The sequence below is a fragment of the Methanobacterium sp. genome, from assembly GCA_016222945.1.
Lineage (GTDB): Archaea > Methanobacteriota > Methanobacteria > Methanobacteriales > Methanobacteriaceae > Methanobacterium_D.
The window spans coordinates 115,343-173,013 of the sequence record JACRPY010000002.1; the positions used below are offsets into that span (position 1 = coordinate 115,343).

At 33.6% G+C, this 57,671-nt stretch carries 45 protein-coding genes, 1 tRNA gene and 1 pseudogene (2 of these 47 running past the window's edge); 25 read left to right on the forward strand and 22 right to left on the reverse strand.

The window, feature by feature from the left end; all coding sequences use genetic code 11:
- Both HZC47_00595 and HZC47_00600 read right to left on the reverse strand, forming a co-directional pair.
- A protein-coding gene (locus HZC47_00595; protein ID MBI5679387.1) for a PAS domain S-box protein crosses the window boundary here: on the reverse strand, positions 1-1,273 show its 5' portion. The gene continues 749 nt to the left of window position 1, outside the view; only the first 1,273 of its 2,022 coding nucleotides appear in the window; the start codon lies at positions 1,271-1,273; the stop codon falls past the left edge of the window.
- A gap of 4 nt (positions 1,274-1,277) precedes the next feature.
- The gene (locus tag HZC47_00600; GenBank protein MBI5679388.1) at positions 1,278-1,454 is read right to left on the reverse strand and encodes a hypothetical protein; all 177 of its coding nucleotides are present in this window, start codon (positions 1,452-1,454) and stop codon (positions 1,278-1,280) included.
- Positions 1,455-1,586: 132 nt separating this feature from the next.
- Here HZC47_00600 and HZC47_00605 point away from each other — a divergent pair, with 132 nt between their 5' ends.
- Both HZC47_00605 and HZC47_00610 read left to right on the forward strand, forming a co-directional pair.
- Entirely contained in the window at positions 1,587-5,012 is a 3,426-nt protein-coding gene (locus tag HZC47_00605) for a PAS domain S-box protein (protein MBI5679389.1), read from the forward strand.
- An 889-nt stretch (positions 5,013-5,901) separates the two neighbouring features.
- Positions 5,902-7,050, forward strand: a complete 1,149-nt coding sequence (locus HZC47_00610) for an orc1/cdc6 family replication initiation protein (protein MBI5679390.1) — start codon at positions 5,902-5,904, stop codon at positions 7,048-7,050.
- Between the two features lie 225 nt (positions 7,051-7,275).
- Here the strand turns inward: HZC47_00610 and pyrB are convergent, their stop codons facing one another.
- Entirely contained in the window at positions 7,276-8,190 is a 915-nt protein-coding gene (gene pyrB / locus HZC47_00615) for an aspartate carbamoyltransferase (GenBank protein ID MBI5679391.1), read from the reverse strand.
- A 635-nt stretch (positions 8,191-8,825) separates the two neighbouring features.
- On the opposite strand from pyrB, the gene HZC47_00620 reads away from it, so the two are divergent.
- The 5 genes from HZC47_00620 (at position 8,826) to HZC47_00640 (ending at position 14,082) form a co-directional block, all read left to right on the forward strand.
- Positions 8,826-10,424: an ABC transporter substrate-binding protein gene (locus tag HZC47_00620; GenBank protein ID MBI5679392.1), complete on the forward strand. Its 1,599-nt coding sequence runs from the start codon at positions 8,826-8,828 to the stop codon at positions 10,422-10,424.
- A 120-nt stretch (positions 10,425-10,544) separates the two neighbouring features.
- On the forward strand, positions 10,545-11,534 hold the full coding sequence (locus HZC47_00625) for an ABC transporter permease (GenBank protein ID MBI5679393.1): 990 nt from the start codon (positions 10,545-10,547) through the stop codon (positions 11,532-11,534).
- Positions 11,531-12,385: an ABC transporter permease gene (locus HZC47_00630; protein ID MBI5679394.1), complete on the forward strand. Its 855-nt coding sequence runs from the start codon at positions 11,531-11,533 to the stop codon at positions 12,383-12,385. The genes HZC47_00625 and HZC47_00630 overlap by 4 nt, the downstream gene beginning before the upstream one ends.
- 49 nt (positions 12,386-12,434) lie before the next feature.
- Positions 12,435-13,481, forward strand: a complete 1,047-nt coding sequence (locus tag HZC47_00635) for an ABC transporter ATP-binding protein (GenBank protein ID MBI5679395.1) — start codon at positions 12,435-12,437, stop codon at positions 13,479-13,481.
- Complete coding sequence (locus HZC47_00640; GenBank protein MBI5679396.1) at positions 13,471-14,082, forward strand: ATP-binding cassette domain-containing protein; 612 nt, start codon at positions 13,471-13,473, stop codon at positions 14,080-14,082. The genes HZC47_00635 and HZC47_00640 overlap by 11 nt, the downstream gene beginning before the upstream one ends.
- Before the next feature lie 141 nt (positions 14,083-14,223).
- Here HZC47_00640 and HZC47_00645 read toward each other — a convergent pair whose 3' ends face one another.
- Both HZC47_00645 and HZC47_00650 read right to left on the reverse strand, forming a co-directional pair.
- The gene (locus HZC47_00645; GenBank protein ID MBI5679397.1) at positions 14,224-14,952 is read right to left on the reverse strand and encodes a tRNA (adenine-N1)-methyltransferase; all 729 of its coding nucleotides are present in this window, start codon (positions 14,950-14,952) and stop codon (positions 14,224-14,226) included.
- A 164-nt stretch (positions 14,953-15,116) separates the two neighbouring features.
- Positions 15,117-17,384 (reverse strand): DEAD/DEAH box helicase, encoded by a 2,268-nt coding sequence (locus HZC47_00650; protein ID MBI5679398.1) that lies wholly within the window; start codon positions 17,382-17,384, stop codon positions 15,117-15,119.
- Positions 17,385-17,607: 223 nt separating this feature from the next.
- Here HZC47_00650 and HZC47_00655 point away from each other — a divergent pair, with 223 nt between their 5' ends.
- From HZC47_00655 to HZC47_00675, 5 genes are read left to right on the forward strand one after another with little or no spacing between them, the layout of a single operon-like run.
- A complete protein-coding gene (locus HZC47_00655) occupies positions 17,608-22,509 on the forward strand; it encodes a DUF11 domain-containing protein (GenBank protein ID MBI5679399.1) in 4,902 nt (1,633 codons plus the stop codon).
- A gap of 27 nt (positions 22,510-22,536) precedes the next feature.
- Positions 22,537-23,145, forward strand: coding sequence for a hypothetical protein (locus tag HZC47_00660; GenBank protein ID MBI5679400.1), 609 nt, complete (start codon positions 22,537-22,539; stop codon positions 23,143-23,145).
- Positions 23,142-23,522: a hypothetical protein gene (locus HZC47_00665; GenBank protein MBI5679401.1), complete on the forward strand. Its 381-nt coding sequence runs from the start codon at positions 23,142-23,144 to the stop codon at positions 23,520-23,522. The genes HZC47_00660 and HZC47_00665 overlap by 4 nt, the downstream gene beginning before the upstream one ends.
- Before the next feature lie 33 nt (positions 23,523-23,555).
- Complete coding sequence (locus HZC47_00670) at positions 23,556-23,933, forward strand: hypothetical protein (protein MBI5679402.1); 378 nt, start codon at positions 23,556-23,558, stop codon at positions 23,931-23,933.
- A complete protein-coding gene (locus HZC47_00675; GenBank protein ID MBI5679403.1) occupies positions 23,924-24,523 on the forward strand; it encodes a hypothetical protein in 600 nt (199 codons plus the stop codon). The genes HZC47_00670 and HZC47_00675 overlap by 10 nt, the downstream gene beginning before the upstream one ends.
- A gap of 16 nt (positions 24,524-24,539) precedes the next feature.
- On the opposite strand, the gene HZC47_00680 is transcribed toward HZC47_00675, so the two are convergent.
- The 4 genes from HZC47_00680 to HZC47_00695 all read right to left on the reverse strand — a co-directional run bounded on the left by HZC47_00680 (position 24,540) and on the right by HZC47_00695 (position 28,402).
- Positions 24,540-25,736, reverse strand: coding sequence for an aconitase X catalytic domain-containing protein (locus HZC47_00680; protein MBI5679404.1), 1,197 nt, complete (start codon positions 25,734-25,736; stop codon positions 24,540-24,542).
- 100 nt (positions 25,737-25,836) lie between these two features.
- On the reverse strand, positions 25,837-27,174 hold the full coding sequence (locus HZC47_00685; protein MBI5679405.1) for a DHH family phosphoesterase: 1,338 nt from the start codon (positions 27,172-27,174) through the stop codon (positions 25,837-25,839).
- Complete coding sequence (locus tag HZC47_00690; protein MBI5679406.1) at positions 27,164-27,565, reverse strand: 30S ribosomal protein S15; 402 nt, start codon at positions 27,563-27,565, stop codon at positions 27,164-27,166. Before HZC47_00690 ends, HZC47_00685 begins: the two co-directional genes overlap by 11 nt.
- A gap of 252 nt (positions 27,566-27,817) precedes the next feature.
- Positions 27,818-28,402: an XTP/dITP diphosphatase gene (locus tag HZC47_00695; protein MBI5679407.1), complete on the reverse strand. Its 585-nt coding sequence runs from the start codon at positions 28,400-28,402 to the stop codon at positions 27,818-27,820.
- Positions 28,403-28,511: 109 nt separating this feature from the next.
- Between HZC47_00695 and HZC47_00700 the strand changes: the two genes are divergently transcribed.
- Entirely contained in the window at positions 28,512-29,267 is a 756-nt protein-coding gene (locus HZC47_00700; GenBank protein MBI5679408.1) for a hypothetical protein, read from the forward strand.
- A 45-nt stretch (positions 29,268-29,312) separates the two neighbouring features.
- Here the strand turns inward: HZC47_00700 and HZC47_00705 are convergent, their stop codons facing one another.
- Complete coding sequence (locus HZC47_00705; GenBank protein MBI5679409.1) at positions 29,313-30,944, reverse strand: bifunctional N(6)-L-threonylcarbamoyladenine synthase/serine/threonine protein kinase; 1,632 nt, start codon at positions 30,942-30,944, stop codon at positions 29,313-29,315.
- A 497-nt stretch (positions 30,945-31,441) separates the two neighbouring features.
- Here HZC47_00705 and HZC47_00710 point away from each other — a divergent pair, with 497 nt between their 5' ends.
- From HZC47_00710 to HZC47_00730, 5 genes are all read left to right on the forward strand, one after another.
- Positions 31,442-34,720 (forward strand): Ig-like domain repeat protein, encoded by a 3,279-nt coding sequence (locus tag HZC47_00710; GenBank protein MBI5679410.1) that lies wholly within the window; start codon positions 31,442-31,444, stop codon positions 34,718-34,720.
- A 154-nt stretch (positions 34,721-34,874) separates the two neighbouring features.
- A complete protein-coding gene (locus tag HZC47_00715) occupies positions 34,875-35,945 on the forward strand; it encodes a TIGR00303 family protein (protein ID MBI5679411.1) in 1,071 nt (356 codons plus the stop codon).
- A 33-nt stretch (positions 35,946-35,978) separates the two neighbouring features.
- Positions 35,979-36,668: a hypothetical protein gene (locus tag HZC47_00720; protein ID MBI5679412.1), complete on the forward strand. Its 690-nt coding sequence runs from the start codon at positions 35,979-35,981 to the stop codon at positions 36,666-36,668.
- A 128-nt stretch (positions 36,669-36,796) separates the two neighbouring features.
- Positions 36,797-37,354 carry a hypothetical protein gene (locus HZC47_00725; GenBank protein MBI5679413.1) on the forward strand — a complete coding sequence of 186 codons (558 nt, stop codon included), beginning with the start codon at positions 36,797-36,799 and terminating at the stop codon, positions 37,352-37,354.
- Between the two features lie 14 nt (positions 37,355-37,368).
- Positions 37,369-37,578, forward strand: coding sequence for a helix-turn-helix transcriptional regulator (locus tag HZC47_00730; protein ID MBI5679414.1), 210 nt, complete (start codon positions 37,369-37,371; stop codon positions 37,576-37,578).
- Positions 37,579-37,601: 23 nt separating this feature from the next.
- On the opposite strand, the gene uppP is transcribed toward HZC47_00730, so the two are convergent.
- Entirely contained in the window at positions 37,602-38,438 is an 837-nt protein-coding gene (uppP, locus tag HZC47_00735) for an undecaprenyl-diphosphatase UppP (GenBank protein ID MBI5679415.1), read from the reverse strand.
- A 44-nt stretch (positions 38,439-38,482) separates the two neighbouring features.
- Positions 38,483-39,406: a branched-chain-amino-acid transaminase gene (gene ilvE, locus HZC47_00740; GenBank protein ID MBI5679416.1), complete on the reverse strand. Its 924-nt coding sequence runs from the start codon at positions 39,404-39,406 to the stop codon at positions 38,483-38,485.
- A 200-nt stretch (positions 39,407-39,606) separates the two neighbouring features.
- Here ilvE and HZC47_00745 point away from each other — a divergent pair.
- Positions 39,607-39,678, forward strand: a tRNA-Val gene (locus HZC47_00745).
- Positions 39,679-39,867: 189 nt separating this feature from the next.
- On the opposite strand, the gene HZC47_00750 is transcribed toward HZC47_00745, so the two are convergent.
- Positions 39,868-40,647, reverse strand: a complete 780-nt coding sequence (locus HZC47_00750) for a restriction endonuclease (protein ID MBI5679417.1) — start codon at positions 40,645-40,647, stop codon at positions 39,868-39,870.
- Positions 40,648-40,828: 181 nt separating this feature from the next.
- Here HZC47_00750 and surE point away from each other — a divergent pair, with 181 nt between their 5' ends.
- Entirely contained in the window at positions 40,829-41,605 is a 777-nt protein-coding gene (gene surE, locus HZC47_00755; protein ID MBI5679418.1) for a 5'/3'-nucleotidase SurE, read from the forward strand.
- A 32-nt stretch (positions 41,606-41,637) separates the two neighbouring features.
- On the opposite strand, the gene HZC47_00760 is transcribed toward surE, so the two are convergent.
- The 4 genes from HZC47_00760 to HZC47_00775 all read right to left on the reverse strand — a co-directional run bounded on the left by HZC47_00760 (position 41,638) and on the right by HZC47_00775 (position 46,168).
- Positions 41,638-42,633, reverse strand: coding sequence for a methanogenesis marker 12 protein (locus tag HZC47_00760; GenBank protein MBI5679419.1), 996 nt, complete (start codon positions 42,631-42,633; stop codon positions 41,638-41,640).
- An 88-nt stretch (positions 42,634-42,721) separates the two neighbouring features.
- A complete protein-coding gene (gene ilvC, locus HZC47_00765) occupies positions 42,722-43,708 on the reverse strand; it encodes a ketol-acid reductoisomerase (GenBank protein MBI5679420.1) in 987 nt (328 codons plus the stop codon).
- Between the two features lie 218 nt (positions 43,709-43,926).
- Entirely contained in the window at positions 43,927-44,427 is a 501-nt protein-coding gene (gene ilvN / locus HZC47_00770; protein ID MBI5679421.1) for an acetolactate synthase small subunit, read from the reverse strand.
- 1 nt (position 44,428) lies between these two features.
- Complete coding sequence (locus HZC47_00775; protein MBI5679422.1) at positions 44,429-46,168, reverse strand: acetolactate synthase large subunit; 1,740 nt, start codon at positions 46,166-46,168, stop codon at positions 44,429-44,431.
- Between the two features lie 204 nt (positions 46,169-46,372).
- On the opposite strand from HZC47_00775, the gene purD reads away from it, so the two are divergent.
- The 3 genes from purD (at position 46,373) to argF (ending at position 49,277) form a co-directional block, all read left to right on the forward strand.
- Positions 46,373-47,683: a phosphoribosylamine--glycine ligase gene (gene purD / locus HZC47_00780; protein MBI5679423.1), complete on the forward strand. Its 1,311-nt coding sequence runs from the start codon at positions 46,373-46,375 to the stop codon at positions 47,681-47,683.
- 81 nt (positions 47,684-47,764) lie between these two features.
- Positions 47,765-48,268 carry a hypothetical protein gene (locus tag HZC47_00785; GenBank protein ID MBI5679424.1) on the forward strand — a complete coding sequence of 168 codons (504 nt, stop codon included), beginning with the start codon at positions 47,765-47,767 and terminating at the stop codon, positions 48,266-48,268.
- A gap of 106 nt (positions 48,269-48,374) precedes the next feature.
- Positions 48,375-49,277 (forward strand): ornithine carbamoyltransferase, encoded by a 903-nt coding sequence (argF, locus tag HZC47_00790; protein MBI5679425.1) that lies wholly within the window; start codon positions 48,375-48,377, stop codon positions 49,275-49,277.
- 46 nt (positions 49,278-49,323) lie between these two features.
- Here the strand turns inward: argF and HZC47_00795 are convergent, their stop codons facing one another.
- Positions 49,324-50,748, reverse strand: a complete 1,425-nt coding sequence (locus HZC47_00795; protein ID MBI5679426.1) for a M48 family metalloprotease — start codon at positions 50,746-50,748, stop codon at positions 49,324-49,326.
- Between the two features lie 9 nt (positions 50,749-50,757).
- A pseudogene (locus HZC47_00800) lies at positions 50,758-51,831 on the reverse strand (hypothetical protein).
- 131 nt (positions 51,832-51,962) lie between these two features.
- Between HZC47_00800 and HZC47_00805 the strand changes: the two are divergent.
- On the forward strand, positions 51,963-52,511 hold the full coding sequence (locus tag HZC47_00805) for a TetR/AcrR family transcriptional regulator (GenBank protein MBI5679427.1): 549 nt from the start codon (positions 51,963-51,965) through the stop codon (positions 52,509-52,511).
- Positions 52,512-52,589: 78 nt separating this feature from the next.
- Here HZC47_00805 and HZC47_00810 read toward each other — a convergent pair whose 3' ends face one another.
- From HZC47_00810 to ilvD, 3 genes are all read right to left on the reverse strand, one after another.
- On the reverse strand, positions 52,590-54,275 hold the full coding sequence (locus HZC47_00810) for an arginine--tRNA ligase (protein ID MBI5679428.1): 1,686 nt from the start codon (positions 54,273-54,275) through the stop codon (positions 52,590-52,592).
- Between the two features lie 177 nt (positions 54,276-54,452).
- Positions 54,453-54,779 carry a signal peptidase I gene (locus HZC47_00815; protein ID MBI5679429.1) on the reverse strand — a complete coding sequence of 109 codons (327 nt, stop codon included), beginning with the start codon at positions 54,777-54,779 and terminating at the stop codon, positions 54,453-54,455.
- A 117-nt stretch (positions 54,780-54,896) separates the two neighbouring features.
- A complete protein-coding gene (gene ilvD, locus HZC47_00820; protein MBI5679430.1) occupies positions 54,897-56,552 on the reverse strand; it encodes a dihydroxy-acid dehydratase in 1,656 nt (551 codons plus the stop codon).
- 417 nt (positions 56,553-56,969) lie between these two features.
- Here ilvD and HZC47_00825 point away from each other — a divergent pair, with 417 nt between their 5' ends.
- On the forward strand, positions 56,970-57,671 hold the 5' portion of the coding sequence (locus tag HZC47_00825) for a DUF4010 domain-containing protein (protein MBI5679431.1). The gene runs 540 nt beyond the window's last position; 702 of the gene's 1,242 nt are visible here — the first part of the coding sequence; it begins with the start codon at positions 56,970-56,972; its stop codon lies off the right edge, out of view.

A 57,671-nucleotide genomic window follows, 5' to 3' on the forward strand; every position in this document is an offset into this window, starting at 1 on the left:
CTTCACTGTTTTTAGAGCGATATTGTAATCTTACACCCAGATGAGATTCAACCGATTTTTTAAGACTATTAGTTACTTCTTCTAAATCATCAGGATGAATAAATTCATATAATGATTTTCCCAATAAATTTTCAGGCGACTGACCTATAAGTTGAAGGGAAGAAGGACTCACATATTTGTAAATGCCATCTTCATCCGATTCTGTGATTAGGTCCATCATATTAGATGTAATAAATGTTAGTTGCTCCTCTCTTTTAGAAATTAGTTCTTTATTCCTTTTTAGAGTTTTTTGAGCCTTTTTTATCTCATTTAAGGAGATAATCTGCCTGATAATTACTAATACCACTACAATTCCCACCCCCCAGATTAAGGCCTTATCAGGAATGGTGATAATTAAAAGACCATATGTAAAAATAACAAGTATCAAAGGTAAATATGAAATCAAATCATTTTGGGCACGTGATTCTCGGTAAGAATCTATTAAATATCTTAAATCTACATTGATATCTTTTAAAAAACATATGACTGCTATTATGATAAATATTGAGTTGGAAGCATAAAGGACTGTGAATAACCACTTATAGATTAAAATCGGATTTATCGCATGATAAGCATATATCATATCCCCTAATATCTGAAGAAACATTCCTAAGGTAAATAAAATTAGAGGTAGTTCAGAAATCTTCCGGTTTTCATTAAATAATAGTGTTAGTACTGCAAATAGTACTATAAGATCTAAAAATAGATAAAATATGGCAATTATATCAGATAGAGTATCTGGCTGGCTGGGTCCCACAGTAGGCCAAACAAATAAAAACCACACTATAAAGAATGCAGATATCATGATAATAACTGCATCTAATAAAGATTTGTATTTGATTTTAAATGGTTTTTTCATGAATAAAAGTATTCCCAGTACTAATAAAGGATAGGCCCCTATATAAAAGATATCTGCAATGGAAAGTGGAGAAATAATCCTCGAATAATCCTCGAAAACGAAATAAAAAAAGCTAGCAATAGAATAAAACACCATAGCCATGGAAAGTATTAACCATGGCTTAAAAGTATCTTCACGTGTTTTATAAGACCACCACGCAGTGTAAATTAGAAACCATGACGCAAAAAGACCAACTAATGGTGCTAAAATATCCATATAGAATAAAAATAAGTTAGTATTCCATAAAGAAATAGGAATGATAATTAAAAGAATTAAAGCCACTATAACTATTAGTATTAAAGATTTAAATCTATTTAAAGATGTTGATGCATACATTTTCTTACCCTAAACCAGTGTACACACATAATTTTTGTTCTTCTTCATTTATCAAATTTGTTGAAATATTGGTTAATAAAGTAGAAGTTCTAACTTGTTCAACCTGTAATCGAGGTATTAGAATGATATGTTTAAGCTGTAAAAAAGGTAAATGTTCTAACTTGTTCAACCCATCAAACATATTTCGAACTAAAAAAGTTTTCCTTAGGACTTATAATCTTATAAAGAACAATAATAATATACTAATCTGTAACATGAATTTAATTTTATAAAACAAAGGTAAAAGACATTTAAGGTTGGGAGATGTTATTATTTGGAAGTAAGTAATATAAATTGGGAAGATTTTTTCCAGGCAATTAATCACCCTGCACTTATTTTAGATTCATCACATTTTATTCTAGCTGCTAATAAATCGTTTCATAAATATATAGGGCTTTCTGAGGATGAAATAATAGGGAGACAATGTTTTAAACTTATTCATAGTTCTGATTCTAAAGAAGCTCCTTTTTGCTGTCCTCTGGACAATCTTACTAAAAAAGGCATGACTGAATCAGTTGAAATGGAAATGGAAGCATTTGGAGGTCATGCTCTGGTTTCATGCACCCCTATTTTTGATGAAAATGGTGATTTGGATAAAATTATCCACATAGCCACTGATATCACTCAACGAAAAAAGTCAGAAGAGTCACTTAAGGAAAGTGAAGAGAAATATAGGGCAATGATGGATTTTTCTAGTGATGCAGTTATGTTGGCAGATCTAGAAGGTAATTTGATTGAATGTAATAAAAAATCTGAGGAATTAATTGGTTATTCTAAAAATGAAATTCTTAAATTAAACATTAATGATATACATCCCCTCGAAGAACTTGAAAAAATCCAAAAAGCCTTTAAAAACATTTCAAAAAGAAATGTAGCTGTTTTTGATACTTTAGTTTTAACTAAAGATAATAAGAAAGTTCCAGTGGATATAACAGCAAGTCTTGTTGAATATGGAGATAAACAAATCATACAAGGGATTTTTAGGGACATCACTGAACACAAAATTGCTGAGGATTTACTTAAAAAGGTCATGGATGTGGCCCCTTATGGAGCACATCACTATGTTCTTAATAGTGATGGCCAGTTAATTTTCACTGGTGCTAATAAATCGGCTGATCTAATTTTAAAGGTAGACAACAGCCAATTTATAGGAAAAACAATTGAAGAAGCTTTTCCAAACTTAAAAGGAACAGATATACTTGAGGCATATAAAAAAGTTGCATCAATAGGAGAAACTTATGAAACCAATCAAGTAGAGTATGATGGGGAGAAAATCGTGGGGATATTTGAAGTCCATGCAATAAACACTGGAGAAGATAAAATGACTGTTTTCTTCAGAGATGTGACTGAAACTAAAAAAGCAGAAAACAAGCTTAAATCCTCCTTAAAAGAGAAACAAAAACTTCTTCAGCAGCATGAAAAATCTGAAAGTAGATATAGAGCCATATTTGAGAATAGTGGAACTGCAATTTTGAATTTTAAAGATGATGGCACTATCATCATGGTTAACTCTGAATGGGAGAGTCTCAGTGGTTATTCCCGTGAAGAGGTTGAGGGTAAGATGAAGTGGATGGAACTTGTCCATCCTGATTATATAGAAAAAATGATGGAATATCACCAAAAGAGGATGATAGACCAAAAGTCAGCACCACATGGATATGAAACAGTATTCATCAAAAAAAGTGGAGATCTGCTGGTAATGTATGTTACTGTGACAGCCATTCCCGGAACTGATAAATGGTTAGCATCAGCCATAGATATCACAGATCTTAAAAAAACACAAAAAGCATTGGAAAAAAATGTTTTACGTTTCCGTGCTTTGGCTGAATATGCTGTTGATGGAATAATAACCACTGACTCCCAAGGTAAAATTTTGTATTTCAACGATAGTTTGCTGAATATGTTTGGCTACACTCAGGATGAATTACAAAATTCTAAACTCACTAAATTAATGCCTGAAAGGTTCAGGAAAAATTTCATGAAAACTCTTAAAAAATTCAGGTTTACTGGCGAGCACAGTTTAGTAGGACGGACTATTGAAACTACAGGGCTTAAAAATAATGGTAATGAGTTTCCCTTTGAAATGTCACTGACTAAATGGGAAACAAATGAAAAGATTTACTTTACATCTATCATAAGAGATATAACTGAACGTAAAAAGTCAGAAAAAGCTCTTAAGGAATCTGAAGCGTATTACAGAACTATTTTTGATTATAGTGGGGCAGCAACTGTAATTATTGAAGATGATACCACTATTTCTCTAGCTAATCCTGAATTTGAAAAACTTTCAGGTTATAGTGTGGATGAGATAGAAGGTAAAATAAAGTGGACCAAATTTATTTTTGAAGATGATTTGGAGAAAATGGAAAATTATCACCGTCAAAGGAGGATTAACCCAGAAGTAGTTCCCGAAAACTATGAGTTTCGCTTTTTTAATCGTTATGGGGAATTAAAAGATATAATGTTATTTGTTGCTTTAATTCCTGGAACTAAAAAGAGTGTAGCCAGTCTTTTAGACACAACCAAACAAAAAAAAGCTAATGATTATCTTAAATGGGAGTTAAAGGTAAATGAGGCTCTAAATAAAATTTATCCACAATTAGTTTCCTCAAAAAGTACCATTGATGAAATTGCTAATTTAATTCTCAATCAATCATTAAAACTAACTGATAGTAAATCTGGACTTATAGGAGAGATCAAACCCATTAGTAAAGAAATAATTATTCTATCAGTAATACCTTCTATGCCTCTTAAAGGACCTCAAAAACCTATATTAAAACTTGATAAAGATAATATATATGGTGGTTTGATGGGTCATAGTTTAAATATTAAAAGGGGCTTTTTTACCAATGATGCTGTTTCTTACCCATCATATAGTAAAGTTGATGGGCATTTTAAAATTGAGAAATTCCTTTCGGTTCCAGTTATGTTGAAAAATGAGATTATGGGTCAGATTTCTATTGCTAATAGTAGCCGAGATTACACTGAACATGATCTAGATGCTATTAAAAGATTATCTAACTTCTATTCTTTAGCTTTACAGAAAATAAGAGATAGAGAAGAAATTAAAAGTTCTTTAAAAGAGAAGGAGATACTTTTAAAGGAGGTACATCATAGGGTCAAAAACAACATGCAAATCATTAGTAGTCTTTTGAACCTGCAAATACAGTTTGAAGATATTGATGAGACGGTAGATGTTTTAAAGGAAAGCCAGGGTCGTGTGAAGAGTATGGCTTTGGTTCATGAGAAGCTCTATCAGTCAGATAGTTTCTCTAAAATTAATTTTAAGGAGTATATCAAAAATTTGGTGTCAGATATCTTCAATTCTTATGGTATTAAAGGGAAGATTGGATTGGAGCTAGATATTGATGATCTTAACATTGGTATTGACACTGCAGTACCATTAGGCTTAATAATCAATGAATTAGTTACTAATAGTGCTAAATATGCATTTCCACAAGGTAAAAAAGGAATAATTAAAATTTTATTTAAATTAGTGGACGATAAATATTTTTTAACTATTTCTGATGATGGTGTTGGAATACCTCATGATATTGAACTTGGAAAAACAAAAACTCTGGGATTACAGTTAGTAATTAATTTAATCAACCAAATAGATGGTAATATTGAGATTGGCAGAAACCATGGAACTGAATTTAAAATAATATTCAGTGAGTTAGAATATAAAGATAGAATTTAAACTATATTTATTTGTATTATGTAATTATAGTCAAATTAAACGCCCTTACCTGTGATATTTAATTTTTAAGGTATTTCATGTATTATGTATCTATTGGTTAAATTTGAACTTTAGAGGAACTATTCCTATAGAAAAATCTTCTGGCGTATCATGTATCTATAGTTAAATTTGAACGTGATACTATAATATATTAAAACAAGTTTTGGGTTTGTTCATGTTTTATTTAAATTATATGATCAATTTACACTTGAAACCAATGTCTAAATTTGTACATAATTCCATATAGAGTTAGTGTTAACTAAAAAATAATTCCTCAAAATCAATGTTTACAGTTGAAATACACGTCTTTCTCAAAAAAAGCCACTTAAAATTTTTACAGTTGAAATTTATCTTCCACCCACAAAAAGATATTATATCAAAAACGATTTATTGAACTGTTCTAAAATTTTTATCAGTTTATATGTGTTTGTTTTATAAAATAAATGTTTAAATGTATTATTTCAGGTTTAAACGTGATAATTATCTTATTTAACCAATTATATAACATTATTAGAAAATATAGTATTATAAATATTCAAATTTTCCTTTCAATCTCATCTTACACTGGAAATGAATGACTCTATCCTCAAAATAAAATTTTTATACTTCTCAAGTTACACTGGAAATTACTGTCTTACTCAATCTAATGAATAATAAAAAATATTAAATAAATAATATTATACACTTGAAATGCACCTCTCTCTTTGAACATTTATATGCTTGAGTGACAATTTAATAGATGGGAGCATGGTTGCAAGTGTTTCAAGTGTATTGATGTATTCCCTTAATAACTTTGAAGCCTAAATGATTATTTTTAGAAGCTTCTTTTAATTATAAATGAGTGGTTCGTATGAATATTTTTGAAGAGCTTGGTGAAAAGAATACAGTTTTTAAATGCAAGAAATATTTGGATCATAGATTCTTGCCTGATAACTTACCTCACAGGAAAGAACAAATAAGATCCGTTGCGAAATACTGGATTGAAGCCTTAAATAATGTTACTCCTCCAGACGTGACTATTTATGGTAAAACAGGGACTGGAAAGACAGCAGTTGCAAAATTTGCAAAAAAACAGTTATTACAAGTTGCAAAAGATAAAAACATGAATGTAAGGGTTGAATATATTAGATGCACAGATTATACAACTGAATATCAAGTTATAGCTCGTTTATGCCAGCAATTAGGTCAAAATGTTCCATACAGGGGTTGGACAAAAGCAGAAGTGATCCAGTCATTTAGAAACTTGTTTAAAAAAAATGTATTTGGAAAGGACCTTATTTTAATTATTCTTCTTGATGAAATTGATATATTACTTAAAAATGATGGCGATGGTATTCTTTACACCCTTACAAGAACAGATAATGTTGCAATAGCATCAATAAGTAACTATGTTGAATTTAAAAAATTCATAAAACCAAGGGTAAAAAGTAGTTTACGTGACCGTGAAATTGTTTTTCCACCATACAATGCCCAACAGCTTGTTGATATCTTGAATGAAAGGTCAGAATTATCTTTCAGGGAAAATGTTTTGAATGATGATGTAATTCCACTTTGTGCTGCTCTTGCTGCAAAAGAAGAAGGCGATGCACGATATGCTCTTGATCTTTTAAGAACTTCAGGAGAGCTTGCAGATGAAAAAAGTTCTGAAGTGGTATTTGAAGATTATGTAAGGGAAGCTAAGGACTATATTGAGCATAATAAAGTCACAGACATTATAATGACGTTACCAAGCCAGCAGCAGAAAGTTTTAGAGTCATTACTCTATCTTACAAAGCGAAAGGAAGAAATAACATCAGGCAGGCTTTATGAAGTTTATAAAGAATTTTCCAAGGGAGATTCTGTTTCCTACAGAAGAATATTTGATTTTATAAATGAACTGGAAATGTTAGGGCTTATTTCAACAAAAACTATTTCAAGAGGCCGTGGAAAAGGAAGAACAAACATAATTGATTTACAATGTGAAATTGGCCTTCTTGAAGATGCTATGTGGAATGCTTAAATTTTACACTTGAAATACACCTTATTTTTTGGTCACATATTTCAACAAAATTATATATTTTTTATATCTAAAATAAAATTTTTTCAATTTTTTCACTTGAAAACATACTCTTTTTATTTTAATTTTTTAATAATTAAAAAAAATAGTCTATAAAAGTTCAATTCCACCAATGAAAAATACAAAAAATACAAATTTAGCTCTAAATGAATAAAAAAAAGTAAAAATTCATTTTATTATTGATTTTAAAAGAGCCATTCTTACAGGTACACCATAAAAGGCCTGTTGGAAATATTTTCCATATTTGGTGTTATCCACATCATGTGATATTTCATCCACACGTGGCAATGGATGCATAACAATTGCATCACTACCCTCTAAGAGTTTAGAATCAATAGTGTATGCTCCTTTAATCCTTGAATATTCTGTTGGGTCGGGAAATCTTTCTTTTTGAATTCTTGTAACGTATAGAACATCAGTTTTATCTAAAACATCGTGAATGTTTCCTGTTTCATATACTTCAACTCCACTTTTATTAAGGTCGTGGAGTATTTCTCGCGGCATTTTAAGCTCATTTGGAGATACAAAACTCATATCAACATTGAACATGGCTAGTGCATAGGCCAGTGAATGTACAGTCCTTCCATATTTTAAATCACCTACAAGGGCAATGTGTAATTTATCAATCTTTCCTAGAATACGTTTCATTGTGTAAAGATCAAGTAAAGTCTGGGTTGGGTGTTGACCAGCACCATCACCAGCGTTTATTACAGGAACATCAACTATATTGGCTACAAATCTTGCTGTTCCCTCCATATTATGCCTTATAACTACTGCATCAGAATATTCTCCTATGATTCGAACGGTGTCGGTTAGATTTTCTCCTTTGGTTGCTGAACTTGTTCCTGCTTCAGCAAAACCAATGGTACTGCCACCAAGTCGTTTCATCGCTGCTTCAAAGGAAAGACGAGTTCGTGTAGATGGCTCATAGAAAAGCATTCCTAATAATTTTCCAGATAGTATGTCAGATGTTTCCTTTGATCTGGCGATAGGTTCCATCTCTTCAGCAATTTTTAAGATGTATTCAATGTCTTTTTTGTCAAAATCCCTTATTGAAATAATATTTTTTTGATTGAAGTCCATAAATCCACCTTTAATAGAGTAATTTAACTTGAATTAATATAAATCTAATATAAATATAATTATGAATCCATAGTTCATTTATATTTGTTGGCATTTTTACTTTTAAATTCAATATGGAGTTTAACTAGAGTTTTCACAACTTAAATTAAGAATAATTAATATTTATTTTAAAAGAACCTGTTTTTAGGCTATCATTGTACATTCAATTGTTTAAATATTTCTATTAAGAAATTAACTCTTGATATCTGAATGATTATTATTCACTTGTATATATTTTTTAAACTTATTTTATGGATATATATGTTTATTTTCCTGATAGTATCCTATTTTATCTTTATTTTAGTAATAGGAGATTGTATGGTTATTTGTAGTAATACTCACTTTATATGAGGCGTTTAGTTTTGTAATATTATTTTACAGAAAAGTATTTATAATAAAATAGTTTAATTCAAAGTATCGTAAGTTTACTTTAAAAAGTATTACTCAATAATGGTATTTTTAAAAAAAGTAATATTAGAAAAGGAACGTTTGGACATTAAAAATGCCATTAGAAAACAATACCGCTTAAAGTTAACTTACATCTGTCTTAAAAAGTATCAGGAGGCATTTAAATTAAGAATCAAAAATATTTAATTATGGGAGTAGTAGCTGTAATTTTAGGGATTTTTATTATTGCTATGTCTTTTAGTTCAACTTCTAGAGCTGCAGATGAATTAGTAGCTGCAGTGGGAGTACATGGTGGAGAACCAGAAGCTGGTTTTGATCCTATTAATAAATGGGCGAATGGAAAAGAGCCACTAGTTCAAAGTACTCTTTTTAAAAGAAATAATAACGTTTCGCTAGTTAATGATTTGGCTACAAATTATTCTGTTAGTGATAATGGATTGAAATGGACAGTTAAAATAAGAAACGATGTTAAATTCCATGATGGAGTACCTTTAACTTCAAAAGATGTGGCATTTACATTTAATACTGCAGCTAACAGCAGCGGAGGATTAGATTTATCCATGCTTGAGCGTGCGGAAGTCGTGGATAATACTACAGTTGAATTTAAATTAAAGGATCCTCAAGCAACATTTATCAATAAACTTGTATCATTAGGTATTGTTCCTGAACATGCTTATAATAACGCAACTTATGGGCAAAAACCAATAGGTTCTGGTCCATACAAATTTGTACAGTGGAATAAAGGTCAGCAAGCAATATTCGAAATTAATCCAGATTATTATGGTCAAAAACCATATTTTAAAAAGATAACTATCTTGTTCATGTCTTCAGACACAGCCTTTGCTGCAGCTAAGGCTGGAAAAGTGGATATAGCTGAAATACCTGTTTCTTTTGCTAATCAGACAGTGGATGGTATGAAGATAGTATCTCTTGATTCTGTTGACGCAAGGGGAATTAATTTTCCAATGCAGCCAGATACAGGTAAAAAAACTGAAAATAACTATACAATTGGAAATAATGTGACTTCAGATGCTGCAATTAGGAAAGCTCTAAATATTGGGATTGATAGGCAAGTATTAATCAATGGAGCATTAAATGGACAGGGAAATGAAGAATTTACTGGTGTAGATAAACTTCCTTTTGGAAATAAGGAAGCTGTCTTTGAAGATGGAAAGATGGAAGAAGCCAAGAAAATTTTAACTGGTGGTGGCTGGAAAGACACTGATGGCGATGGTATAGTAGAGAAAAATGGAATAAAAGCAGAATTTACTATTTTATATCCGTCTGATAGGCAGGAAAGGCAAGCATTAGCTGTTTCGCTTAGTGAAGAGGCAAAAAAGCTGGGTATAAAAATAAATGTTGAAGGTAAAAGCTGGAATCAAATTGATTCATTGGTGTATTCCAATCCGGTGGTTTTTGGTTATGGATCATTGGACCCTACTGATGTATATTTAAGATACTACGGTATTCGTTCAGGTAAAGGCAAGTTTAGCAAATATGATAATGCAATATTTTACAACAATTCTATAGTAAATACCCATTTAAGAAATGCTATGACTAATTTTAACCAAAATACTGCTAATAAAGATTGGAAATTAGCTGCATGGGATGGAACCACAGGCTATTCTCAAAAAGGAGATGCTACATGGTTATGGATTGCCACTCTTAAGTATCTATACATCATGGATGAAGATTTAGATATTGGAACTCCTAAAATCCAGCCTCATGGCGCTGATATTTTTGGTAATATATATGAATGGAAGCGTAAAGGAAATGAAACGATATAAATAGAAATTAAATTTGTTTATAGACACAAAAACAAATTTTATGAGTAAAACACTGAAGTTAAAGCTCTTTGGTGTATACTCCATTTATTTTAAATAAAATTGCTAGATGGAGGAAATAATGTGGAAAATAAAAAATTATGGGTTTTTGCAGGAAAAAAGACCTTTAAATTAATAACTCTCTTAATCGTAGTTTGTCTTGCTAGTTTTTGGCTTATAGAACAGTCTCCAATTGATCCAGTCAGGGCATATGTTGGAGAAATGTCTATAACTCCCGAGAAGAAAGCTCAGCTTGAAGAATATTGGGGAGTAAATACGCCCCCACAAGATAAATTCGTGAAATGGGCTGGAAATATTGTTAAAGGAAATTTTGGAATGTCTTTAATTTATAGAACCCCAGTTAGTGACGTAATTAAAGAAAGATTCACTGCATCCTTAATTCTCATGATGGCATCCTGGCTAATTTCAGGTATATTAGGCTTTATTTTAGGAATAATAGCTGGAATGAAAAGAGGAACATGGATAGATAGAGTAATAAAAACTTACTGTTACACTTTAGCTGCGACACCCACATTTTGGCTGGCTTTAATTCTACTAATGGTGTTTTCAGTGTATTTAGGATGGTTTCCTATTGGATTAAGTGTACCAATAGGAGTCACAGCAGGTAATGTAACCTTTTTTGATTGGTTACAGCATTTAATCCTTCCTGCCATAGCTTTAAGTTTGTTAGGTGTTGCACAAATTGCAATGTTTACCCGTGAAAAACTAACAGAAGTTTTGTCCAGTGATTATGTATTATTTGCTAAGGCAAGAGGTGAAAAAGGACTAAATTTAGTATTAAGACATGGAATTAGGAATGTAGCTCTTCCAGCCATTACATTGCAGTTTTTAGGATTCAGTGAATTGTTTGGTGGGGCAGTCCTTGTTGAACAGGTGTTTTCATATCCTGGAATTGGACAAGCTGCAGTAGCAGCAGGACTTAGATCAGATGTACCTCTACTTTTAGGAATTGTTATTGTTAGTACATTATTTGTCTTCTTTGGAAACTCAATTGCTGATATTATATATGAATTTGTTGATCCAAGGATTAGACAGCAGGAGGCAGCTTCATGAATACTAATGTAGCGTTAAAGAAGGGATTATTTAGAGGACTGAATTTAAGACAGAAAACCATTTTAATAATAGGCCTCACCTCCTTTTTGTTAGTTACAATTGTAATTTCAAGCTTATTTTTAGGTGGTGAATCATTACCTACCAATTTTGCCTATAAAAACCTTCCTCCTTCCCTGGAACATCCATTTGGAACAGATTGGATGGGCAGGGACATGTTTATAAGAACCTTGGAGGGTTTAGGTTTAAGTATAATGATTGGAGCTATTGCCTCTACATTTAGCACTATACTAGCTATAATTCTAGGATTAGTTTCAAGTGTTGGAGAGAAAACTGACTCCTTTATATCCTGGCTAGTTGATCTGTTTCTTTCAATTCCCCATCTTCTTTTAATAATCCTTATTTCAATTGGATTAGGAGGGGGAGCAATGGGTGTTATTTTTGGTGTTGCGTTAACTCATTGGACAAGCTTGACGAGGGTTATAAGAGCGGAAATTAAGCAAATCAAAACTCAGGATTATATTCATGTCTCTGGAAATCTTGGAAGGTCCAAATGGTGGATAGCTACAAAACACATATTTCCACATTTAATTCCTCAAATACTGTTGGGAACTATTTTAATGTTTCCACATGCGATTTTACATGAGGCTTCAGTTACATTCCTCGGTTTTGGGCTTTCACCACACGAGCCAGCAATTGGTATAATATTATCAGAGTCTATGAGATATTTATCTGCAGGATACTGGTGGCTTGCATTTTTCCCCGGATTAGCACTCTTAATTGTGGTTCTTGTGTTTGATTTGATTGGAGATAATTTAGGAAAGTTAATAGATCCAAAGAGTGCTCATGAATGAGCTGATTAATTCGGTAAATTTCATTAAAATGTTAAAAGTGGTGTAAAACATGGAAAATAAAGTTGAAATAAGTGATGAAAAGTTTAGCAACGAATTTAGTGTAATTGTTGAAGAAGAGTTAGGCAATGAAGTTAAGGTAATTCCTGAAGAAAGAGAAAAGAGTGAAGCCCTATTGAAGGTGCAGGATGTTTCACTTTCTTTTATTCAATATGTTTCAGGGCTTAGACAAACAGAATTAAATGTGATTTCTAATTTGAGTATAGAAGCATACAATGGTGAGGTTTTAGCTATTGTTGGTTCAAGTGGGTCTGGTAAAAGCCTTCTGGCCCATGCTATTTTAGGAATTTTACCTTCAAATGCAAATCTTAGTGGTAAAATAGAATATAATGGCTTAGAACTTACTCAAAATAGAAAGGAAGAGCTTAGAGGTAAAGAAATAGCGTTGGTTCCCCAGTCTATAAACTATTTAGATCCTTTAATGAGAGTTTCTAATCAAGTAATGGGGGCTGTTGATGAAGAAAATGAGAAATTAATGAAAAATCTTCAAAGAAAAATTTTCCAAAGATATGATTTAAAACCAGAAGTTGATAGAATGTTTCCACATGAATTATCTGGAGGCATGGCTAGAAGAGTTTTAGTCTCTACTGCTATAATAAGCTCTGCAAAGCTCATAATTGCAGATGAACCAACCCCTGGACTGGATGAAAAAACCTTAAATGAAACATTAAACTATTTTAAGGACATGGCTAATAATGGCTGCGCTGTTATCATTATAACTCATGATATAGAAGCTGCACTAAAAATATCTGATAAAATTGCAGTATTTTATGCAGGCACAGTTTTAGAAGTAGCTAATGTTGAAGATTTTAAAAATAATGGTGAAAATTTAAGACATCCCTATACTAAGGCCCTCTGGAATGCACTTCCTCAAAACAAATTTCAAGCAGTTGATGGTCACCAACCAATGCAGAATGAAGTTGTTGATGGTTGTGTTTTCTATGAAAGATGCTCTAAAAAGGACGATATTTGTTCTAAAAATATTCCTCCACTAAAAAAGATTATTGGAGGCGTTGTGAGGTGTAATAATGTGTCTTAAAGGTGAAAATATAAATTTTGGCTATAAAAAAGATAATTACATCTTGAAGGATGTGAATATATCTTTAGACAGAGGTGAGATAATAGGATTGATTGGGGATAGTGGGAGTGGAAAATCAACACTGTGTAAGATATTATCTGGATATGAAAATAACTATCAAGGGAATATAAGCATTGATAACAGTGAAATTGCAGTAAAAGGATATAATTCGGTGCAACTTGTATTTCAACATCCAGAAAAAGCGGTGAATCCCAAATGGAAAATGAAAGACATTTTAAATGAAGGATATAACGTTCCGCAGGATATTTTAGATTCATTTGGAATAAAAAAGAACTGGCTCAATCGGTGGCCCAATGAACTTTCTGGAGGAGAACTTCAAAGATTTGCCCTGGCAAGGGCTTTAAGCCCTAAAACTAAGTTTTTAATAGCTGATGAAATAACTACAATGGTGGATGCTATTACTCAAGCCCAAATATGGAACACGATTTTGGACATAGCTGAAGAGCAAAATATTGGGGTATTGGTTGTAAGCCATGAAAAAAAGCTAATCAAGCAGTTATGCCATGATACTATATATTTAGATGATATAAACAATGTTTGATTGTAAAATAGTTTAATATTTAATTATTTTTTCTATTTAGGATAAATATGAGGGTTTATGGAAATAAAAGATAAACCAGCATAAATATCAAACAGAAATAAACTAAATAAAAACAAGATTTAATTGGATAAATAAATATAATTAAAGATTCCTTGCAAATGTTAAATATCCAGTATGACCCACAGCTCTTGTTTTAGGTCTTGTACCTTTCGCTTTTACTTCAATTTCACGTAAAATACATTCAATAGTATTTAAATTAGAAAATTCAAATTTTTTAAGCACTTTATGCAGTATTTGAACCTGTTCAATGTAAGGAGTGTAAGCTGCAATGTATCCACCAGTTTTAAGAGATTCTTTTGCATATTCTACAACATCCCATGGTTTAGGAAGGTCTAAGAATATTACATCGACGTTATCCTCATTAATTCCTTCAGTTATATCTTTACAGTTTATATAAACGTTTTCAAGGCCAAAATTTGTCACATTACGCTTTGCAATCTCTGTAAAATCTTCTCTTATTTCATAGGAGTAAACAGAACCTTTTTCACCTACAATGTTTCCAAAATGGAGTGCAGTTGCTCCTGCCCCTGTTCCAGCATCAATAACCCGATCACCTGATCCCATGCCAGTATAGGCTGTTATAATCCCAATATCCTTTGGAAGTATGATTGAACATTTTCTCTCCATTAAATCAATATAATCATTAATATTAGCCTTTAAAACTTTAAATTCATGTCCTAAATGAGTTTTTAATACATCTCCAGGTTTGCCCTGTTCCATATCTTCTTTTTTTATAAAACCAAAATTAGTGTGAAATTCTTCATCACGGGCTATATATTTTTTACCTCTTTCATCCATTAAAATACGCAATTTTTCCACTCCTCATCTATAATATCTTCATTTAATTTATAATTTAGTTTAAACCTGTTATTTACCATATAATATCTATATTTTATTTATATTTATTCTATAATTTATTCAAATGTTTTATTTCCAATATAATTTCTTTATTTATTCTATAATTTTATTTGAACCTATTGTTCATCATTTTTATTCATTTCTGTGAGCTTTATGCTTTCTTTATTTCCAATTTTTATAAAACCAGAGCTTAAAACTTCTCTTATTTTTAAAGCTATCTTATCACCAATTCCATCTACACTTTTTAGTTCGGATTTGGAGGCATTTATAACATTCTCTACAGTTCCAAATTCTTCAAGTAGCTTTCTTGCTGTAACTGGGCCGATATTAGGCAATGATTCTATGATATAAAGCTGCTGTTCATATAATGTCAATGGTTTTTTCTCAGTTCTAATTTTAATTTCAGGTCTTTCATGTATTTGCTCTCTAATTGCAATTCTTACAATCATTGCAGCTGTATCTTCCATAGATCGAGTTGGAATAATAGGAATACCAAAATCTACTGCAATTGAAGCTAAAGCACCTCTCACTGCATTTGGATGGATAAAACTGGAGTAGAGCTCATCACCTTCAAGAATTATCACTGGTTTTTTAAAATTTTCAACCAATTCTTTGGCTTGCTGATACAGTCTTTTATCAATAATAGAGCCTATAAAATCTTTTGCAGTTTTCCGCTCAATTGCTACTTCATCACTCACCTGATAATCAGCTACAGCAAGGCTTTTTACTTCTATTTCTGCATTTAATTTGTCTAATTCGCGTAAAACCTTGGAATTACCTTCTCTGGAGTCCGCATAAATTAGGGGTCTGATTTCCTGGTTTTCATCTTCTCTTGGAACAATTTTTACTATTTCATTAGGGGCAATATTCCTTTTAATCCTCTTTGAAAGCTGTTTTTTCATTTTATGCTCTTTATTAATACTTGACCAGTAATAAGCTTCGTCTCTTGTTCCTTTAGTGATTAATATATACATTTTACCTTTATTTTTTCTTCCAGTTCTTCCACGACGTTGTATCATCCGTATTTCAGATGGAACAGGCTCATAAAGGATTACAAGGTCCACTGCAGGAATATCAATACCTTCTTCAGCCACACTTGTTGAGATCAAGACATCGTAAACTCCCATTTTAAATGATTTAATTACATTTTTCTGCTCTTTTTGAGTTAAACCCTTTTCACCTTCTTTAGCAGCCTGGCCAAAAAATTTAACAGCTTTAATGTCATTTTCTATACATTTTTCAAATATATTATCTACAGTGTCTCTAAACTGGGTGAAAACAATTATTTTAGAGTCATCGTTATTTTTTAATTCTTTTTTTAATATTTTTACCAGTTTTGGAAGTTTAGGGTGTTCAACTTCATTATTTCGAGCTATTTTTGTAAGGCTAATTGCCTTTTTGAAATTTTCATCTACAAGAAGACTTTTTGCAGCCTTTGTCCTTTTTTTACGCAGACGCTCAAAGTATTTATCAAGTGTGATGATTCCCTGGGTTTCCAGGAGTTCCAATGAATGCATAATATTTATAACCGCAGTTAAAACAGAAACAGCCAGGTAACACTTTTTTGGAGGGTTGCTGCTTCTTGAAATTCTGTTTTGAGCAACTGCTTTTGCCTTCAAAACATCCTTTTTACTCATATTAATAGATTTTATGATACCCATTTTTTTAAGGGTGTTCAGCTTCGCCTTTAAAGTGATGTCAATGGACTTTTTTATTTCTTTAAGATCATCGTTAAGCTCTATTTTAATCCATTTAACTTCTACAGGGTTAAAGTAGGGAACAACGTCGTTATCATCTTCACTTTTTATGATCACATCGTTTATAAAAAGATTTTCACATACTTCATTTATTTTATCTTCAACAGAGCCTGGAGATGCTGTAAGTCCAAGAACTAATGGATTTTTACTTTCTCTTTGATATTTACCTGCTAAGTAAACATAGGAATAAGAACCAACACCTCTGTGGCATTCATCAAAAACAAGGAGTGATACATCCTCTAAAGTGTACCGGGAGGATATTAAATCGGATTCTATTGTTTGTGGAGTTGCACATATAATTTGATGATCATCCCATCTTTTTATTCTGTCTTTTGGCTTAATATCACCAGTAAGTGATGTTGCAGGCACATTTAGAAATTCTCTGAAACTTTCTTCGTGTTGAACAACAAGAGGTTTGCTTGGTGCAAGAATTAAGACTTTTGAACCTTTAAAATTTTTGATCCGCTCTGCTGCAACTAAAACAGCTACTATGGTCTTTCCAAGTGCTGTTGGTGCTACTATCATGCTATTTCCTTTTTTAAGCACATCAGCAGCGAGAACTTGCTGGTAAAGTCGTGATTCTATTTTTTGATCCTTAATCAGGGGATGGGTTATCCACTTTTGCATGTGAATATATTGAACTTGATGATATAAAAATAATGATTAGTTATTTCATTAATTTTCAAATTAGAAAGTAGTATTGGATCTTATGATTATATTATTATGAATTTGACTTATTATCTTTACTTATTATTGTATATATTATTTTCTATTTGAATCGAATAGAAAGTTTTTAAATGGTTGAGGTATGATTTTAATTTAATATTAGGTTACATGGAGATTTTTTAAAATGAAATATAAATTGGTATTTACAATTTTTCTATCTGTTTTTCTGCTTGTAATTTGCAGTGCAGCGTCAGCAGCAAATACCACTTATAACTATACAACAGATGATGATTTTAAGAAAGGTAATTTAACTGGTTTGAATGTTTCTGATAATCAGTTACAGCTTTCTAATAATTCTTCTTCGTCTAATTATCCGTTTATTTGGGTTCCAAACAGTAACGAAGGTACAGTATCAAAAGTTAACACTATAACTGGATTAGAAATAGCTCGGTATCGTACTGGGCCTTATACTTATGCTAATCCTTCTAGAACTACTGTTGATTTAGAGGGTAGTTGTTGGGTTGGTAATCGTAATATTGGTAGTGCAGTTAAAATAGGGCTCTTTGAAAATGGAGGATATCTTGATCGTAATAATAACGGTATTATTGAAACTTCTCGCGATTTAAATGGTGATGGTGTTATTATGAACACAAAGGATCCTGTAACTGGTGCAGATATTATTGAAATACTCCCATGGGGACAGGATGAATGTGTACTGTGGGAAGTTATTTTGATTCCAGGTAGTGAGGGTAATTATACTCCTGGAAGTTATAAAGGGACTTATGCTAACGATTATTATAATCCAGGGCCAAGAGGATTGGCTATTGACTCTCAAAATAATATATGGATTGGAACTTATGGAACACAAAAATATTATTACATCAACGGTTCAACTGGCCAAATAATAAGGACAGTAAATGTTTCATCAGTAAATCACAGTCCTTATGGTGCTGTTATTGATCAAAATGGGATTTTATGGTCTTCTGGAAATACAGGAAATAATGTTTTAAGATTAGACACTTCAAATGATTCATTTACAAGAATTAATGTTCCGCACACAGCTTATGGATTAGCATTGGATAGAAATAACCATTTATTTGTTTCAGGATTAAATTATTATAGAATTACTAGAATAAATATTCTTACAGGCATAATTGAGTGGACTAAAACTGCAGCTTATGCTCAGGGAATTACAGTTACTGATGATGGCGATATTTGGTCTGCTAACAATGTACAGGGTACTGTAACTCGTTATTCTAATAATGGTGATATTAAAGCAACAATACCTGTTGGAAATACCCCTACAGGAGTTTCTGCCGATAACCAGGGTAAATTATGGGTGGTGGATAATGGCGATGAATACATTCACCGTATTAACCCTGAAAAAGTTAATTCAGAGGATATCGTAAACGGAATTGAATTATCTAAAAGACTCGTTGGAGGTACTCATTACGGTTACAGTGATATGACTGGGGTGCTTTCTAACACCATCACCAGTAATAAAGGTACCTGGCGAGTAATTCATGATTCTGAGGTTAATAATGTGCTTTGGGGGGCAATATCTTGGAATAGTTTTGAACCGCAGGGTACTAGAATAACTGTAAGAGCGAGAAGCTCTAATGATAAAACAAATTGGTCAGCATGGGAAGATGTGACTAATGGTGTTCTTCTTGGTTTAACACCACGGGGCAGGTTTTTAGAGGTGAATGTTGAATTTGAAAGGTTTAAAGGTAGTGTTTCTCCTGTGCTTTATGATTTAAGTGTTAGGACTTTAAGTGCTGATGTCACTTTGACAAACACTATAGATAATCCCACACCAAAACTGGGAGATACAGTTAGATTCATTACAGTGGTAACTAATACTGGTTTGGACCCTGCCACTAATCTTCGGATTTATCCTCAAATACCAACTGGATTTACACCAGAAAACCCATCACATGGCTCTCTTGTTAATAATGTGTGGATTGTAGGTACATTAAATCCTGGTGAAATGGCTGTTTTAGAAGTTAAGGGTGTTGTGACTTCAGATCTTACAAGCAGGAATATTGTTTATAATGCCAGTGAAACACATGAAGAATATGACCCTACTCCTTCTTCTTCATCAAGTGCTGGTTTTTATGTTCCTGTTTCTAATATAGAGCTTGTAAGCGGCACAGTGAATGGTAAGCCAACCTTATTTGTGAGAAATAATGGTCCTGATCATGCTTTTAATGTGGGTGTGCAAACTTCTCTTCCTGGAGGTGCTACTTCCAATACTTCTCAGGGTTTTTATAGTAGTGGATTGTGGTATGTGGGATCTCTTGCTTCTGGTGCTGTTGCTTCATTGAGTTTGAATTTTCCAACTTCAAATATAGGTGCACCTGTTAATGTGGTTTCTGGTTATAAGAAAACCTCGAAGAGGAGTAGGTATGGTAGTAAATGGGATTATTCAGCACAGCGTGGTAATATTCCACCACCAAATAGAAAGAAGGGTAGTTCTGTGCCTATGCAGGATACAGGGGTGCCTTTGAATTTTTCAGGCATTGCTATTTTGTTTATTTTCTTTGCAGCTTATCTTAATAAAAATAATGATAAAATCAGGCCAAATAAATGGCTTGCATTGTTTATAGTATTGTTTTTTGCACTGCTTTTAGTGGGTAATGTAAGTGCTGCAGACCCTGGAACTTATAATTCTACAGATGATTTTAATAAAGGAGTTTATAATAATGTGAATGGTTCTGAGGGTAAATTACAGTTATATAATTCATCTAATTCTGCTGGAAATTATATTTGGGTTCCTAACAGTAATCAGGGTACAGTATCTAAGGTTGATGTGCGTACAGGTCAGGAAGTGGCTCGGTATAGGACAAATCCTGGTGCAGGGGCGTCTCCTTCAAGGATTGTTGTTGATGGTCAAGGCTGCTGCTGGGTTTCTAATAGGGTGACAGGTTCTCTTGTTAAAATTGGTTTATATGAAAATAAGGGTTACATTGACCGTAATAATAATGGAAAAATCGAAACATCCAGGGATTTGGATAATAATGGTATTATAACTGATAATGAGATTTTAAACTGGGGTCAAGATGAATGTGTTTTGTATGAAGTGATTTTAATACCAGGCAAGGAAGGAGTGTATAAACCTGGTGATTACAAGGGAGGTTATGCTAATTATGGGATGGGTATAAGTTCTCTGATTTTAGATGCAGATGGTAATATCTGGGCAGGGCATAATGAAAACAAGACTTTTTATTATATTAATGGTTCAAATGGCCAGATATTAAGGACGGTGGATATTTCATCCTATAATCACGCGTCATCATATGCTGTAATGGATAATAATGGGGTGATATGGTCTGGTGGTAACAATTTACTGCGTTTAGATACAGTTACTGGGTCTGTGGCGGTTAAAGATGTGGGATATGTTATTTATACTCTTGCTTTAGATAATGATGAGCATCTTTATATTTATGGTTATTATCCTGCGTTTTGGCCCAATAACAGGTTTTCCCGGTTGAACACAACTTCTGGAAATATTGATTGGACTAAAACACTTTCTTATATGCATTGGGGGTCTATTTTAATAGGTTCTGATGGCGATGTTTGGCTTGCTGAATATTATGACCACTGGTTTTATGGAAAAACAGGTAGATTAACCAGATATTCTCATAATGGGGATGTAATAGCTAATATTCAACAAGGATTAACATTTTCTGGGCTGAGTAGGGATAGTAATGGTAAAATATGGGTTATAGATTCTGCTGATAATTATATTCATCGTGTTGACCCTGAAATTAATGGTGTGGACCTTTCTAAACTTTTGCCTTCCACTGCCCATGCAGTATCAGGTACAATGACTTCTCCATATTTAAACAGTTATGATAGAGGTACCTGGAATGTAATCCACGATTCAGGGATTGAAAACGCTTATTGGGGCACTATCGGCTGGAATGGTTACGAGCCACAAGGCACAAAAATAACAGTGCGTGCAAGAAGTTCTAATGATAAATCAAGCTGGTCGGCTTGGGAAGATGTGATTAATGGGGCTAATTTAAGGTTAACTCCAAGTGGAAGATATTTGGATGTGGAGGTTGTTCTTGAGAGGTTTAGTGGTACTTATTTGCCTGTGGTTTATGATTTAACCGTTAAAAATGTGGATTCGAATGTTTTAAGTGCTGATCTGGGCATAACAATCACAGGTAATGCAAGTAGTTTAAATCCAGGGGATACAGTAAAATTAACCTTACAAGCTGTGAATAATGGTCCCAATACGGCGAATGTAAAAGTAAATTATAAAATACCTTTTGGTTTGAAGTTACTGAGCAGTCAAGGACAAGGAACATATGATTCAAGTCTTGGTGTTTGGAGTATAGGTAATTTACAGGTTGGTGGCAGTGCAGCATTAGAATTAGTTTTACAAGCGGTTGATTCTGGTTATTTTGTGAATGTGGTTAGTGTTAATGGTGATTTACCAGTTACAAAGAGTATTAGTTCAACTTCTACTGGTGTGGTTAGGTTTTGGTCTGCAGGAGCTTCTTCAGGAATGTATGATCCTAATCCCGGTAATAATGGGGCGAATTACGGGGTTAATTCCCTGAATCCAGCTAATATTCCTGATAATTTGAATAAATATCCTTACAACTTCCCAGATAATATTGTACCTCCTACTCCAGATACTCCGCCAACTCCACCTCAAAAGCCTGATGATCAAAACCCACCAGAACAGCAACCTTCAAGTAGAGTTGGACAAGATATTTTAACTGTTAGAGAAAATGTTTCAGCTCAATATAATACAGGAGATGAAACAGATTATGCATCAGAATTTTTAAAACTTTTTTTAGAAGTGGGATCATTCCCAGATGACTTGTTAGTGCCCCCAATATTATATGGCCTGCTAAAAAAGGTAATGAAGCCTTTTATTAATGAAGGAAAGAAACTTTTCAATGCAGCTGATTCTAAAACAGAGTATCTTGCGGCAGCTGTTTTAGCTTGTAGTGCTGCTATAATTGCTACAGGCTTCATCTCAGCTATGTTATTATATATATGGTACATTATTTTAAGCTTTAAGTCATTAATGGATAAACATAATGATAAAGAACGTAAACCATGAAGTACTAATTATGATGGGAAGAGAATCATGTCAGAGAATATTCAAATAGATAAAATGGTTGGAGGTTTGTGTTTCTATATAATGATGTTAGAAAATCGTAGATGTCCCGTACCAGTGGGAGTTGGTCCATATCCTTTTAAAACCGTTTTTGAACTGTTATTTACGAATAAACGAAATTATTTCGTTAAAAATAATCCTGAGTTATATAAACAAACCCGAAAAACTTTGGATGCTTTTTTTAAAGATGATTTAAAGGATGATGTTAAAAATAAAAGATTATGTTCTTACTCTTTGGATATTTGGATATTTTCAGTATTAGGAGTATCCACAGCAGCCATAATATTATTCAATTTAAGTCTTTTTAACACTCTTTTATTTGGATTTATAATAGCAGTGCCTAGTTTCTATTTATTCCTTGCTTGGAATAATACAACTTATAGGCGTATTTTGGGGAAAAAATACGATAATGATATTAAAAGGGTTGTGCAGGAGCTTATTGATTATGGAATTGTATTTATTAGGGAGAATGATTTGGATTTGAATCAATTTCCTCTTAAGTTAAGACATGATGATTATGAAGGTTTAAATTACAAAAAGAAGGGTAAAAATAATTATGTGGGGTTTTTTGAAAAATGAAGGGTAAGGAAATTCTTTTAATCATTGTATTTTATTTATTAGTAATTGGACAGACAATCAAGTTTTTTTATTTCCCAAATTCGGCTTTAAGTATCATTCGTCAAGATTTTTTGCCATATGTATTTTTCATAAAAATTATAATGATTTTAATTGTATTTAGTTTAATACCGAGTTTTTATGTAGTTAGAAAGGCATTTAAAGAAAAATGGACAATAGAGCTTGAAAATAATTTTATTAAATTGATTATGGGCTTTTCAGTGATACCTCCTTTAATGGCGTTAATCAATAATTTTACAGGAGATATACTATTTTCAGCATTTTTACTTGTTTACGGCGTTATATTTACTGTGATAGCTTATAGATTTAGAGATGTATGATGAATATGAGCAATTTAATTATTAGGAGGTATTATGGGACTCTTAGAAAAAATTGAACAAATGGCTGACGAAAAAGAACGGGAAAGAGGAATTAAGGATATTAATAGACTTTTTAGTTATCTTGAGGGTTGTGATGTTGAAGGTTTGGATGAGGTTTTAGTAGAAATTAAGGATATGAAAGAATCGGGGCTTTATATTGAATTGATTGATGCTGTTAATTTGGAGAATGATGTTTCGAGGGAAAGGGTTTTTGATTTGGATGAGTTGCTTCAAGTGCGGATATTGAAACTTGCCAGGGATAATTTAATGTTTGGTGGATTTTTTGCCATTATTATTGGCCGTTCTTTGGTAACTGCCAAACAGTTTCTTTCTATTTATAGTTTTATTGAGTTTACTATTGCATGTTTATAAATAGAGCCACAAATTGGGATGATTTTTTAAATATTTACTTTAGTCGGCTTGATGAACGAATTATATTTGCTTTAGATGATTTTGATAGTGTGAATCTCAATGAGCTACCTGAACCTACTCCAGAATATTTTCAAGCACTTAAAAAAATCAAATGGGAAGACAAAAACACTAAAGAATTATACAAAAAATTAATGGATATAATGTTTGAAGTAATGTATTTTGTTTTGGATTATCCTGATTTAGGCGAAAGAGTGGGGTCGCTTTCTACTTATAGGTCTACAGAGGATCTTTTTATTTTGACTCTTGCTGGTTGTAGCGCGGTGAATGATAGTAGGCAAAAGATTGAAGAAAAAGATGTGGTTAGGGCGTATAAAACTTTTTTTAAGTTGATTAAGACTGATGTGACTGAGTATAAAGCTATTCCTGAGAGAATTAGAAATATTGAAGGCTATACTCCTCAACAGAGTGAAGGTTATCTTATATGTGGAAAATGTAACAGTTACTACCAATTACAGCCAGATGAATCACCAAATGATTTTTCAGACACCTGTGAGTGTGGTGGTAAATTAAAATATAAAAAAGAGTTATAAAGAAAAAAAATTAAGATCATTCCTCATCAATCATATTCTCGAAGTCATCAAAAACAACATCTAATCCGCACATGCTGGGCACATAATTGGCAGCTTTAGCTGAATCAACTCCAATAACTTTAAATCCAAGTTCTTCGATTGGTGCAACCACCATACAGGTATCGCAAACCAGTTTTCCACCAGCTTTCTCAATTATATTGGTATAACCCATTCTGTCAGCTGCAGCTTTAACTCCAATAGATGTGCAAACCCATAATTCATTTTTAAGCTGTTTTCCAGCTACCTTACTTGCAATGTTTTTTATTTCATCAATTGATGCATGTGGGCATCCTAAACAGATTAAATCGGGTTTTTCACTTGTTGTTGATAGTTTTTCTCTTGTTTCATTGATTTCTGCTCTATCAACACTTATTTTTTCTAAATCACTGGTTTCTAATCCCTGGAGAGCTTCTTTATATTCTGGTGTTAAATTTTCAACATGATACAATGCTACAGCACCTGATGAAGCTAATGCAGCCCCCATGCTTTTAAGATCGTTTGTAGATGATGTATTTTTAAATTTAAAGTAAGGTACACCATCACCAACCGCTTTTCCCACGAGATAGCCAAGAGCACCGTAGTCAGCTCCTTTAATTTCAGTTTCAACTTCAACAATTAAGTTGGCTTTTCGATTTTCATCAAGATGAAAACCATATTCAGCGGTTTTTCCACAGATTGCAGCTGAAAGCGCTCCAGGTCCACCTTCACGGTTTGTTTTAGCACCAATGACTGAGTTAACATAGGCTACAGCAGATGATTCAGACCATGCAACATGATCACCCTTCATTGGGACGTTTCCAACAAGATAAGGGGTGCATGTACAGGTGGTGGTGATATCCATTTTTCTGTAAGCTTCAATTATCTTCAACTGTTTTTTTGTGAATTCATCACTAAATCCAAGGTCTCTCCTTTCAAGGTCAACACCAGCAGGATTCAGGGTGGATGGAACTATTATCTTAGCATCTTTTGCCATGTCTTCTAAATATTCTAATCCGGCATCTCCAATAGTTTTATAGGAAACACCAGATATTTGGGCAGATGTAATGTTAACCAGCTTTTCTGCGTTGTAAATATTGCCTAAAGCCACTAAAATTTCCATACTTTTTTGGACTGCAGGTCCGTATTCTCCTGCTTCCATTTTTTCTTCTTGTGGTGTAAGATACATAAAAATCACTGAATTTAGCTATCTATTTTTATTTAATTCAACTTGAGATTCAAATTATCTTTTTTGATTTTAAACTAAAAATATAAATTAAAATACCCTTTTAATGGTTTTATTGGCTGATTTGGTTTCCAACGATTTCATCAACAATATCTGTGAAGTTATCCATGTCTTTAAAGGGCACTACTGCTCCTGCAGCTATGGTATGGCCGCCTCCAGCTCCATTAAAGCTTTTTGCAGCTTCTCCGAGAGCATATCCGAGGTTTACTCCTTTTTTAATCATAGGCATGGTGGTTCTTCCAGATATTTTTATGATGTCATGCATCTTAGATATTGCAATAACTGGTTTATTAGGGTCTAATATTTCAAGTTCAAGTCCAATACTTGATATTGTGCCCATCAACTTCTTTTTAGCTTTATCATCTGTGTAAATATATTGTATATGGTTTAAATGGATAGAACCTTCTTTATTAATCCAGTCTATTCCTTTTACCAGGCTGTCTCTGTATTTTTTGGCTAATTCAATTCCTTCTTTTAGTGAAGGTTCTCGTTCACCTATACAAATGCTTAAACCTGTACCATACTTCTTATTTTTTCCGCAGGCATCAAGGATTCTGGAATAATCTTCTATTTCCTTTAATGGGGGAGCTTCTCTGGGAACACTGTAAATTTTATCAAATATTTTAGTGTTTATTTTAATAAGCTCGTCTTTTAAAAGATCTTTTTCTTCTGGAGCTAAATCTTCAAATTTAATGCCATAAGACAATCCATGCTCTTGTAAGAATGATTTAGCACCGTCAGGGTCTCCTGAAATACCTTTTAAGGCAGGGTTAAATGTATATGCTAATGACTTATAAACTGGTTCTTCTTTCTTGTAGCTTATTTTAAGGTCTTCTCTTTCCTCAATAACGTTAGCTTTAATTCCTTCATCAAGTATAATCTTGTTTATACTCTGGATTTCGTCACTGCACTGCATATCTCCAAATGCACCTACCAGGGCAAGCCCTGAAAGTTCCACGTTTTCCATTCCCCTTACTGATAGATAAGATACTCCTGACGCGCTTACATCGCGAGTACCATCCATACCAAAGAGATGGGGGTTAACATGGACTAAATTTTCATATTTTTCACCATCTTCTCCAGGTATTTGGTGATGATCGCATATTATGGAATTTCCTTTGAGTTTGCTTATTAAATCTACATAAGCACTTCCCATATCACAAAAAACAAATAGTTTGTATCTTTCTTCCCTGAGCTTTTTTATATTTTCCTCTTTAAGTCTGGGAACTATTGTAACATGGAATTTTCCGCCTTGTTTGGAGATTGCATTGCACATTACTCCAGCAGCGGATAATCCGTCAGCATCATTGTGAGAGATGACTCTCACAATATGATCCTTATCTATATGCTCTTTTAAAAGAGAACAGGCTTCATCTGCCCTATTTGACAAGGAGTGCTGCGCTTCTTGGGTCATATCTCCATCCTTCAGGAAGTACTCCTTCGTTTACGTAGTATCTTACCAATCTTCTTATTTTGGATTCGATGATTCTTAAACCTCTTCTGGTGTGCAGGTCTTTTGGGTTTTCAGTTAGGTGGTCCCTTATGTTTACTGCTCTTCTTATGAGGTTCATTAGGTCTTCTGGGTATTCCAGTTCTTGTCCGTGGTCTTCAAGTATTTTGGTTATTTTCTTTCCAGTTATGAGTTTTACATCTGGAATTCCGTATTGGTCTCTTAAAATTATTCCAATTTTACTTGTAGAGTTACCTTCTTTTCTAAATTTTAAAATTAATTCTTCAATTTCTTCATTTGAATATTCAATCCATTCAGGCTTTACTGTCATTATTAATCACCCCTAATTTTAATCTGTTAGTTTAATTAGAATTTTCAAAGCATTTTGGCCACAAAACCGTAGAAAACATGTTCTTGGCCATAAAATGTAGTTTTTGCAGGCTTTCAAAATTCTATGAATTCTGATGCCACAAACCGAAACTTTGTAGGCTATCAAAATTCTATGAATTCTGATGCCACAAACCGAAACTTTGTAGGCTATCAAAATCATTGGTTTTGATGCACAAAACTCTGTTTTGTAGGTTTAATCACGTTGCATTTCATTTAACCATAATGCAAATTTCTCAAGTGATCTATACCTATGAGAAAATTCATTTTTTTTACTTGTTTCAAGCTCTCCAAAGGTTTTATCATATCCTTTTGGAATAAAAAGCGGGTCATAGGCAAATCCATGATTTCCATGCTCTTTGTATGCAATATGTCCACTGACAGTGCCTAAAAAAATCTCGGGCTCGGATTTGGGCGTACAATACCCAACAACCGACCTGAACTCGGCGTACCTGTCTTCAACATCATTCATGAGCTTTAAAATGCCTTTATTAGTTAGAGTTTCCTGCACATAGGACGAATACGTCCCTGGAAACCAATTTAAGGCTTTAATAAAAAGACCAGCATCTTCTACTATTACAGGCCCTTTTAATTTACTTGCAGCATATTTTGCGCCGTATTTGGCTACATCTTCCAGATCTCCCTGTATTTCAGGATATCCAAGATCTATATGCTCAAGTTCAATGCCAAATTTTTCAAAAATTCCTTTGGCTTCTTTTACTTTCTGTTCGTTACCAGTTATAAACTTAATGACTCTGACCACTTTATACCACTTCGACATTAACTTATCTTAATAAGAATATTTTTATATCTTTATTCACTTATCTCTTTGGATTAAATGAAAAAATATCAAAAAAAATATCAATACTAACTACACCCATATAATATCAATGGCTAAGCACAAGGTTCTCTCAGCAAAAGATAATGGAAGCTTTATAAAGACTGCATCCTTTTATAAACTATACAATGTATTGAAAACTTTAAAAACATCTAAAGGACGTTTTGTACTTGTTTTGGGTGCGCCAGGCACTGGCAAATCGGCTAATATATACCAGGCACTTTCTTTACTTGATCTTGATATTTATGATGCTTATTTATTTATAGATACAGATACTAAACCTTCTAAGGTGTTCCGGATATTTTGGGATACTCTGAAAAAGGATATGCAGGCTAAATCCCGAGAAGAAGTTTATCAGATGGCTTCAAAGTATGATTTGATTCTTTTTGCAGATCCATTCCTTGATTCAGAATACATTGATAAGGATAAAGTAGGTCTGGGACTTTGGACTGAAGAAAATGGACCCAGTACATTCCCCTTCTATTTTAGAGTGTTGTATGAATATCTTAAACACCGTAAAGATTTGAAAAATGTTAATGTTGTTTCTCAAACATCGTGGGTACTGAAGTTTAGGGGAGTCCGCTATGATATTTTAACGGATTTTGGTTTTATATCTAAAATTTTGGTTTTTTTACTTAAAAAATTATTTGACGTGGTTTTAATATCCTATACCTCTGAAGAAATGATGAAAATCATTAGAAGTCATCCTGGTGCGGTTAGTGATGAAAAAATTGAAGAATATATAAAAGAATACGGTAATAGGCCGCGGTTTATCTTTGAAGCTTTAGATAAGGAAGAAAATTATTAAAATAATGTATTTTAATCACGTTTTAAAAAGATCATGCTAAAATGTTCAGGTATAACGACTTCTACCTTCGATTTCTTCAATTTTTTTAACTATTTTGCTGTAATCATTTGCATTCTCATACCCTTTTAAGATCTCAACAAAACAAGTGTCTGCAATTTTGTAATGTATCCCTGAAATTGCTTTTTTAAATACTAAAATGTCTACACCTTTATCTTCAATTAAATCTGAATTTTTCCCAAGCCCGAAATCTATAAATACAATTCTACCGTCTTTTAAAATTAAATTAGATGTTGTAAGGTCGCCGTGAATTATACTGCAGTTGTGCAGTTTAGCTATATCTGAACCGATTTTTAGAGAGATTTCCTGGATTTCATCCAGTGATGCATCTTCAAAAACGTTTTTTATGGTTTTTCCATCTATTTTTTCTAAAGTCAGAGATTTTTCTTTTTTATTTATGTCATAAATCAGCGGTGTTTTGACATCACATCTTTTTGCTTCACTTAAAAGCTTGGCCTCTTTTTTGGTTCTTTCTTTCCTCAGGCGATGGTCAATTTCTGGAATTCTGTAGCTTTTTGGAATTCTTTCCTTGATAAAAGCATCATGATTTAGCCATTTGCCTTCATATAGGTTAGCTTCTGCTCCTTTTTCTATGATATCAGCAGGTAAAGTTAAATGTTTTTTTGATTTATGCATCCAGGGAACGTCAACCTGGTCTGTTCTATACTTTTGAATAACTGTAGTATCCTTTATTTTCTGTTTTAATCCATGCTTATACATTAATTGACCCATCCAGGCAATCATAGCTCCATTATCGCCGCAGTATTTAACTGGAGGCATGTAAAACTGTGCATAGTGTTCTTCTGCCATTATACTGATCATTTCCCTCAATCGGCTGTTTGCAGCAACTCCGCCGCAAAGCATGACTTCCTGCTTTTTTGTATGGGCCAGGGCACGTTCTGTAACTTCAACTAACATGGAAAAGGTTGTTTCCTGTAAACTGTAACAAACATCTGCTAATGCTGCTCCTGATTCATATTTTCTTAAAGCTGCAGTTAAAACTCCTGAAAAGGAGAGATCCATACCTTTAACTGCATAGGGAAAATTTATATATTTATTTGCTTTTTTGGCCATTTCTTCAACTTTGGGGCCGCCAGGATGTCCAAGCCCCACTTCACGTGCAAACTGGTCAAGGCAATTCCCCATAGCTATATCCAGGGTTTCTCCGAATACTCTGTATCTTTCAGCTTCATATGCTATTACCTGGGTGTTTCCACCGCTTACATATAATGATAATGGGTCTTCAGCTCCTGTTGTAAGTCTTCCTATTTCAACATGCCCTATACAGTGGTTAACTCCAATAATTGGAACGTTTAGTGATATTGCAAGGGATCTTGCAGCTGTTGCAGTGGTTCTAAGTGCAGGTCCAAGTCCAGGGCCTCTGGAAAAAGCAACTAATTCTATATCCTCAATATTTAATTTAGATTCTTGTAATGCTTCTTTTATGAGGGGAACGATTGATGCTGCATGATGTTCTGCGGCTTCTCGAGGGTGGATTCCTCCGCTTTCTGGGATTAATTGTTTTCCACATGAAGCTAATATTTTTCCTTCTGAATCAACGATTCCCACGCCTGTTTTTTCTGCTGTTCCTTCTATTCCGATACAGATCAATTTTATCACTCGATTAATAGTTCTTGTCAATGTAATCATTATATTTTAATTACATAAACACTTTATTTTTCACGAGAATCTAAAAATTTATTTAATATTTAAGAGGGATTAGATGGTTTGATGTTTATATATGGATGATATATATGTTTATACTTAATTCACATATTTTTATAGAGTTTATGATGATAATAGCTTAAATTTTAAAGTATTTATTTTATAATTAATTGGTTAGTGGCATATATATTTAAATAAGTCATACATCGTGCTGTTTTGTTAAAATATAGGATAAAATTTGTATAAATTAGTGTCATCACTCCTAAACTAATTGGGATTCACACGGTTTAAGTGAAAAAGGTCACAAAACATATAGAAATGTTTTTATCATTGTTTGAAAATAAACATTGTTAGTAAAAACTCATTTTTTACTAAAACGATTATTTTTTAACGGGCATAAAGGAGGTGAAAATACGCAAAAAAAATTAACAAAAAAACTACTAATGATTACATTGACTATTCTATTCACACTTACTATTCTTGGAGCGGCAAGTGCTGCTGATATTTATGTTAATGACACAAATGGAAACGATGCTACAGGGATTGGAACCATAGATAATCCCTATAAAACTATTAGTTGGGGAATTGATCGTGCAAGTGCTACAAGTACTGACACTGTAATTCTTGCCCCAGAAACTTTTAGCACTTACACAGATCCCACACACAAAGATTATGACATCACCATTAGTAAAAACGTGAATATTAGAGGTGCGGGTCAAGGTCTAACCACAATTAATGCTGGAAATAATGCTAGAGTATTCACAATCAATCCAACTTATACAGTAACCATATCAGATTTAACTATTACAAACGGAAAGGCACCAAATGGAGCTGCGGGAACTACAGGAAACCCTGGAAGTGACGGTGATAACGGTGGAGCTATTGTTAACAATGGTGCTTTAACAATTAATAACTGTGCTATTACAAATTCTCGAGCAGGTAACGGTGGTAACGGTGGTAACGGTGCTTCTGGTATTGGTAACCGTTATGGTCGAAACGGTGGTAACGGTGGTAACGGTGGAGCTATTTATAACACAGGAACACTGAAAATAGAAAACAACTGTATCCTTTCAAATAACTACGCTGGTAACGGTGGTAACGGTGGTAACGGATATTCCATTACTACTAATTATAACGTCGCTGGTAACGGTGGTAACGGTGGTAACGGTGGCCTCGGAGGAGGTATCGACAACAACAAAGGGACTGTAACTGTAATTTCTAGTACTATCACTGGTAATTATGCTGGTAACGGTGGTAACGGTGGTAACGGTGGTAACGGAGGAGGTATCCATAATGGAGGTACTGCTTCTAATACAGCCAATTTAGACTTAACTGGAAGTATTCTAACTAATAATAATTCTGGAACCAGAGGTAACCCTGGTCTGGGTGGAACAGGAAGAAATCCTGGAAGTTCCGGTAGTTACGGGAGTTCTGGCCAAGTAGGTGGAGTTTTTGCTGACGTATCTATTTTATCATCAGTAAATATACACTACAACTATATTCTAAACAACGGCCAATACGATATCAGGAAAACAGGACTTATACTCTCTGTTGAAGCACAGTACAACTGGTGGGGTTCAAATTCAAACCCTTCTTCACGTGTAGATGGTAATGTGAATGTTAGTCCGTGGACAACACTCAGTATAACTGCATCACCAAGTCCTATTTATGTTGGTCAACAATCAACAGTTACAGCTCAATTTTCATATAGTGTACCGAACGGTATCCCTGTAACTTTCAGTTTCCAGGGCACACCTTTAGGAACACTCAGTACAACTACAGCAGTTTCTAACAACAACCAGGCAACAACTACATTCACATCAGATGCTGTGGGAACTTCTCATGTTTTGGTAGCTGATTCTAATCAACCAACTCAGACAGTAGGACCTGCAAATATCGTGATTAACCCTCTTATTCCAACTACTATAACTGTAAATAGTCCTACTATTTACGTTGGAGATCCTGTTACTATAATCGCGACTGTAGTGAGACAGGACACTCTTGCACCTATTCAAAATGCGTGGGTTGCAGTCCAAATACTGGATACTCCGTATTGGTGGATGGGTCTCACAGATGTTAACGGTCAAATAGGCAATACTATTACTCCAACTTTGTTATCAAGAATTTACAATATCCACGCGGACGTGACATTTCCATTCGATCCTCAGTATGCAGTTTCATCAACCAGCCCTGATGGTACTTTAACAGTGAACAAGGTTCCGACTAGTTTAACAGTTGATCCAGCTTCTGGCTATAAGGAGTACCCTACTACTTTAACAGCTACTTTAAGAGATATTGCTCCAGGTCATGGTAATGCGCCTGTTAATGGTAGGACAGTTAATTTCTACGTAAACGGTGTTTTAGTTGGGTCTGACGTTACAGGTTCAGATGGAAATCCGGATGGTGTGGCTACTTGGTCATATACTATTGCTCAAAACGCAGGAACATATTCAGGTTACATAACAGCCTCGTTTGCTGGTGATGATATGTATATCACATCTAACGGTGCTAATGATTTAATTGTGAATTTGATTCCGACTAGTTTGGTTGTTAATCCAGCATATGGCTATAAGGATTACCCTACTACATTGAGTGCTACATTAAGGGATACAGCTCCGGGCCATGGTAATGCGCCTGTTTCTGGTCAGACTGTTCTGTTTAAAATAGATGGTGTCGATGTTGATACTGCAACTACTGATATTAATGGTGTGGCTACATTGCCTTATACCATAACTCAGGATGTAGGAACACATACTTTAGTAGGTATATTCTTAACTGATAATACTAAGTATGCAGGGTCAAATGACGGCAAAGTTTTAACAGTAAACCCTATTTCAACTAGTTTGTCAGTTAGTGATGTTACTGGTAATAAAGGTGAGACTGTGGACTTGAAAGCTACTTTAGTGGACACGGTTCATGGTAATGTGCCTGTTGTTGGTAGAAAAGTTACTTTTAAAGTAAACGATGTTAGTGTTCCTGGTTTTGGTACTACAGATAGTGATGGTGTGGCTATTTTGCCTTATACTATTAATCTTGTAGGTGGAACTTATAACATAGAAGCTGCATTTGCTGCAGATGATAAATATGCTGCTGCAAATGGAATGGGAGCGCTTAAAGTGCCTCAGTCAAGTGTTTATGTTTTAACTACAGTTAGTAACACTAATCCTACTGTGGGTCAGATTGTGACCATTACTTTCAAGTTAGGGAACAAAGGACCTGATACAGCACAAAAAGTTGTGTTTACCTATGTTTTACCGGTTGGAATGGAATTGGTGAATCTTAGTGGTGACAATACTTACTCCTACAACGCAGCTACTCGAACAATTACTTGGAATCTTGGTGATGTAAAAGCGAACACTGATCCTTGGCTCTATGCCAATGTGAGGTTCCTTAACCCTGGTAGTTTCAACATTAACCCTGTTGTAAACACAGCAACCTACGATCCGACATTAAACAGCAACATTCAATCTATAACAGTTAACGCGCAAGCAGTACCTGTTACAGTTAGAGCAGTGAGAACAACTGGAACTGCAGGAATTGCAGGAAATGGACTACAGGCAGCAACTCCCGCACCTACTACGGCTGGTGCTACTCCGTATTCGTATGGAACAGCGCCCGAAACAGGTGGGAATTGGTTGTTATCCTATTGGTGGATAATAATTCTGCTTTTAATAGTCGGTGGACTGTTATGGTTCTTGTTAGCAGGTAAAAGAAGACAAAATGAGGGATAAACCAATTTTCCTCACACCCCATTTTTTATTTTTTTTTATTTCTTATTTTGAAAAATTTGTTTTAACTGGATACTTTATTTTTAATTATTGAAGTATAGCAACGTTTTTCTATGATTATATCAAATCATGCTATATGCAAAAAGCAGGTGTGATAATGAATAAAAATATAAAATGTTACGGCTCATCAAAAATCCTTAATGAACTTCAAAATACTAATCCTTTATTTTTATGCGTGATTGCAAGCACTAAAACTTCCAATATTCCAGGAATCACTGGTGCAGGTGTTACACCAGAACTTACGGACTATACTCCTGCTGCAGATCTTGAGCTTGTGATTCATGGAGAACCAAGATGCTTGGCAGAAATCCCGCAAACAGTGGTGGGAGATGCACCAGCACCAACACCGGCTGTAATAACAAAAGCATCCTTAAATATTGCAGATATTCCTATAATGGTTGCAGATGCTGGTGCTGCAATAAAACCAGATGTTCCATATATTAAATTAAATGAAAAACCTGGTGAAGATATAAGATTGGGAAATGCGGTTCCTGATGCAAGAAAAATATTTGAAAATGGTATTTTACTGGGTAAAACTTTATCAAAACTCACAGATCATCTTGTAATTGGAGAAAGCACACCTGCAGGAACAACTACAGCATTAGGAGTTTTAACTGCACTGGGATATGATGCCCGGATGAAGGTGAGCGGAAGCATGCCTGAGAATCCCCATGATTTAAAGCATGAAGTAGTATTAGAAGGTTTGCAAGCTGCAGGATATAAAGAAGGCGATGTTGTAGAGGATGCTTTGCGTGCAGTTGAAATTGTAGGAGATCCAATGATCCCCGCTGTTGCAGGAATTGTAATTGGATCTGAAGTTCCAGTCACACTTGCTGGAGGTACACAGATGACTGCAGTGTGTTCTGTTATTAAAGGAGTTCAAAATGAATTTGATTTTTCTAAATTATGTATTTCAACAACAATTTTTGTTGCAGAGGATGAAACATCAGATATTAATCATATTACCAGGCAAATTGGAGATATCTCTATTTTTGCAGTTGACCCTGAATTTGAAAAATCACAGGTTCCTGGACTTAAAAGCTATTTAAATGGCTCTGTAAAGGAGGGTGTAGGTGCTGGCGGAGCTATGATGGTTTCAATGTTAAAAGGCGAATCTATTGATGATATAAGATTAAATATTGAGGATTTATGTAAAAAAATATTTTAAAATTTGTTTTTAGTCATGATAAATCAAAAAAAATTGATTAAAAATGTAAAAAAATTCTTTATAGGGTTTTTACCATCTAAATACTCTTTTTTAGTTTTTATTTTATTTTACATTGCAGGCTTAATTTTTACTATAATTTTACCATCTTATACGGCATCTTTTTTTTATTATGGCTTTTTTCTGGGGAATATAGAGCTTAAAATAAACTTACCTGTATTTATTTCGTTTAATTATTTTATTAATCAGTTTGTTTATTATTTAGGTGCTGTTTCATTTAATATTTTCTTAAATAATCTTAAAACAATTATTTTATGTATTTTTACAGGTGTTGCGATAATTTCTTCAGTATTAATTGGTTTATTTGCATTTACTGGTTCTCTTACAGTGGTACTTATTGGAAAATATGGAATTTTAAAGGCTATTCTAATACTTTTAGGATCATTTCACCTTTTGCTTGAAATTTTAGCTTCTCTTTTAGCAATAGATGCATTCATTAAGTTTTATGGATCTGTTATACACCTAATAAAACAGGCTGACGTTAATATTTTTAAAAAGAGAATTTTACATGAAGTTTTGCCTCTAATTTTAAAAATTATATTACTTTTAGCTGTTGCAGCTATTTTAGAGGTTTTCTGGAGCACATGGTGGGTTTATATACTCACAAATCATTATATCTCCTGGTATGAATTTTATTTTGGTGCATATTCTGTTTTAATATTTTAACTTTTAATTGAAAATCGAAAGTTTTAAATAGGATTATGTTAGAATTATACAACATCGAGTTAGAAATTTATAACATTATGTTGTAAATAAATAACTTTTAAGTAAAATAAATAAAGGAAGTGATAAAAATGGAAGTTAAATTCAACTTTTTCTGGGGATTGCTGGGTATTTTGGGATTATTAGGATATGTTTTAGGAGATCCAGTGTATTATGCGTTTTTTGCATTTTTCATGTTCTTTTTATCTCCTGTTTATGATAAAGCTAAAAATGGAGAAAAAAAGGAAAACAATAAACTTGGCAGGAATTATGACATGTATAAAATAGGCATATGGATTGGATCAGCTATATTAATAGTTGATTCGCTATATTTAATGGCTACAAAGACGATGAACGATTTTACAGCCATTGGACTACTATTAGGAATTATAGTCTATGTTTCCAGCTTCTTTGCTTATATGGGAATGGAGAAAACAGCCAGGGATGAGCGTCTAAGGAAAATAGGGACTCTGGCTGTAACATGGTCATGGTATATAACTCTAGTATTCATATGTTTCCTTGTAATATCCATGTACTGGGCCCAGAGAATTCATGACCCTATAGAGTTAATGGGACTTACTATTTTCGTCATGATATCCACTATGCTTGTAGCTAACACTATTTTAAGCCGTAAAGGTGACATAGACTAAAAAATGGGATTTCAATGAAAACAAGAATAAAGGAATTCAGGGCAAAATATAATTTAACACAGGCAGAGCTTGCAGAAAAAGTAGGGGTAAGAAGAGAAACGATTGTTTTCCTTGAAAAAGGAAAATATAACCCTTCACTCAAATTAGCTCATGATATTGCCGTAGCTTTAAAAACAAGTATTGATGAGCTATTTATATTTTATGATGAAGCTGAAAAAAAATAATTACTAAAAAAAGAAAAAATTGGTTATTTAAAAACCACTAATGAGAGAATTAAAGCCACTGTACCTACTATCCAGCAGTAATAGGCAAATATCATAAGATTTCTCTCTTTTATTAATTTTAACAGTATTTTAATGGCCAGATAACCAGTTATAGCTGCTGCTATAAAACCGGCAATTGCCACGGTTGTAGTCATATCCAGAGAGGTTATATCTTTTGCCTGAACGAGAGCTGCTCCTAAAATTGCAGGTATTGAAAGTAAAAAGCTGTAACGAGCTGCTAATTCTCTTTCAAGGCCTAAAAATAGTCCGGCAGAAATTGTAGCACCAGATCTTGAAATACCGGGAGCAATTGCCAGAGCCTGGAAAACACCGATTATAATAGAACTTTTAAGGCTCATATTCTCCAGACTTGTTTTTTTAGTGACACTTTTTGATACTCTTTCTGATCCCCAAAGCAAGAAACCAGTTATAATTAAAAAGAGACCTACAGCAGGTATATTGTTAAATAACCCTTCAAAAAAGTCTTTAAGCAGAACACCAGCTAAACCTGCAGGTATTGTACCGATTATTACAAACCAGGCCAGTTTTTTGAACTTATCTTCCCTAATACCTTTCATGAACTGGCCTTTGGGAATGTCCATCAGACTAAAGAAGAACGATTTTAACATGTGCAATATATCGTTCCAGAAATATCCAACTACGGCCACTAATGTTCCAACGTGGAGTATAGTGTCGAATGCAAGGCTGGATTGAATGCCCATGATTTCAGGCACAAATACCAGATGAGCAGAGCTGCTTACAGGTAAAAATTCAGTTAATCCCTGAACAATACCTAATATTAATGCTTGTATAATGTCCATTTTATCAAATTATCCTTTATTTTACTTTAATTAAAAAATTTTATTTAATCTATAAAAGTTAACCACGCAAAATTATCTTCTTCTTCTCCTTCAACAATATTGAAGAATTTTTTCTGTAATTTCTCTGTTACAGGGCCTCTTTTACCATTCCCCACAGTTATTTTATCAACAGATCTAACTGGAGTGATTTCAGCAGCTGTACCTGTCATAAAGATTTCATCTGCAAGATATAGCATTTCTCGCGGTATTGCTTCTTCTTTTACTTCTATTCCTTCATTTTTTGCTAATTTAGTTACAGAATCCCTTGTTATTCCAGAAAGTATGGATAGGGATGAATGGGGAGTGTACAAAACATCATCTTTAACTAAAAATATGTTTTCACCGCTACCTTCACTAACACTCCCTCCGTAATCCATCATTATTGCTTCATTAAATCCATTGAGTAAAGATTCCATCTTTGCCAGTTGAGAATTCATATAGTTGGCCCCTGCCTTGGCCATATTAGGAAGCGTATTTGGCGCCATTCGCCTCCATGTGGAGACACCAACATCTACTCCATTTTCAATTGCATCTTCTCCCAAATACTTTCCCCATTCCCATGCAGCAATAACCACTTCCAGGGGACAGTTCAAGGGATAAACACCTAATTCGTTGTATCCTCTAAAAACAACAGGTCTTATGTAACAATCTTTTAAATTATTAATTTTAACAGTTTCTTTAATGGCATCACATATTTCATCAACAGTATATGGAATTTCCATCCGATAAATCTTCCCAGAATCAAATAATCTTTCAACATGCTCCTTTAAACGGAAAATAGCTGGCCCATTCTTGGTATTATAACATCTTATTCCTTCAAATACACTTGAACCGTAGTGAACAACGTGAGATAGGACATGAATGTTTGCATCTTTCCAATCAACGAATTTTCCGTTAAACCATATTCTTCCATTTTCATTAAAAGCCATAGAACTCCCTCTTTTGCTTAATTATAGAAATATTTTATTAAATTCAAATATGAAATCAAACCATTAAACTTTAATATTAAGCTATTTTGAAATATTTAGTGGTATTATATAAAAATCTGTTTAGTTTAAATTCAATTAGTTTTAGGTGTAATCAGAAAAGTTTATATAGGCTGCAAGTCAATAGTGAAAAATACTCACTTGGGCCGGTGGTCTAGGGGTATGATACCTCGCTTACAACGAGGTGATCAGGAGTTCGAATCTCCTCCGGCCCATTAACTATTAAAATACTTATTTTTACTTATTAAAACAAGAAATAACTTTTCTTTTTAATTTAAAGTTAAATTTTTTACAATTTTTCTAAATAATCCAATTTAAATTTTACTAATCATATAGCGATAGCAATACTTTTAAAAATTTTATTGCCCTAAAATCAAGATTTAGGGGCTTTTTTAAAAAGAAAATCAGGCGAAAATAATTAAAGCAATGTATATAATCAGTGAAACGAAGAATACAGTGCTTCCTCTTATTAAAGTGGCGGTTAAATCCCTTTCTACGGCTAATACAATTCCATAGGATAAAACAGCAGCGAATAAAATCCTTAAAACGCCTAATAAAGCTTTATTAGGAGCAACAAGGTAAGTTAATATGGTAGATAATGATAAAACAATTATTATAAGCCCTATAGTATTTGTAAGGAATAATTTACCCCATTCTTTGAGCTTGTTTGATATATCTCCTCTTCTTCTCCCGCTGAGTGATACTCTTTTGCCTCGGGGCGAAAATGAATTACCTGAAGATTTAGAAGGAAGCACATATGGTTCGTTTCCATCATCTTCATCTTCATCATTATCAGTTATGTAGGGTGATCCGCCTGTTTCCATGTCTTTTTTGGAGTATTTCTTTGCAATTCGCATTAGTCCGTCTTTGTCTATGAGTTTAATACTTCTATTTTCTGCATAGCTTATGGCGTTATAAGAAAATTCAGAAGTGGTTATAACCACTACTTTAGAAGCTTGAAGACTTTTTGCTACCATTTCCATCTCTTTAAGTACATCCATACCGACTTTCCATCGTTCTTCGTAGTTTTTACAGGCTACTATAACCTCGATATCTCCTAAAACTGTAGGAAGTACTCCATACACATCTACAAGGTATTTGGATGTTTTATAGTTTTTTTGGACTTTAAATCCATTATTTTCCATTATTTTTGCAACGAAATCTACCAATCTCTTTTTTTCCAATGTCCTCACCTTTTCTATTGGAAGATATTATAATTTAATGCCCCAAGCTTGAATAATGATTATATTTCTCTTATTGTCATTATTTAATAGGTAGTATTTACTTTTAACGATATGGGTTAATATTTATCTTTAATAATATTTTCTAGTAAACCTTTTGAAGGTTAAGATATAAATATGCTCTATGCGAATTTTGATAACTAACGATGATGGAGTAAATTCATCAGGGATTGTAGCAGCAAAAAATGCTGTAGAAGGACTGGGAAAAATTAATGTTGTGGCTCCAGCAACCCAACAAAGCGGAATAGGCCATGCATTAACTCTTTTTGAGCCAATAAGAGTTAATAAATCAACTTTAATGGATGGAACTAATGCTCATTCAGTTTCAGGAACTCCAACTGATGCAGTAATAATTGGAATATATGAAATAATGGATGAAAAACCAGATTTACTTATTTCAGGGATTAATGTTGGTGAAAATTTGGGAATGGCGGAACTTACAACTTCAGGTACTATAGGGGCTGCAATGGAGGCTGCTGCTAATGGTGTTCATGCTCTTTCTGTTTCTCTTCAAGTTACAAGAGATGATATTAAGTTCCATGATGGGCATGTTGATATTGATTTGGATTTTGCCCAGAAAATCACCAGAAAACTTTCAAAGAGGATTATAAAAAAAGGTCTTCCTGATGGAGTTGATTTTTTAAATGTCAATATTCCATCTCACCCCGAAAGTCATAAAATCAACTTAACAAGGCTTGGAAAGAGAATGTATTCAATCCATATCCAAAAAAGGCTTGATCCCCGGGGAAGAGAATATTACTGGATTGATGGAGACCCGGTTGAGTTAGACGAAGAGGGAACAGATGTACATACACTTAGAACTTGTAATTGTCCTACTGTAACTCCAATATCTCTTGATTGTACTTCTAATTTGAATTTGATGAAGGATTGGCTTGATTGAATAATTGAATTTAAAAAATACAAAATTTTCATTTATTTAACTACTGGAATGCCTAAAATATCTTTTTTACCTTCAAAAACAGCTTTGGCTATTTGGGCACTTCCAAGAGACCCTGATCTTTCTCCAAGCATAGTTACTGGAGAAATACATCCAATATATTTTTTTATGGCACCAAATACATCAATTGGCTCTTGCATTGAACCAGTAGAACCAGTTAAGACCACACCATCAACTTTATTTTTGGCTATTCCTGCTAATCCATAAATTTCCATGACTATGGTCATGATCATGGTATCTAAGGCAAGCTTGGCATTTTTATCATTTTCTAAATATTTTTTTATAATTTCATCTTTGGCTTGGCTTACATTGGTGTTAATATCGGCAATTTTTACAGCACCCGCATTTGAAAAGCATTCATTAGCAGTTTTAAGCCCGTCATCAATATCTCTTATCATTTCAAGGTCGAGTGGCCCGTGAACAATTCCCATTGCTCCAATACATGCATCCATAGCTCCTTTAATTTCACCATCTTCAATTAACATGGTTACAGTGTTGGAACTTATATCTGACACTATCATATTTTGAAATCCTGTTTCTAACAGGGCATTATAACAAATACTCACTTTTTCAGAGCTTGCATGGTGAGAATAAGCTGCTTTAAATCTTTCATCAAGACAAGGGGTTTTTTTATGAATTCCCGGTATTACCACGGTAGGAATGCCCGAATCTTTGATTTCATCGTAAACTGTAGTTCCGCCGCCAGTTACTTTCCCTGCACCATCAATTGAGATAATTCCTCGATTTTTAACTTTTTCTATGGGTGTTACAGCAGTTAAACTGTCTCCCATAGCATAAGTTATTGCCATGAGGTCAATTGAATTAAAATCAACTCTTTTTGATAGTTCTTTAATTGCAGAGATTTTTCCAGATGAGCAATCTTCCCTTGAGATTTTAAAATGGGTTATTTCATCATCAAGGATGGTGAAAGAAACTCCTGTGGTACCATGATCCATTCCTACAAATACCATGAATTCACCTTTAATAAGTTTTAAAATAATTAAAAAAATTTAAAAAAAGAATTTAAATTTATTTTTGCAGCCTTTAGGTTTAAAAAATTTATTTTTGTAACCCGCAGAGTTTTCTAAGCTTTTTACCCACTTTTTCAATTTGTAGGTCATCTTCCATGTCTCTCATTCTGTTGAGCATAGGAGCTTTAGCCTGATTTTCAAGGGCCCATTCTTTGGTGAATTCACCTTTCTGGATTTCTGTTAAGATTTCTTTCATGGCTTTCCTTGATTCGTCGGTTATAATTCGGTCTCTTCTTGTAAGTCCGCCGAATTCTGCAGTGTTACTTACGTCATGCCACATGCCAGCAAAACCTTTTTCGTATATAAGGTCAACAATGAGCTTTAATTCGTGGCAGGTTTCAAAGTATGCTATTTCTGGCTGGTAACCAGCTTCAACAAGGGTCTGGAATCCTGCTTTTATAAGTTCTGTTGCTCCACCACAAAGAACTGCTTGTTCTCCGAATAGATCGGTTTCGGTTTCTTCTTTAAATGTTGTTTCAAGTACTCCTGCTCTGGTAAGGCCTGATCCTTTGGCCATTGCAAGTACAACTTCTTTTGCATTTCCAGTGAAGTCCTGTTCAACAGCTACGAGCCCTGGAACTCCAAATCCATCTTCATATTGCCGCCTTACAGTTGCACCTGGTGCTTTTGGAGCTACCATTGCAACGTTAACGTTTTTAGGAGGGTTTATGTAACCGTAGTGTATGTTGTACCCGTGTGAAAAGGAGAGGGTGTTGCCTTCTTTTAGGTGTTCTTTAATTGAATTTTTGTAAACTTCTGCTTGAATTTCGTCAGGTATTAATATATGGATTATATCTGCTTTTGCAGCGGCTTCTTCAACAGTTAAAACTTCTAGTCCGTCATTTTTTGCTATATTCCATGACGAACCGCATTTTCTTAGTCCAACAACAACGTTTAAACCACTTTCTGACATGTTCCGGGCTTGTGCCATTCCTTGGCTTCCATAACCTATAACTGCAATTGTTTTATCTTTTAAAACGTCTAAATTTACGTCTTTTTCATAATGTATGTTCATTTAATGCCTCCAAATATTCATATTTGGGGTTCGAAAAAACCTATCGGTTTTTTCTCAACCTCCAAAATCTTTGATTTTTGGGCCGTCGAACACTTGTGTTCGGGCATTGGAAATCGAAGATTTCCAATAGGTTCAGGAAAAACACATTTTTCCTTCAACCTCCAAATATGACTTTTATTAGATTGTACTAAAATTTAAATAAATAATGAAAAGAGAAGTTAAATAGTTTTAACGCCTCTTGACATTGCTGTAGGTCCTGTTCTTGCAATTTCTTTTATTCCAAATGTTTTAACCAGGTCTATAAGTGCATCTATTTTATCTGATGCTCCTGTAATCTCTATTGTCAATGTTTCAGGGCTTACATCAACTATTCTTCCCCTAAAAATGTTTGCGTATTGAATTACTTCAGATCTGATTTTTTCTGTAGGAGAATGAACTTTAATCAGGCAAAGCTCTCTTTTTACTGTGTTTTCTACTTCAAGGTCTCTTACTTTGATAACATCAATTATCTTGTTTAACTGTTTTGTTATCTGTTCTAATACCTTACTGTCTCCTTTTGAAATGATTGTCATTCTGGCAATGCCTTCTTGTTCTGAAGTACCTACCGTGATGCTTTCAATGTTAAACCCTCTTCTTGTGAAGAGTCCTGCGACTCTTTGGAGGACACCAGGCTTGTGTAAAACAAGAGCGCTTATTATATGGGTTTTCTGGTCTTCCATTTTAATCACCTGCTCTCTCATCTGCTTCTTTGTGGTAGGTGGTTTCTCCATGACCATCATTTTCTACTTTGTATTCTCCTACCATTTCGGTTAATCCACATCCTGGGGGAACCATAGGTAATATTTCTTCTGGATCAATCGTAATATCGATAAGTGTTGGTTCTCCTGAATTAATAGCATTTCTCAAGGTTTCTTGAACTTCACCAGGCTTTTCTACACGATATGCATTTACTCCGAATGCTTCTGCAAGTTTAACAAAGTCAGGAACTCCTCCCAGGTGTGTATGTGACAGTCTCTTCTCGTAGAACAGTTTTTGCCATTGTGCAACCATTCCCAGGTATCTGTTGTCTAAAATACAAATAACTACAGGAATATCATATTCTTTAATGGTTGCAAGGTCTTGTGAAACCATAAGGAATCCTCCATCTCCACAAACGGCTACAACGTCACTTTCAGGTTTTGCAACCTTTGCTCCCATTGCTGCTGGGAAACCGAATCCCATAGTTCCAAGTCCTCCTGAGGATAAAAATGTCCTAGGATGCCTTGTTTTGAAGTAATGGGCCATCCACATCTGATTTAGACCAACATCAGTGGTCATGATAGTTTCTGAATCAACTGCCTGCATTATTTCTTTTATAACTTGCTGAGGCTTTAATGGAATTTCTTCAAAGGACATACGTGGAATACATGAACTTTTAAAATTTTGTATGTATCTTGTCCATTCATTTGTTTTCCCGCCAGTTCTAAGTTGAGTAATAGCTTTAACAAGGCTGGATAGCGTTATTTTCGCGTCTCCTACTATAGGGATGTCAACACCGATATTTTTCCCTATTTCTGCAGGATCGATATCTATATGAATGATCTTGGCGTTTCTAGCGAATTCTGCAACACTTCCTGTGGTTCTATCTGAAAATCTGCAACCAACAGCAATCAAACAATCACATTCATCTACTGCTAAGTTAGATGTTTTTGTACCGTGCATTCCCAGCATTCCCAATGAAAATGGATGATCTTCAGGGAATGATCCTTTACCTAAAAGTGAGGTAACAACTGGTGCATCAATGATTTCTGATAACTTTAAAAGCTCTTCTGATGAATTTGATAATATTACTCCTCCTCCTGCAAGTATAACAGGTTTTTCGGAGTTTGCAATTAAGTTAGCAGCCCTTTTTATTTGGAGAGGATGACCTTTCTTTGTGGGTTTGTAACCTGGTAAATTAATCCTAACATCCATTTTTGAGTCTAATTCCTGTTCTTGAACATCTTTGGGTAAATCTACAACTACTGGACCTGGTCTTCCTGTTCCAGCTATGTAAAATGCAGATTTAAGTACCTCTGGAATTTCTTGAGGAGTCATTGGCTGGAAGTTATGTTTTGTAATGGGCATGGTCATTCCGATAGTGTCTACTTCCTGGAAAGCATCATTACCAATAAGTCCTGTTGGAACCTGTCCAGCAATTGCTACAATTGGTGATGAGTCCATATATGCTGTTGCAATCCCTGTAACTAAATTTGTGGCTCCAGGGCCAGACGTACCGATACATACACCTACTTTTCCAGATGCTCTTGCATATCCGTCAGCTGCGTGTGCAGCACACTGTTCGTGTCTTACCAAAATATGTCTAAGGTCAGAATCATAAAGTACATCATATAAAGGGAGTAAAACTCCTCCAGGATATCCAAATACAACATCTACACCTTGATCTGTGAGAGATTTAATTAGCGCTTCGCCACCTTTCATAAAAACACCTTAATTTTTTTTATTATTTTCATTAAATAACACTCTAAATACTTATTTATTTTAGAGAATAAATTTATTTGAATATATTTACATATCTATATGTTGGGTTCTATTTAAGATATATAGTTAAGATAAAAACAAATAACTGAAAAAATCATATTCTAATATTAAAGTTCATAAATAGTAAGAGTAAGGAGGATTCACATGAAAATTCTTGTAGTAGGTACAGGGGCAAGGGAACACGCAATTTGTAAGGCAATAGAAGGAAATGCAGATATATATTCAATTATGAGCAATAAAAATCCAGGAATTGCCAGAATATCAAAATATCAGATTTCTAGTGAAAATGATATAGAAACTGTAAAGAAGTTTGCAACTCGAAATAATGTGGATATGGCTGTAATTGGACCAGAAGCACCTCTTGAAAAAGGTATTGTTGATGCATTACAATCTGAAGGCATAGGCTGTGTGGGACCTACAAAAGAAGCTGCTAAAATAGAAACTGACAAAGTTTTCATGAGAAATCTCTTTGAAAATTACAAAATAGGCGGTTCCCTAACTTACAGGGTTTTTGATAACTATAAAGATATTAGTGATTTTATTGATGAATTTGGAGAGGACATTGTAATAAAACCTGTAGGATTAACCGGTGGAAAAGGAGTTAAAATTGTTGGAGAGCAATTAGAAGATGCTTCAGAGGCTAAATCATATGCTAAAGAAGTTGTTGATACTAAAATGGGCGGTTATGCCAGTGTTGTTATTGAAGAAAAGGCAATTGGGGAAGAATTCACAGTTCAGGCATTTGTAGATGGTAAAAATGTTGCACCTATGCCTGCAGCTCAGGATCATCCCTATGCATTTGAAGGGGATGAAGGGCCAATAACTGGAGGAATGGGATCTTACTCTGATAAGGATGGTCTGTTACCATTTTTAAATAAAAAAGATTATGATGGATCTGTTAAGATGATGGAAGATACTGTTAAGGCTATTAATAAAGAGGTAGGACCATACAAAGGATTTTTATATGGACAGTTCATGTTAGGTAATGACGGTCCAAAACTCATTGAATATAACGCGAGATTTGGAGATCCAGAAGCAATGAATGTTTTACCTTTACTTAAAACTAATTTCGTTAATATTTGTGAAGAAATTGTTGATGGGAACCTCCATGGCGCTAAATTTGAAAATAAAGCTACTGTTTGCAAATATATAGTACCAGAGGGATATCCAGGAAAAGCGGTTCCAAATCAGGTAATTGATGTTGATGAAAAAAAAATAGGGGAAGCTGGAGCGCGGGTTTACTACGCAGCAGTTAATGAAAAGGAAGGTAAGATATACTCGTCTTCATCCAGGGCTTTAGGCCTTGTTAGTATTGCAGATAGTATAGAAGAAGCTGAAAAGCTATGTGAAAACGCTACAAAATATGTTAAAGGCGATGTTTATCATAGAAGAGATGTGGGAACAGCAGAACTTATACTAAAAAGAATAATGCACATGAAAGAAATTGGAAAATAAGAGCTATAACTTCCTTAATTCTTAAAATTCCATTTATTAAAAATGAGGATGTTAAATCTTCACTATGGGGCATGAGATTTTATGTCATTAGAGATATACATAGATGAATTAAAGAATAAAGAAGAAATTGAAAGTTTTGAAAAAAAAATATTAGATACTGAGCTTGAAATAGATAAAATAGGGCAAAAGCGACTTATTTGTATTAAATATACTAAAGAAATGGAAAATGAATTGAATAAACTCCGAAAAAAAGCTCTTGAACACCCTAAAAATGAAAAAATTGAAGATGAACTTAAAGAAACGGAAGAAAAGCTTAAGAAATCCGAAAAACGTATTCATAAGCTTAATGAAGGAATAACAGACAAAGAAATTGTTTTGCTTAGGTTTCAGCAAACTAGAAGAGAAGAAATAAAGATGGGGCTTATTAATTATTTCCATGATACTAAATTAAAATGTGAAAAACTTCGCAATAAATGGATCAGATATAATGAGATGGCTATGGTTACTCATGATGAATTAAAAAAGACTGAAGAAGAATTAGAGAGTGTAAAAAGAGTTATTAAATCAGAATTTGGTGAGGAATAGCTTTTTTCATGGTTACAGAAAAATAGATATAGTATGATTTCAATAAACATTTTCTTCAATAATTAACAGACATTCAAAGAATTTTATTAAATTTGGAGTGGAATTAATGAAACATCTCTTATCAATGGAAGATGCAAAGGATCATGTACATGAAATACTGGTTCTTGCCGGGAAATTTAAAAGAGGAGAAATCCCTGGAGAACCTTTAGCTAAAAAAACACTGGCCATGATATTTGAAAAGGCATCAACAAGGACAAGAATATCTTTTGAAGTTGGAATGTACCAGCTTGGCGGGACAGCACTGTATTTATCGAAAGATGACCTTCAACTTGGACGTGGCGAAATAGTAGAAGATACAGCCAAAGCAATGAGCCGATATGTTGATGGAGTTATGATTAGGGCCATAGAACATGAAGATGTTTTGAAATTTTCACAAAATTCCAATGCACCAGTTATTAATGGGCTTACAAACCTAGAACACCCCTGTCAGGCATTTGCAGACCTTTTAACCATATATGAAAGGAAAAAAAGCTTTGATATGAAATTAGCATTTGTTGGAGATGGAAACAATGTTTGTAATTCATTATTATTGGCATCAGCATTTGTAGGCATGGATATGAATGTGGTATGCCCTCCAGGATATGAACCTGACGTCGAAATATTTAAAAAGGCAAAAAAATATGCCAAAAAGACCGGTGCTGAACTTAAAATAATAAATGATATTGAAAAAGGAGTTCAGGGTGTGGATGTTGTATATACTGATGTTTGGATAAGTATGGGGGATGAAGAAGAAGCTTCAAAGAGAATAAACGATTTTTCAGATTATCAGGTTAATAAAAATCTCATGAAACATGCAGATAACGATGCAATGATTTTACACTGCCTGCCTGCAATTCGCGGTCAGGAAATAACTGCAGATATGATTAATTCTCCTAAATCAAGTATATGGGATCAAGCCGAAAACAGGCTGCACGCCCAAAAAGCAGTACTATACCTTTTAATTTCTTAATACGATGTTAACTCTTAAATAATCTTTTTTTATGGATTAAATGTTTTCAACTCTTTTTAAAAAAGAAAGTTGAAATAAAACCATCTAAAACATCTTTTACAGACTGAATAAAAGGACTTTCAATAGTTACAGGTGTTTCCATGTTATCCAGTCGGTTAATCCTGAAATAAATAGGAGGGTGGGGATCCCATGCTAACCATCTTGGAATCTTAGAAGCTGAAACCTTTTCTAATTGAAGCCGTTTAAAAGCTATTTTTCTAAGGGCATTGGCAAGTACATCTGGTTGGCCTATTTTCATGGCCGATAAAAGGTCTGCTCTGGCTTCAAAGAACTTAGCAACAAAGAAAATAAGGGCCATAGCAATAATTACGTATATAATTGGAGAAATAAGCACAATTGGCAGAAGAAGAGTAAATCTAAGTAAAAATTCTCCTGAAATAATGCCAAATAATATTAGAGGGTCTCTTCCTTGAAGATGACCCATTTCATGACCAATAACGCTTAAAACCTCTTTTTCATCAAGTTGAACAAGTAAACCCGTTGTAATAAGCACTAAACCTCTTTTAGGGCTTGGGCCTGTGGCAGCTGCATTGGGTGTCATGGTGTTTGTAACCACAATTTTTGGAACAGGTAAATTAAAACTATCAGCAGCTTTTTTAACGATATCATAGACGTTTATTACTTTATAAATGTTGCTGTAAGGATTACAGTGAAATCCATACTTTTCCAGGACATCATCTCCGGATTCACATGTTGGAGTAGCCCCTATGCCTAATGTTTTGTTGTATATCTCTTTTTTCATTTGAATAACTGTTTTTTTACCGAATTTTTCTTGAAATTCTTTAAACTCACCGAAGGGTAATTGATACTCCAATATATGAACATAAGGATTTTGTGGCGATATATGCCAATTACTACGTATTTCAAGGATTTTATCTGCAAATAGGACGATAAGTAGCTGTATAAGCAAAATAAATATCACTGCATACAATCCCATGAATAAGAAGAGAATTATATTCACTCCAAAGAATAAAATGTAAATTAAAAGCATACTGCTACCAAAAAGCTGGTTTACAACCCTTTTTCGCTTTGTAGGAGGTTGTTCCGGTATTATTTTTTCTCCTTCAACCCATGAAAAATAGATGGTGGAGCTATGTACATTTTCTTCAAATAAATGGGCCATAAAGAAAATATCATCCACAACTGATTCTAAAAAGTTATTTGGAGTGTTTTCATCATAAATTAATGTAATTTCAAGGGGATTTCCAGATTTAATGACGGATTTAACCTCAAAGTTTTCTTTAGGATTTTCCACGGCGAAATAAAGCTGATTTAAATCATTTTTTGTTATTTTAACATCCTTAAAGTATTCTGGTTTTGCTTTTAAATAGTTTTCATAAATAAATTTTAAAATATCATCATGGAATTCTGGAGAGATATCAATATCAATAAAAAATGTTTTTTTGGCCATTTCAATCAATTAGTTTAAATTAATTTTTTTATTTCTTCTAACCCATAAAAAGACTATTCCGGCAAACAATGCTGATAGTCCATAGAGAATAATTGGAATCCACAGGAAATCCACCCGTAATAGGAAGGAAGGATCTCTTCCAAGACCATAAGGTATTGGAATATATAACCAAACAATGAAAGCAAAGTAAAGAACGGTTATTATCAGGCGAATATATTTTTTAATGTTTAATGCGTACATGTAGGTGAATACAAACATAAAAGTGAACCCTGTAAAGAACATGGGCCACATATCAGCGCTTCCAAGATATTTAGTGTTGAAGAAAGCTACAATCACGGCATGTATAGCTACCCAGCTTTGTAATGTTACTATCTATCTTTGGTCAAGATGCACTTTTGTATAGGCCAAGCTCATCTGTGTAAATAAAAGGAACATATAAAAGAATCCTGATAATAATTGAGGGTCAGTAGCCATTGGATGGAACCAAAAAGTGTACACAAGAGCCCAGGCGAATATATACATATGGTTACGTCTGAAAAAACTAACAACACGTTCTGTGTAGGGTTTACCGGCTTTTTTTCCTAGAAATAGTCCTGAAAAAGGATTTTGAAGTATTAAAATCATGGATAACATTATAATAACAGATCCCATGCTGCTAATAATAGGGGTGTCCTGTGCCAGGCCATCAAACCAAATATGAGTTTGTATAAGGTGCAGAAAAATAAAAATAACCATCACAGCAATTATCATTATATTATATTTAGTTAGATTGTATGAAGGGCTGATTTTTTGTTCTTTTAGGTTTTTTTGAGCCCAATATATCAATCCCCAAACTAAAAACTGGTTCGTTAAATAAAAGGACCATACTATAAACATTGTCTGGAAGTTTCTTGCTGGAAGTTTCCAGTAATAATCAAAACCTCCCTGAAACGGGAGAAATATTGAAGTGAAATGGTTAAGATTAGGCCCCAATATCCATATTAATAATGTAAAAAGTACAGAAAAGAGTATTCCACATATCCAAACATAAATAGCTCTCTTTGAATTGTTTTGTTTTTTAATATTAGTGGAGTTATTTGGCATTTTAATTAAATCCTAAAACTTTAATATCAATATGTTTATATATCAATACTTATCATATTTACTGAAAATTGAGATTAATATTTAATTTATGGATTAATTTTAAAGATTCAATGCTTAAATAAGTTGATTATATGACTGATAAGACTAAACAAAAAATTATGGATACAGCCTTAACTGTTTTTGCAGAAGAAGGTTATGTTGGAGCTAAAACAAGAGTAATTGCTGAAAAATCTGGTTTTAGTGAAATGACTTTATTTAGAAAGTTTGAAACCAAAGAAAATTTATTTAACATGGTTTTAATTAAAAACCAGGAACTGATATTGGAAGATATTAATTCAGTGTTTACAGATGAAAAATTTGAAAGTCCGAAAGACTGTTTTAAAGCCCTAATTTCCAGTGTTTTGAATTTGATTGAGAATAATTACGAATATGTTAGTATTTTTGTAAATGAAAGGCGTAGAATATCTGAAAAAACTATTGAAGTATTTATAACACGTCTTGCTCAATATATTGAAAAAATGTTCCCTGATCATAAAGTAGACGCCAAAGTATTTGCTTTTAACATTCTTTCTTTTTTATACTTTGTAGTTTTTGATAAAAAACAGGGACGCACTTTTGTTGACCATAAAAAAGCTGTTGATGAATTTATAAACTATTCATCAAATTGTTTAAAAGAATAAACAGATTTTACTTGTTAAAATCCATCTATTTTTTTATTTAATCTTAATATTTTAAAATAAATTTTAAGAGTTTAATGGTTACATTGAATTAGGGGCGCTTATTCCCAAAAGCTCAAGACAGTTTCTAATGGTTATCCTTGATTTATCCACTAAAAGCAACCTAATAACTTCATTTTCATCACCAATAACTGGAACTGATTTGTAAAATCTGTTGAAAGCACCTGCTAAATCCATGGCATACTGTGCAACAGGATGCACCCTGTTAATTCTTGCAGATTCTTCAATAACTGACGTGAACTTTGAAAGAGTTTTAATGAGCTCTATTTCAAATTGATGTTCTAAAGAACAATCTTTATTATCTATTTTATAGGCATCAAAACTGGCTTTTTCCAGTAATTTACATGCACGGGCGTGAGCATACTGAATAGAAGCGCATCCTCTTTCAAAACTAAGTGCTTCATCCCATTTAAACACTATATGTTTTTCTGGTGATAATTTAGCTATAAAATATCTTATAGCTCCAATTCCTATTTCATTTGCAATAATGCGCGCTTCTTCATCACTTAAGTCCTTTCTTCTCTTATTAATTTCATTAAGTGCTCTTTCTATTGCTTCATCCATTAAATCATCTACAGAGATGAAAACACCTCTTCTTGTAGACATTGAACCTTCAGGAAGTGTTATAAACTCATAAAATATAACTTCAGGAGTTTTTCCATCTAATAATTTTAATGCAACGCTTAATTGGTCTATAGCAAGCTTATGGTCAGATCCAAGCACATCTATTATTTTATCACAATTTTCTGATTTTTCAAGATGATATGCAAGGTCTCTTGTTGAATAAAGGGAAGTTCCATCAGACCTAGTGAGTATAAGTTCTTTTTCTATTCCATAATCTTCAAGTGGTAAGTAAAGAACTTCATTTTGTTTAGTGTGACCTTTTAAATCCTCTAAAATCTTTGAAACTGTGCCTTCTTTTACAAATTTACTTTCCCACACATACTTATCATGGGAAATGTTTAAACGGGTTGTAGTCTCATTTATACCTTCTAAACAATTACTTACAACAAATTCAAACTTATCTGCAAGTTCATCATCTCTACTACTTTCATATCTTTTTAAAAGAGCGCTAACTTCATCTTTAAGGCTTTTATCGGCCCTTAATTTTTCATTAATCTGGAAATATATTTTTCCAATTTCATGATCAACTTTTTCCTCTTCTTTGATTTTATAATCAAAATTTAGAAGGCCCCACACGATTATGGCAATTTGACGACCCATATCATTAACATAATACTGAGTTTCAACATTATAACCTGCAGATTTTAATAAACGTGCCAATGAATCTCCTATTATTGAGTTACGTATATGTCCAATATGTAAGGGACCATTAGGATTTGCTGATGTGTGCTCAAGAATTATTTTTTCATTTTTTTCTTCAAGCTGCCCATAATCATCATTAATACTTTCTAAAACCATTTTTGAGAAAGTATCATAGTTTATAAAGAAGTTAATGTATGGTCCTTTCATTTCAACTGATTTAAAAACTTCAGGGGTTTCTATAACATCTAAAATGTCTTTGGCTATTTCTATTGAGGGTTTTTTAAGCTGCTTTGCAAGTTGAAATGACACTGCTGATGCAAGATCACCTAAATTTGAGTTTGGTGGTTCTTCTACCTTAATTTCTCCAGGAATTTCACATCCCAGAGATTTAACTGCATCTTCTAATGATTTTATTGCTTCTTTTTCTAGCATTCTATACATAAATTCACCATGTAATCGTTATAATGTCTAATTAATCAATTGAAGTGTTATATTTGTTTTATCTAATTTTTTTCTTAAAAAATATTTTTAAGTTTATTGAAATTTTAAAAATAAATGGAATTGGCAATAAAAACTAAATTGCCAATATAAACTTTAAGCTAGTTTTAAATCATTTAATCATAATCCTCTAATCCATAGGGTGATATACCCGATTTTAGGGATGACTATGGGATGTCCATCTATTGTTACAACCTTAGAAATTATCTGCTTTTGATATACGAGGGCCGGATCGGGCGCAGGATTGTTATCTCCTTTTATGGTGTATGCGGGTCCGTTAGATGAGTTTTCTATTTTAATAATCCTGTGAATTACTGGGTCTTTAAACCAATTAGCATTATAGACTATAATATCTCCTACCTGGAGATTACTGGGATTTTTATCAATTATAACAATGTCTCCTCTATAAAGAACAGGTTCCATACTTCCGGAGACAACAACATTCATATTTTGAGCTACAATTACTCCTACAAGTATAATTATGGCATACGTAGCTATTTCTTTAAGATCAATTTCCACATTTTCACCTAATCAATTCTTTAATTACTTAAATAAAATTTTACATCATCTTAATATGGCTCCAGTATCTGCAGAACCTACCATATTCTGATATCTTGAAAGCCATCCTTTAACCTTCTTATCGGGCATGGATAAAGTTTCAAGCCGTTTTTTAATTTCCATTTCATCAAGTTCAACATCAAGCTTTCGATTGTACATATCAATTTTTATTATGTCTCCATTCTTTAAAGCTGCTATAGGTCCTTTTACTATGGCTTCAGGAGATACATGCCCTATACATGGTCCTCTTGTCCCACCTGAAAATCTTCCATCTGTTATAAGGGCAACAGATTTTATTCCCATTCCAGTTATAGCTGAAGTCGGATTAAGCATTTCAGGCATGCCTGGCCCGCCTTTAGGTCCTTCGTACCTTATAACTACTACATCTCCCTCTTTAATTTTATTGTTGAAAATTGCTGTTACACATTCTTCCTCGCCATCAAATACTTTCACAGGACCTGTATGTGTCATCATGTCCTCATCAACAGCCCCTACTTTAACAACAGCGCCTTTTGGAGCTAAATTACCTTTTAATATTGCAATTCCACCTTCAGCGTGTATCGGGTTATCTAATGGCCGTATAACTTCATTATCAAGGACTTTTGCATCTTTAATATTATCTTTAACTGGGTTTCCAGTACATGTTATGATATCTAAGTTTATTTTTTCTCTGATTACATTTAAAACCGCAGGTAAACCTCCTGCACGGTCTAAATCTAACATAGTATGACTTCCAGCCGGACTTAACTTAGTTATATGGGGAATGTTTTTACTAAACTTATCAAAGGTGTCCAGTGTTATAGAAACACCTTTATCTTCAAGTTCGCTTGCTATTGCCGGAATATGCAATGTAGTGTTTGTTGAACCTCCAAGAGCCAAATCAACTACTATGGCATTTTCAAATGCTTCTTGAGTCATTATTTGAGAGGGGGTTATATTTTTATTAAGTAATTCTATTATTTGAGCGCCAGATTGTCTTGCTAAACTCATTTTTTTAGAATCCACTGCATGAGCTGTTGCACAGTAAGGTAAGCTCATTCCAAGAGTTTCTGTTACACATGCCATGGTGTTTGCAGTGAAAAGACCGGCGCATGATCCTGCACCAGGGCAGGCGCATCGTTCCAGCTCATCTAGCTCTTCCATGGTCATTTTACCAGAAGATACAGCGCCAACACCTTCATAAACATCTATTAAATCTACAGATTTCCCTTTAAATTCACCTGGCTGCATTGGACCTCCCGTAACAAAAATTGAAGGTATATCCAGCCTTGCAGCAGCCATAAGCATTCCTGGAACTACTTTATCGCATGTAGGGATTAGTACGAGTGCATCAAACTGGTGAGCCATGGCCATACTTTCAACGGTATCTGCAATTATCTCACGTGAGGCTAAAGAATAGCGCATTCCCTCATGATTCATTGCAATACCATCACAGATGGCCATTGTGTTAAATTCAAAAGGAACACCACCGGCTTCACTTATTCCTAATTTAACCGATTCGGCTACTTCCTTAAGGTGAATATGGCCTGGTACTATGTCTGTAAAACTGTTTGCAATACCTATAAAAGGTTTATCCATTTCTTCGTCTGTTACTCCACATGCTCTAAGCAGAGATCTGTGGGGGGCTCTTTGCAATCCTTTTTTTATAGTATCACTTCTCATAAAACCACCATTATAAAAAATTATTATTTTAAACTATTATTTTTTTAAAATGAGCTATTAGAGGATATTAGCTTTATTTTAACATTTTGATAATATTTGTCTATTTTATGTATTACAAATTGTGTTTTTTAACAAATAATTATAAGTGTAACTATTTTATATCTAAAATACTATATACTTTGTCTGAGGTTTATTAGAATGTGTATTGGTTGTGGAGTTTGTGGCATTGTTCCGGGGTTATGTATGGTCGTGTTTTATTATATGAATAATATAGTTATTTTATTGGACATATGAATTATTATAACATATTTAAATGTAGTTTTGGCAGTTATATTATCTTATAATCATTTTTTAATTACATTAATGTTTTAAAATAACCCTTAAATTATTTATAATTTAAACAATAGATTACTATTTATGTATATTGACTTAATTTTAAAATTCTTAATTTCTTTTGCAATTGGGGCATTAATTGGAATTGAAAGAGAGAGAACACAATCTAAAATTAAGGAATTTGCAGGAATACGGACTTTCATGCTAATTGCAGTATTAGGTACTTTATCTGCATTCATGTCGATATTTTATTCCAATTTTTTGATAATAGCTTTTATAGGTTTAATTATAATTGTTGGTTTGAGCTATATAGTAAGTACAAAAGATAATGGCGATATTGGGATAACTACAGAGGTCGCAGCCATTATAACATTTTGTTTAGGTGCTCTTTGTTATATAGATGATGGAATAAAAATAGCTCCAATCATAGCAATCATAATAACAACGTTACTTGCAATTAAACCTCATTTACATACTTTTGCAAGGAAAATAAGCGAAAAAGAAATGGTTAACACCTTAAAATTTCTTATAGTTGCATTTGTAATTCTTCCCCTACTTCCAGACCAGGCTATGGGTCCACTAGGAGTTTTTAATCCCTATCAAATATGGCTTATGGTAGTCTTTATTTCAGGAATAAGCTTTGCAGGATACATATTAATGAAATTCATCGGTGCTGAAAGAGGATTAAGTGTAACAGGAATTATCGGAGGCCTGGTATCAAGTACTGCAGTCACAACAGCAATGGCAGCCAGAGTTAAAGAGAATAACCTTGTCATGAGGGCAGCA

What these genes read in the sequence shown, in the direction of transcription:
- HZC47_00725 (MBI5679413.1), top strand. Translation starts at nt 36,797, where the DNA reads ATGGAAGTTAAATTCAACTTTTTCTGGGGATTGCTGGGTATTTTGGGA.
- HZC47_00715 (MBI5679411.1), top strand. Translation starts at nt 34,875, where the DNA reads ATGAATAAAAATATAAAATGTTACGGCTCATCAAAAATCCTTAATGAA.
- HZC47_00815 (MBI5679429.1), bottom strand. Translation starts at nt 54,779, where the DNA reads ATGAATGTTGTTGTCTCCGGAAGTATGGAACCTGTTCTTTATAGAGGA.
- HZC47_00760 (MBI5679419.1), bottom strand. Translation starts at nt 42,633, where the DNA reads ATGGTATTTGTAGGAATGGATCATGGTACCACAGGAGTTTCTTTCACC.
- HZC47_00610 (MBI5679390.1), top strand. Translation starts at nt 5,902, where the DNA reads ATGAATATTTTTGAAGAGCTTGGTGAAAAGAATACAGTTTTTAAATGC.
- HZC47_00775 (MBI5679422.1), bottom strand. Translation starts at nt 46,168, where the DNA reads ATGAAAGGTGGCGAAGCGCTAATTAAATCTCTCACAGATCAAGGTGTA.
- HZC47_00670 (MBI5679402.1), top strand. Translation starts at nt 23,556, where the DNA reads ATGGGACTCTTAGAAAAAATTGAACAAATGGCTGACGAAAAAGAACGG.
- ilvE (MBI5679416.1), bottom strand. Translation starts at nt 39,406, where the DNA reads ATGGCTTTTAATGAAAATGGAAGAATATGGTTTAACGGAAAATTCGTT.
- HZC47_00675 (MBI5679403.1), top strand. Translation starts at nt 23,924, where the DNA reads ATGTTTATAAATAGAGCCACAAATTGGGATGATTTTTTAAATATTTAC.
- HZC47_00600 (MBI5679388.1), bottom strand. Translation starts at nt 1,454, where the DNA reads ATGTTTGATGGGTTGAACAAGTTAGAACATTTACCTTTTTTACAGCTT.
- HZC47_00665 (MBI5679401.1), top strand. Translation starts at nt 23,142, where the DNA reads ATGAAGGGTAAGGAAATTCTTTTAATCATTGTATTTTATTTATTAGTA.
- HZC47_00660 (MBI5679400.1), top strand. Translation starts at nt 22,537, where the DNA reads ATGTCAGAGAATATTCAAATAGATAAAATGGTTGGAGGTTTGTGTTTC.
- pyrB (MBI5679391.1), bottom strand. Translation starts at nt 8,190, where the DNA reads ATGGACTTCAATCAAAAAAATATTATTTCAATAAGGGATTTTGACAAA.
- HZC47_00655 (MBI5679399.1), top strand. Translation starts at nt 17,608, where the DNA reads ATGAAATATAAATTGGTATTTACAATTTTTCTATCTGTTTTTCTGCTT.
- HZC47_00650 (MBI5679398.1), bottom strand. Translation starts at nt 17,384, where the DNA reads ATGCAAAAGTGGATAACCCATCCCCTGATTAAGGATCAAAAAATAGAA.
- uppP (MBI5679415.1), bottom strand. Translation starts at nt 38,438, where the DNA reads ATGGACATTATACAAGCATTAATATTAGGTATTGTTCAGGGATTAACT.
- HZC47_00810 (MBI5679428.1), bottom strand. Translation starts at nt 54,275, where the DNA reads ATGTATAGAATGCTAGAAAAAGAAGCAATAAAATCATTAGAAGATGCA.
- HZC47_00795 (MBI5679426.1), bottom strand. Translation starts at nt 50,748, where the DNA reads ATGGCCAAAAAAACATTTTTTATTGATATTGATATCTCTCCAGAATTC.
- HZC47_00635 (MBI5679395.1), top strand. Translation starts at nt 12,435, where the DNA reads ATGGAAAATAAAGTTGAAATAAGTGATGAAAAGTTTAGCAACGAATTT.
- HZC47_00640 (MBI5679396.1), top strand. Translation starts at nt 13,471, where the DNA reads ATGTGTCTTAAAGGTGAAAATATAAATTTTGGCTATAAAAAAGATAAT.
- surE (MBI5679418.1), top strand. Translation starts at nt 40,829, where the DNA reads ATGCGAATTTTGATAACTAACGATGATGGAGTAAATTCATCAGGGATT.
- HZC47_00630 (MBI5679394.1), top strand. Translation starts at nt 11,531, where the DNA reads ATGAATACTAATGTAGCGTTAAAGAAGGGATTATTTAGAGGACTGAAT.
- ilvN (MBI5679421.1), bottom strand. Translation starts at nt 44,427, where the DNA reads ATGGAAGACCAGAAAACCCATATAATAAGCGCTCTTGTTTTACACAAG.
- HZC47_00730 (MBI5679414.1), top strand. Translation starts at nt 37,369, where the DNA reads ATGAAAACAAGAATAAAGGAATTCAGGGCAAAATATAATTTAACACAG.
- HZC47_00700 (MBI5679408.1), top strand. Translation starts at nt 28,512, where the DNA reads ATGGCTAAGCACAAGGTTCTCTCAGCAAAAGATAATGGAAGCTTTATA.
- HZC47_00690 (MBI5679406.1), bottom strand. Translation starts at nt 27,565, where the DNA reads ATGACAGTAAAGCCTGAATGGATTGAATATTCAAATGAAGAAATTGAA.
- HZC47_00785 (MBI5679424.1), top strand. Translation starts at nt 47,765, where the DNA reads ATGTCATTAGAGATATACATAGATGAATTAAAGAATAAAGAAGAAATT.
- ilvD (MBI5679430.1), bottom strand. Translation starts at nt 56,552, where the DNA reads ATGAGAAGTGATACTATAAAAAAAGGATTGCAAAGAGCCCCCCACAGA.
- HZC47_00805 (MBI5679427.1), top strand. Translation starts at nt 51,963, where the DNA reads ATGACTGATAAGACTAAACAAAAAATTATGGATACAGCCTTAACTGTT.
- argF (MBI5679425.1), top strand. Translation starts at nt 48,375, where the DNA reads ATGAAACATCTCTTATCAATGGAAGATGCAAAGGATCATGTACATGAA.
- ilvC (MBI5679420.1), bottom strand. Translation starts at nt 43,708, where the DNA reads ATGAACATACATTATGAAAAAGACGTAAATTTAGACGTTTTAAAAGAT.
- HZC47_00620 (MBI5679392.1), top strand. Translation starts at nt 8,826, where the DNA reads ATGGGAGTAGTAGCTGTAATTTTAGGGATTTTTATTATTGCTATGTCT.
- purD (MBI5679423.1), top strand. Translation starts at nt 46,373, where the DNA reads ATGAAAATTCTTGTAGTAGGTACAGGGGCAAGGGAACACGCAATTTGT.
- HZC47_00695 (MBI5679407.1), bottom strand. Translation starts at nt 28,402, where the DNA reads ATGTCGAAGTGGTATAAAGTGGTCAGAGTCATTAAGTTTATAACTGGT.